General features: G+C 40.1%; 51 protein-coding genes (1 of these 51 running past the window's edge). 26 read left to right on the plus strand and 25 right to left on the minus strand.

What is annotated here, in order from left to right:
- The first annotated feature begins 283 nt into the window (after window positions 1–283).
- Window positions 284–1,207, plus strand: a complete 924-nt coding sequence (gene rluF / locus H5187_RS09460; protein ID WP_182767903.1) for a 23S rRNA pseudouridine(2604) synthase RluF — start codon at window positions 284–286, stop codon at window positions 1,205–1,207.
- Between the two features lie 60 nt (window positions 1,208–1,267).
- Here rluF and H5187_RS09465 read toward each other — a convergent pair whose 3' ends face one another.
- Both H5187_RS09465 and H5187_RS09470 read right to left on the minus strand, forming a co-directional pair.
- Window positions 1,268–4,330, minus strand: coding sequence for an efflux RND transporter permease subunit (locus H5187_RS09465; protein WP_145235895.1), 3,063 nt, complete (start codon window positions 4,328–4,330; stop codon window positions 1,268–1,270).
- Window position 4,331: 1 nt separating this feature from the next.
- On the minus strand, window positions 4,332–5,414 hold the full coding sequence (locus H5187_RS09470; protein ID WP_145235892.1) for an efflux RND transporter periplasmic adaptor subunit: 1,083 nt from the start codon (window positions 5,412–5,414) through the stop codon (window positions 4,332–4,334).
- A gap of 122 nt (window positions 5,415–5,536) precedes the next feature.
- Between H5187_RS09470 and H5187_RS09475 the strand changes: the two genes are divergently transcribed.
- Both H5187_RS09475 and H5187_RS09480 read left to right on the plus strand, forming a co-directional pair.
- Window positions 5,537–6,430, plus strand: coding sequence for a LysR family transcriptional regulator (locus H5187_RS09475; protein WP_145235888.1), 894 nt, complete (start codon window positions 5,537–5,539; stop codon window positions 6,428–6,430).
- Window positions 6,431–6,736, plus strand: a complete 306-nt coding sequence (locus H5187_RS09480; protein WP_145235885.1) for an MGMT family protein — start codon at window positions 6,431–6,433, stop codon at window positions 6,734–6,736.
- 9 nt (window positions 6,737–6,745) lie between these two features.
- Here the strand turns inward: H5187_RS09480 and trhA are convergent, their stop codons facing one another.
- Window positions 6,746–7,384 (minus strand): PAQR family membrane homeostasis protein TrhA, encoded by a 639-nt coding sequence (trhA, locus tag H5187_RS09485; protein ID WP_182740059.1) that lies wholly within the window; start codon window positions 7,382–7,384, stop codon window positions 6,746–6,748.
- A 255-nt stretch (window positions 7,385–7,639) separates the two neighbouring features.
- Between trhA and H5187_RS09490 the strand changes: the two genes are divergently transcribed.
- The 15 genes from H5187_RS09490 (at window position 7,640) to H5187_RS09560 (ending at window position 18,877) form a co-directional block, all read left to right on the plus strand.
- A complete protein-coding gene (locus H5187_RS09490; protein ID WP_149980170.1) occupies window positions 7,640–7,930 on the plus strand; it encodes a hypothetical protein in 291 nt (96 codons plus the stop codon).
- Between the two features lie 213 nt (window positions 7,931–8,143).
- The gene (locus H5187_RS09495) at window positions 8,144–8,722 is read left to right on the plus strand and encodes an LON peptidase substrate-binding domain-containing protein (RefSeq protein ID WP_182784498.1); all 579 of its coding nucleotides are present in this window, start codon (window positions 8,144–8,146) and stop codon (window positions 8,720–8,722) included.
- A gap of 66 nt (window positions 8,723–8,788) precedes the next feature.
- The gene (locus H5187_RS09500; protein ID WP_182740069.1) at window positions 8,789–9,412 is read left to right on the plus strand and encodes a sigma-70 family RNA polymerase sigma factor; all 624 of its coding nucleotides are present in this window, start codon (window positions 8,789–8,791) and stop codon (window positions 9,410–9,412) included.
- Window positions 9,405–10,067, plus strand: a complete 663-nt coding sequence (locus H5187_RS09505; RefSeq protein ID WP_182761711.1) for a ChrR family anti-sigma-E factor — start codon at window positions 9,405–9,407, stop codon at window positions 10,065–10,067. The genes H5187_RS09500 and H5187_RS09505 overlap by 8 nt, the downstream gene beginning before the upstream one ends.
- An 8-nt stretch (window positions 10,068–10,075) precedes the next feature.
- Window positions 10,076–11,029 (plus strand): DUF523 and DUF1722 domain-containing protein, encoded by a 954-nt coding sequence (locus H5187_RS09510; RefSeq protein ID WP_145235868.1) that lies wholly within the window; start codon window positions 10,076–10,078, stop codon window positions 11,027–11,029.
- The gene (gene phrB, locus H5187_RS09515; RefSeq protein ID WP_182740058.1) at window positions 11,029–12,423 is read left to right on the plus strand and encodes a deoxyribodipyrimidine photo-lyase; all 1,395 of its coding nucleotides are present in this window, start codon (window positions 11,029–11,031) and stop codon (window positions 12,421–12,423) included. Before H5187_RS09510 ends, phrB begins: the two co-directional genes overlap by 1 nt.
- A 1-nt stretch (window position 12,424) precedes the next feature.
- Window positions 12,425–12,853 carry a nuclear transport factor 2 family protein gene (locus H5187_RS09520; protein ID WP_145235859.1) on the plus strand — a complete coding sequence of 143 codons (429 nt, stop codon included), beginning with the start codon at window positions 12,425–12,427 and terminating at the stop codon, window positions 12,851–12,853.
- Entirely contained in the window at window positions 12,853–13,563 is a 711-nt protein-coding gene (locus H5187_RS09525) for an SDR family NAD(P)-dependent oxidoreductase (protein WP_182718654.1), read from the plus strand. Before H5187_RS09520 ends, H5187_RS09525 begins: the two co-directional genes overlap by 1 nt.
- On the plus strand, window positions 13,560–14,816 hold the full coding sequence (locus H5187_RS09530) for an NAD(P)/FAD-dependent oxidoreductase (protein WP_182718655.1): 1,257 nt from the start codon (window positions 13,560–13,562) through the stop codon (window positions 14,814–14,816). The genes H5187_RS09525 and H5187_RS09530 overlap by 4 nt, the downstream gene beginning before the upstream one ends.
- Window positions 14,809–15,543, plus strand: a complete 735-nt coding sequence (locus tag H5187_RS09535; protein ID WP_182797804.1) for a DUF1365 domain-containing protein — start codon at window positions 14,809–14,811, stop codon at window positions 15,541–15,543. The genes H5187_RS09530 and H5187_RS09535 overlap by 8 nt, the downstream gene beginning before the upstream one ends.
- 26 nt (window positions 15,544–15,569) lie before the next feature.
- Complete coding sequence (locus H5187_RS09540) at window positions 15,570–16,832, plus strand: cyclopropane-fatty-acyl-phospholipid synthase family protein (RefSeq protein ID WP_182718657.1); 1,263 nt, start codon at window positions 15,570–15,572, stop codon at window positions 16,830–16,832.
- Between the two features lie 19 nt (window positions 16,833–16,851).
- Complete coding sequence (locus H5187_RS09545) at window positions 16,852–17,322, plus strand: DUF2878 domain-containing protein (RefSeq protein ID WP_310737467.1); 471 nt, start codon at window positions 16,852–16,854, stop codon at window positions 17,320–17,322.
- A gap of 44 nt (window positions 17,323–17,366) precedes the next feature.
- Window positions 17,367–17,858 carry a chalcone isomerase family protein gene (locus H5187_RS09550; RefSeq protein ID WP_182718659.1) on the plus strand — a complete coding sequence of 164 codons (492 nt, stop codon included), beginning with the start codon at window positions 17,367–17,369 and terminating at the stop codon, window positions 17,856–17,858.
- 1 nt (window position 17,859) lies between these two features.
- Window positions 17,860–18,393 (plus strand): DUF3833 domain-containing protein, encoded by a 534-nt coding sequence (locus H5187_RS09555; RefSeq protein WP_149980180.1) that lies wholly within the window; start codon window positions 17,860–17,862, stop codon window positions 18,391–18,393.
- Window positions 18,394–18,601: 208 nt separating this feature from the next.
- On the plus strand, window positions 18,602–18,877 hold the full coding sequence (locus H5187_RS09560; protein WP_145235830.1) for an HU family DNA-binding protein: 276 nt from the start codon (window positions 18,602–18,604) through the stop codon (window positions 18,875–18,877).
- A 69-nt stretch (window positions 18,878–18,946) separates the two neighbouring features.
- On the opposite strand, the gene ilvN is transcribed toward H5187_RS09560, so the two are convergent.
- Window positions 18,947–19,444 carry an acetolactate synthase small subunit gene (ilvN, locus tag H5187_RS09565; RefSeq protein ID WP_182767905.1) on the minus strand — a complete coding sequence of 166 codons (498 nt, stop codon included), beginning with the start codon at window positions 19,442–19,444 and terminating at the stop codon, window positions 18,947–18,949.
- Entirely contained in the window at window positions 19,444–21,168 is a 1,725-nt protein-coding gene (locus H5187_RS09570; RefSeq protein WP_145235824.1) for an acetolactate synthase 3 large subunit, read from the minus strand. The genes ilvN and H5187_RS09570 overlap by 1 nt, the downstream gene beginning before the upstream one ends.
- 567 nt (window positions 21,169–21,735) lie before the next feature.
- Here H5187_RS09570 and H5187_RS09575 point away from each other — a divergent pair.
- Window positions 21,736–24,744 (plus strand): immune inhibitor A domain-containing protein, encoded by a 3,009-nt coding sequence (locus tag H5187_RS09575; RefSeq protein ID WP_310736615.1) that lies wholly within the window; start codon window positions 21,736–21,738, stop codon window positions 24,742–24,744.
- A gap of 64 nt (window positions 24,745–24,808) precedes the next feature.
- On the opposite strand, the gene H5187_RS09580 is transcribed toward H5187_RS09575, so the two are convergent.
- From H5187_RS09580 to H5187_RS09605, 6 genes are all read right to left on the minus strand, one after another.
- Window positions 24,809–25,816, minus strand: a complete 1,008-nt coding sequence (locus H5187_RS09580) for an isocitrate dehydrogenase (protein ID WP_182718661.1) — start codon at window positions 25,814–25,816, stop codon at window positions 24,809–24,811.
- A gap of 345 nt (window positions 25,817–26,161) precedes the next feature.
- The gene (locus tag H5187_RS09585) at window positions 26,162–27,850 is read right to left on the minus strand and encodes a hypothetical protein (protein ID WP_182718662.1); all 1,689 of its coding nucleotides are present in this window, start codon (window positions 27,848–27,850) and stop codon (window positions 26,162–26,164) included.
- A 10-nt stretch (window positions 27,851–27,860) separates the two neighbouring features.
- Window positions 27,861–28,244 (minus strand): DUF3192 domain-containing protein, encoded by a 384-nt coding sequence (locus H5187_RS09590; protein ID WP_149980185.1) that lies wholly within the window; start codon window positions 28,242–28,244, stop codon window positions 27,861–27,863.
- Between the two features lie 69 nt (window positions 28,245–28,313).
- A complete protein-coding gene (gene xni, locus H5187_RS09595) occupies window positions 28,314–29,087 on the minus strand; it encodes a flap endonuclease Xni (protein ID WP_182718663.1) in 774 nt (257 codons plus the stop codon).
- A gap of 14 nt (window positions 29,088–29,101) precedes the next feature.
- Window positions 29,102–30,445 (minus strand): nucleotide 5'-monophosphate nucleosidase PpnN, encoded by a 1,344-nt coding sequence (gene ppnN / locus H5187_RS09600; RefSeq protein WP_149980187.1) that lies wholly within the window; start codon window positions 30,443–30,445, stop codon window positions 29,102–29,104.
- 41 nt (window positions 30,446–30,486) lie between these two features.
- Window positions 30,487–32,022, minus strand: a complete 1,536-nt coding sequence (locus H5187_RS09605) for a diguanylate cyclase (RefSeq protein WP_404687826.1) — start codon at window positions 32,020–32,022, stop codon at window positions 30,487–30,489.
- A 217-nt stretch (window positions 32,023–32,239) separates the two neighbouring features.
- On the opposite strand from H5187_RS09605, the gene H5187_RS09610 reads away from it, so the two are divergent.
- The gene (locus H5187_RS09610) at window positions 32,240–34,024 is read left to right on the plus strand and encodes a M61 family metallopeptidase (protein ID WP_182718664.1); all 1,785 of its coding nucleotides are present in this window, start codon (window positions 32,240–32,242) and stop codon (window positions 34,022–34,024) included.
- Between the two features lie 21 nt (window positions 34,025–34,045).
- Here the strand turns inward: H5187_RS09610 and H5187_RS09615 are convergent, their stop codons facing one another.
- On the minus strand, window positions 34,046–34,846 hold the full coding sequence (locus tag H5187_RS09615; protein WP_182718665.1) for a glycosyltransferase family 25 protein: 801 nt from the start codon (window positions 34,844–34,846) through the stop codon (window positions 34,046–34,048).
- A 217-nt stretch (window positions 34,847–35,063) separates the two neighbouring features.
- Here H5187_RS09615 and H5187_RS09620 point away from each other — a divergent pair, with 217 nt between their 5' ends.
- On the plus strand, window positions 35,064–37,223 hold the full coding sequence (locus H5187_RS09620; RefSeq protein ID WP_182718666.1) for a S46 family peptidase: 2,160 nt from the start codon (window positions 35,064–35,066) through the stop codon (window positions 37,221–37,223).
- 150 nt (window positions 37,224–37,373) lie between these two features.
- On the opposite strand, the gene H5187_RS09625 is transcribed toward H5187_RS09620, so the two are convergent.
- Window positions 37,374–39,791: a PAS domain S-box protein gene (locus tag H5187_RS09625; RefSeq protein WP_182734172.1), complete on the minus strand. Its 2,418-nt coding sequence runs from the start codon at window positions 39,789–39,791 to the stop codon at window positions 37,374–37,376.
- A 497-nt stretch (window positions 39,792–40,288) separates the two neighbouring features.
- Here H5187_RS09625 and H5187_RS09630 point away from each other — a divergent pair, with 497 nt between their 5' ends.
- Window positions 40,289–41,560, plus strand: coding sequence for an O-acetylhomoserine aminocarboxypropyltransferase/cysteine synthase family protein (locus H5187_RS09630; RefSeq protein ID WP_182761070.1), 1,272 nt, complete (start codon window positions 40,289–40,291; stop codon window positions 41,558–41,560).
- A gap of 151 nt (window positions 41,561–41,711) precedes the next feature.
- A complete protein-coding gene (locus tag H5187_RS09635) occupies window positions 41,712–42,371 on the plus strand; it encodes an NADPH-dependent FMN reductase (RefSeq protein WP_182767963.1) in 660 nt (219 codons plus the stop codon).
- Window positions 42,372–42,378: 7 nt separating this feature from the next.
- Here the strand turns inward: H5187_RS09635 and H5187_RS09640 are convergent, their stop codons facing one another.
- The 11 genes from H5187_RS09640 to hisG form a co-directional block, all read right to left on the minus strand.
- The gene (locus tag H5187_RS09640) at window positions 42,379–42,567 is read right to left on the minus strand and encodes a DUF1289 domain-containing protein (protein ID WP_182785006.1); all 189 of its coding nucleotides are present in this window, start codon (window positions 42,565–42,567) and stop codon (window positions 42,379–42,381) included.
- A 53-nt stretch (window positions 42,568–42,620) separates the two neighbouring features.
- Complete coding sequence (locus H5187_RS09645; RefSeq protein ID WP_182740260.1) at window positions 42,621–43,133, minus strand: hypothetical protein; 513 nt, start codon at window positions 43,131–43,133, stop codon at window positions 42,621–42,623.
- A 184-nt stretch (window positions 43,134–43,317) separates the two neighbouring features.
- Window positions 43,318–44,055: a hypothetical protein gene (locus H5187_RS09650; RefSeq protein WP_182797805.1), complete on the minus strand. Its 738-nt coding sequence runs from the start codon at window positions 44,053–44,055 to the stop codon at window positions 43,318–43,320.
- A gap of 520 nt (window positions 44,056–44,575) precedes the next feature.
- Window positions 44,576–45,190 (minus strand): bifunctional phosphoribosyl-AMP cyclohydrolase/phosphoribosyl-ATP diphosphatase HisIE, encoded by a 615-nt coding sequence (hisIE, locus tag H5187_RS09655; RefSeq protein ID WP_145235744.1) that lies wholly within the window; start codon window positions 45,188–45,190, stop codon window positions 44,576–44,578.
- Complete coding sequence (gene hisF, locus H5187_RS09660; RefSeq protein WP_182740262.1) at window positions 45,181–45,960, minus strand: imidazole glycerol phosphate synthase subunit HisF; 780 nt, start codon at window positions 45,958–45,960, stop codon at window positions 45,181–45,183. Before hisF ends, hisIE begins: the two co-directional genes overlap by 10 nt.
- On the minus strand, window positions 45,942–46,676 hold the full coding sequence (locus tag H5187_RS09665; protein WP_149980202.1) for a 1-(5-phosphoribosyl)-5-[(5-phosphoribosylamino)methylideneamino] imidazole-4-carboxamide isomerase: 735 nt from the start codon (window positions 46,674–46,676) through the stop codon (window positions 45,942–45,944). The genes hisF and H5187_RS09665 overlap by 19 nt, the downstream gene beginning before the upstream one ends.
- Window positions 46,677–46,714: 38 nt before the next feature.
- Window positions 46,715–47,305: an imidazole glycerol phosphate synthase subunit HisH gene (gene hisH, locus H5187_RS09670; protein WP_182761065.1), complete on the minus strand. Its 591-nt coding sequence runs from the start codon at window positions 47,303–47,305 to the stop codon at window positions 46,715–46,717.
- Window positions 47,302–48,363 carry a bifunctional histidinol-phosphatase/imidazoleglycerol-phosphate dehydratase HisB gene (gene hisB, locus H5187_RS09675; protein WP_182761064.1) on the minus strand — a complete coding sequence of 354 codons (1,062 nt, stop codon included), beginning with the start codon at window positions 48,361–48,363 and terminating at the stop codon, window positions 47,302–47,304. The genes hisH and hisB overlap by 4 nt, the downstream gene beginning before the upstream one ends.
- Window positions 48,360–49,445 (minus strand): histidinol-phosphate transaminase, encoded by a 1,086-nt coding sequence (gene hisC, locus H5187_RS09680; protein ID WP_182797806.1) that lies wholly within the window; start codon window positions 49,443–49,445, stop codon window positions 48,360–48,362. Before hisC ends, hisB begins: the two co-directional genes overlap by 4 nt.
- The gene (gene hisD, locus H5187_RS09685) at window positions 49,435–50,736 is read right to left on the minus strand and encodes a histidinol dehydrogenase (RefSeq protein WP_149980206.1); all 1,302 of its coding nucleotides are present in this window, start codon (window positions 50,734–50,736) and stop codon (window positions 49,435–49,437) included. The genes hisC and hisD overlap by 11 nt, the downstream gene beginning before the upstream one ends.
- A 4-nt stretch (window positions 50,737–50,740) precedes the next feature.
- Complete coding sequence (hisG, locus tag H5187_RS09690) at window positions 50,741–51,640, minus strand: ATP phosphoribosyltransferase (RefSeq protein ID WP_145235723.1); 900 nt, start codon at window positions 51,638–51,640, stop codon at window positions 50,741–50,743.
- Window positions 51,641–52,001: 361 nt separating this feature from the next.
- Between hisG and H5187_RS09695 the strand changes: the two genes are divergently transcribed.
- Entirely contained in the window at window positions 52,002–52,235 is a 234-nt protein-coding gene (locus H5187_RS09695; RefSeq protein ID WP_182797807.1) for a hypothetical protein, read from the plus strand.
- Window positions 52,236–52,322: 87 nt separating this feature from the next.
- Here H5187_RS09695 and H5187_RS09700 read toward each other — a convergent pair whose 3' ends face one another.
- Window positions 52,323–53,603, minus strand: coding sequence for a sodium:proton antiporter (locus tag H5187_RS09700; protein ID WP_182718776.1), 1,281 nt, complete (start codon window positions 53,601–53,603; stop codon window positions 52,323–52,325).
- Between the two features lie 585 nt (window positions 53,604–54,188).
- On the opposite strand from H5187_RS09700, the gene H5187_RS09705 reads away from it, so the two are divergent.
- Together H5187_RS09705 and H5187_RS09710 are read left to right on the plus strand one after the other, a co-directional pair.
- The gene (locus H5187_RS09705; protein ID WP_182797808.1) at window positions 54,189–56,375 is read left to right on the plus strand and encodes a pre-peptidase C-terminal domain-containing protein; all 2,187 of its coding nucleotides are present in this window, start codon (window positions 54,189–54,191) and stop codon (window positions 56,373–56,375) included.
- A 90-nt stretch (window positions 56,376–56,465) separates the two neighbouring features.
- Window positions 56,466–57,671: the 5' portion of a M28 family metallopeptidase gene (locus tag H5187_RS09710; protein ID WP_182767958.1), read on the plus strand. Its footprint extends 660 nt past the window's final position; 1,206 of the gene's 1,866 nt are visible here — the first part of the coding sequence; its start codon is at window positions 56,466–56,468; the stop codon falls past the right edge of the window.

The following is a 57,671-nucleotide window of genomic DNA, read 5'->3' on the forward strand; positions in this document are numbered from 1 at the left end:
TTAGCTCTGTTGTTTTTAAGCGATTCATAAGATCACAAAACACCATGAATGTTCCCTCGCTTCCCACATTTTTTAATACTATTAGTTCATTGATATATAAAGGCTAATTCTGGGGATACTTTAGTTTAACGGCGCTTTATACTGCGTTATTAATTTTAACAAGTGGCTTCTATTGTTTGCAATCTATGCCTTGTCTAAATCGCTTTTAAATTCAACTGAGCTCGCATCTTAAGGTGGTTTGGGTATACAATATCGGCCTTTAAAATTAATATGAATTTGGCCCATGACAGACTTAAAACGATTAAATAAATTTATTAGTGACACTGGTTTTTGTTCACGACGCGAAGCGGATAAATATATTGAAGATGGTCGTGTTACTGTCAATGGTATTCGACCGGAAATGGGTGTCAAAGTAGCATTGTCTGACACGGTACTGATTGATGGTAAGCCGCTGAAAAAAGTGCCGAAACGCGCGTACATCGCTTACAACAAACCCGTTGGTATAACCTGTACAACTGAGCGTAAAATTCAAAGTAATATCGTCAAAGCGGTTAACTACCCAGATCGTATTTTTCCAATTGGTCGCTTAGATCGCCCATCAGAAGGGTTGATTTTCCTGACAAATGAAGGAGATATCGTCAATAAAATCCTTCGTGCAGGCAATAATCATGAAAAAGAGTATGTTGTTACAGTCGACAAGCCATTAAATCGTCAGTTTGTGAATAAGATGGCAGGTGGTTTACCAATTTTAGATACAGTCACGAAAAAATGCAAAGTTACACAAACAGGACCGCAACAATTTACTATTGTATTAACGCAAGGTTTGAATCGTCAAATTCGTCGTATGTGTGAGTACTTGGGCTATGAAGTGGTCACCTTAAAACGCGTACGTATCATGAATGTCACGTTAAAAGGCTTAAATGTTGGCCAGTGGCGCCATTTAACTGAGCAAGAAATGGCTGAGATTAATAACTCGATTGCCGACTCGGGCAAAACCGAGGAGTTATCAGTGGATGAGAACAAACAATCTGCGAATATCAGCAAGCCTAAACAAGCACGCACGCCTTACAAAGATAACGATAAAAAGCGTGATTTTGCTAAGCATGTCAAACAAGGCCGTTTTGATTCTAAAAATGACCAAATTAACGCCAAACCTGCAAGAAGAAATAGCACCACTCGCACAGGCACATTAAGCCTTAAAAAATAAGATCAAATTGTAAAACCAGGAACAACATAAATTGTGCTCCTGGTTTTATTTAAACCTCAGTTATTTTGCTTTTGGCACCTCAATTTTAAATAGCACGGTATAGAGCACCGGCACTACGATTAATGTCAGCACGGTTGCAAAGCCTAAACCAAACATAATCGTCACCGCCATTGATTGGAAGAACACATCAAATAATAATGGGATCATTCCTAAAATGGTGGTGATTGCTGCCATCGCAACGGGGCGCACACGGCTTACACCGGAATCAAATACTGCTTGATAAGGCTCTTTGCCTTCACTGAGCTCAAGGTTGATCTGATCAACCAACACAATGCCATTTTTAATCAACATACCGCTTAAGCTTAATAACCCAAGTAGCGCCATAAAACTAAATGCGGCGTTCATCACTAGCAAGCCGGCGCTGACACCGATGATTGCTAAAGGTACTGTGGCCCAAATAACCAGTGGTTTTTTTACTGAGTTAAATAGCAACACAGTGACTGCAAACATCGCTAAATAGCCCAAAGGTAACGAGCCAAAAATAGCTTTTTTTGCCTTTGTTGATGATTCAAACTCACCGCCCCATTGTAATTCATAGCCATTAGGGAGTTTAATTGCTTCAATACCTGGCCTGACTCTTGAAAATAGTTTAGCGGGTGTTTCATCGCCTATTACGTCATGATCGGCCATTACTGTAATAGTACGTTTGCGATCGCGACGCATTATTAGGCTGTCTTCCCACTGTACAACAAACTCATCCACCACTTGAGTAACTGGCACGAATACGCCTAATACTGGGCTGTATATTTGTAGGTCACGGAGGCTTTCAACATTAAGACGCTCTTGTGCCGGTGAGCGAGCAATAATGGGGATCTGTTGAGTACCATCTTTGTAAATGCCGACTTTTTTACCGGAAAAACTGGTTAATAATAGTTGGTCCAAGTCTGTTTTAGCGATACCCAGACGCCGCGCTTTTTGTTCGTTAAGTTGCGGGCGAATGAGTTTTGAGCGTTCACGCCAATCATCACGAATATTATAAGCACCGGCATCTTTTGCTAGCACTTCTTTTGCTTGTTTAGCTAATTGGCGAAGCACTACTGGATCAGCCCCCGAAAAACGCGCTTCTATTTTAGCATCAGTAGAAGGGCCTATTTCCATACGTTTTATTTTAAGCTTGGCATCAAATACATGGTTGTATTCATAGTCGCGAACTTTTGCAATCATCGTCGCCACTGCTTCGCGGTCTTTTACACGGATAATTAATTGACCATAAGCTGGGTATGATTTTTCAGGTGCGTAGGTCAACATAAACCGTGGTGCGCCTTGTCCTATCGTTGATGTTACTTCTTCGACCAGCTCATCTTTTTGTAAGAATGCTTCGAGTTTGGCGACGCCATCTAAAGTGGCATGAATATCAGCCCCTTGGGTATGCCAATAATCTACGTAAAACATTGGCGTGTTAGAAGCTGGAAAAAACGCTTGTTTAATAAACTTAAAGCCAAAAACAGAGCTAGCTAATAAAACGACCATCAACAATAAAGTGGTTTTACGAAAACGCATCGAGGTGCTTAATAAACTTTTATATAGATTAAAGATCACACCTTGATATGGATCTTCATCATGGCTTTGCTGCTTGAGCTCTGTTTCTTTGAACATTAAGTCAGCAAAGAAAGGAGTTAAGGTGATGGCAGTGATCCAGCTTAGTAATAATGAGATAAATAATACCCAAAATAAGCTGCCGGCAAATTCCCCACTAGCGTCAGAGCTTAAGCCAATTGGCGCAAATGCAGTAATCGCAATCACGGTTGCGCCAAGTAAAGGCCACTTTGTTTGCTCCACTATATTAGCCGCTGCTTTTATCTTTGTTTGCCCTCGCTTTAGGTTTATTAAAATCCCTTCGGTGACTACAATGGCATTATCAACCAACATTCCTAATGCAATGATCAGCGCACCTAAAGAGATTCGTTGTAAATCAATCGCAAACAGTTTCATGAAAATGAATGTACCTAATACGGTCAGCAATAAAATTGCCCCGATCAGTACGCCACTTTTAAAGCCCATAAAGACAAGCAGGACAACAATAACGATAGCGACAGCTTCGAGTAAGCTGATGATAAAGCCATTGACTGATTTTTCGACTTCAACAGGTTGGTTATAAACGGTATTTATTTCCATGCCATGGGGGCGTTGATATTCAAGCGATGCTAAATGCGCTTTAATGTTATCGCCTATATCCACAACGTTTACACCACTGCTAAACGATACGCCAACTAGTAAGGCTTGCTGCTGGTTAAAACGGATTACATTATTAGGTACTTCGGCGTATTCACGAAACACAGTTGCAACGTCACCGAGGTAAATCAGTTCATTTTCACCTGGTTTTGAGATCAGTAGATTTTCGAGCTCTTTTACGTCTTTGAATTCGCCTGTTGGGTGCAGTCTAATTGATTCATCGCCTACGCGTATTTTACCTGCATTCGATACGGTATTTTGTGATTGCAATAATTGATAAATTCTAGTTGGTGCAATACCAAGCTGCGCCAGCTTACGCGTCGATATTTCAACCATCACCTGTGCTTGTTGTTCACCACTGACGGTAACTTTACCTACGCCGTCAACGAGTACCAGTTCGCGCTTTAAGTAATCAACATAGTTTTTTAGTTCGTCATAAGAGTAACCATCGCCAGTGACGGCATACATTACGCCGTATACGTCGCCAAAATCATCTAAAATGGTACTTGGGTATACACCACTTGGCAGTGATGAAGCGTTATCGTTAATCTTGCGTCGTAGCTCATCCCAAATTTGTCGTAAGTCTTGTTTGCGATAGTTGCTTTTCATTTCAACGGTAATTTGTGATTTCCCTGGAGATGAAATGCTGGTTACGTAATCCACATACGGCAATTGTTGAATTGCATTTTCAATCGGAAAAGTAACTTCATCTTCTACCTGTTGTGGTGAAGCGCCAGGATATAAGGTGATCACCATGGCTTTTTTTATTGTAAATTCAGGGTCCTCAAGCTGACCAAGTCCTAAATAAGATACTACGCCACCGATTAATAGTAATAGCGCGCACATCCAACTGACGACCTTTTGTTTTATGGCAAGTTCAGCAATGCTCATTTTATAAGCCTCGCTCTTTTTGCCACGGACGTACTTGCATGCCTTCTTTAAGGTAGTGAACACCAGCCGCGACCACAGTTTGACCTTGCTCTAAACCAGCAAGCACTTCAATACCACGTCGATGTAATTGGCCAACTTCAACAGCTTGCTTTTTCACCTTGCCAGTCTGTGGATCGTATAGCCAGACATAGCTGTTATTAGTAGGCTGTGTTGGTTCAGAGAACACCGCTTCAACAGGGAGTAAAATATAGTGTGATTGCGAGTGAGTAACTTTACTTAGATCAATATCTACACTGCCGGTCATGCCTGCCAACAGGTTAAAATCCTTAGGCACAGGTAATGAAAATACCACCTTGTAAGTTAATGTGGCTGGATCTGCTTGGGTGTCGAATTCTTTAATCATTAAGGTATATGATTTATTTGGAAAACCGTCAAAAACCACGCTTGGCTGATAGTCAATGTCTTTATCAATACGGGCGATTAGTTTTTCGGGTACTTGAATGATCACATCCATTAAATCACGGGTTTCTAAGCGAAGAATGTTTTGTTTTGCTTGGATATTTTCAAAGTTTTTAACAAACACTTTGGAAACGGTGCCGCTAAAAGGGGCACGTAATTCGCTATTATCTAAGTTGGTTTTTGCAATTTTTAATGCCGACTCAGCTACCTGTTTATTGGCAAGTGCCTGATCAAGTTCGGATTGACTGGTAATTGATTTATTAAATAGTTTTTGTACGCGTTCAAGTTGCGAGTGCGCCAATTCAAAACGTGCTTTTCGCTCATCATATTGCAGTTGAAAATCTTCAGGGTCTAACTTGGCAAGGAGTTGATCTTTTTCAACATGTTGACCCGCCAATGCCGGGAACTCTAATAACTCACCGTTAACTCTAAACGCCAAATAAGAGCCTTGATTTGCCACTACTTCTGCCGGAAAACTGCGTATTGTCTGATCTGAGTTAGTATCAATTTCAAATAGTTTTACTGGACGAATAGCTTGTTCGACGTGAGTGTCGGTATTTGATTCTTTACAGGCGACTAAACTCAGTATTAATGTAGATATAATTAAAACTGGCGACAGTTTCATGGTCTTCTCCGTGGCTATGAAAACATAAATTAGGTGCAGCATACGCCGCGAACATATAAAATAAAAATTATTAAATTTTAAAAAGATCATAAATAAAATTTATGATTTTAAGTTGGACCATTATGAACTTAGTGCAGTTAAAAATGCTTGATGCCATTGTTCGCACTCAAAGCTTGTCGCAAGCTGCTTTAGCACTGTATAAATCGCAACCAGCTTTAACGTTAGCTATTAAGAAACTTGAAGCTGAGCTTGGTTTTGAATTATTAGATCGTAGCCATTATCGATTGCAATTAACTGAAAAGGGTCGTATTTATCATCGCGAAGCAGCATTATTATTAGATGCTCAGGCACATTTAGCACAACTGGCCAGTGAACTTGCACTTGGTAATGAAGCAAATTACAAAATTTGTTATGAGCAGTTATGTCACCAAGCACTGTATAACGATATTATTTGCAATGCTTTTGTTAAACATACCAGCACCGAGTTTAGTGTAACCAGCGGAAAACGCTTTGTTTCTCTTGAGCAAGTTAATAAAGGACAAGCAGACTTAGGGATTGGTCCGTGGTTTGATTTGTTTCATGCTACAGGCGATTTAGAAAGTTTACCGATTGGCAAGCTCGATATTGGTATTGTTAGTGTGACAGGATTAGTGCCAGATAAAGTAACTTATCAACAATTACAGAACTTTCCTTGTTTAGCGATGTTTGAAAGTGATATGAGTTTTGACTCTGATCGTTTATCGTATTCAAAAGGCTCTACCATGATGAAAATTGATGATATATCAACTTTAAAATCGTTTTTATTATCGGGAGCTGGCTGGGCAATGATGAGTTTAGCGCATTGTCAAAATGAACTTGAAAGTGGTGTATTACAACAAATTAAAATACTAGACAGAGAAAATACGTTTAGCGCACAGATCAGAGTATTCCGACAAAATGCCACTCATCATGGACCCGTGGCAAGAGCCGTGTGGCAAGATTTTAAGCAGTTAAGTAAAACGTTTTTAGGGTCGTAAATGCAAGCCAGTAAAGAAGACAAAATTTATACTGTGATGGCGAATATACCGCCAGGAAAAGTAGCCAGTTATGGACAAGTAGCGGCAATGGCAGGATTGCTAAATAATGCTCGGCTAGTAGGGCGGTTATTAAAGTTAATGCCAAAAGATTCAAGCATACCTTGGCATAGAGTAATCAACAGCCAAGGTAAAATTTCTTTTCCTGAAGGGACAGCGCAGTACCAAAAGCAATATCAATTACTGCAAAGTGAAGGCGTAATTTTTAAAAATGGTCGTGTTAATATGCGTCAATTTCAGTGGGACTAATTAAAAAATTTAACCGACCGTAATAATATAGCGGCTGATTGCAATATAGTGACAAACACAGCCTGCAATCACAAATACATGCCAAAGTGCGTGGCTATATTGACGACTTTTAGCACTATAAAAGAGTGTGCCGAGACTATACAAAATCCCTCCACTGAGTAACCACCATAGTGCATTTACTGGCACATTTAAATAAAGCGGGTAGACAATTGCAACTGCAAACCAACCCATTAATAAATATGTTGATAAAGACACCTTTTTGTTTTGTTTTTTCACCATTAATTTATAGCACACTCCGCCAAGTGCTAAAGACCATATAAATACCAGCGTTAAAATCGACCAAATTCCGGTTAATGAGAGTACTAAAAAAGGGGTGTAAGTGCCTGCAATCAAAATATAAATAGCACAGTGGTCACATTTTTTATAAAAAGCCCGCGCACCTATGCTGCTACTGCTGTGATAAAGCGTAGATGATAAAAACAGCAACAATAAACTACCGCCATAAATAATTGCACTGACCGTTGCTTCAATCGTGTGTATCTTGCCGGTAAGCTCCCACAATACAAACAGTGAAAATACAACGCCTGCGCCGTGAGACAAGCTATTAAGTTGCTCTTCTTTTTTAGAATAAGCGGGTTCAACCGACATCACATACTCATCGTAAAACATTAATATGGGTTTGAGTGTACAAGTGTACGCTGAAACTTTCAATGCTTATTTATTGACTATATTTTAGTATTTTTAACCACTTTGAATGGTTTTAAAATTCACATCATCAAAAGGTTATGCACTTATGTGATTTAAAGTGCATAAAAAACAATTGGTTAAAATTTATTTCGTGGTTGGCACAACCTTTGATTAAGTAATAGCGACTAACTTAATAACACAATAGGGAATACCATCATGAAAAGCATTATTAAACTATCTGTTGCAGCACTTTTGGTTGTTGGTTCTACACAAGCAAGTGCAAATGACGGTCAATTAGATATCACTCAAACGCTATCAAACAGCATTGCACATTATATTGAAAGTACGAGTGATGAATTACAAAGCAAATTAAAACAGTCATTGTTTAGTGATTCGCAAAAAATGTTAACTGAACTGCTTTCACAGCATAGTGAGCAATCAGCTAAAGTTGCGGAAAATACATCACAACTCGTTGCAACTAGCAATGCAGTAAAAGTTGAGGATTAAGGCAATGAGCAGCGAATTAGGATTATTAGCTTTAATGTTAGCACCTGTAGTGAGCTTATTAAGTGTGTATGCCTCAGTTGAATTATTACGCAACGTAGGGCAGTGGTTAAACATAGGCTAAGGGGATAGCGATAAGTAATAATCAGTAACGTTGATCTTATTTGCTGCGGTGCACGTAACGTAATGCATAGTTAAACTGATGTAGTAAGCCTTATGAAACGTGCAATCTTTCCATTACCGGTATTTATTCTACCAAGCGGGTATACGCGGTTACGTATCTTCGAACCTCGCTATCTTGATATGGTCAAAGAATCACTTAAAAATGATCATGGTTTCGTACTTTGCCAGTACGATGTTGATAGTTATCTCAACGTTCCTAAGTATGGATGCTTAGTTGATATTATTGACTTTTCACAAGATCAACAAGGACAACTATTAATTGATGTGGTGGCCAAATCTGTAGTTGAGTTAACTGATATAACTCAAGATAAACAGCAACTGCGTTTCGGTCAGCTATCTGCACCTAAAACATCTCTTTGGTTTGAACAACCTCACAACTTAGAGCGCGATGATTCATATTTAGTAACGGCACTAGAGCAGTTGTTTGCTGCTAATCTAGAGTTAACCGATTTATACCGCCAGACACACTTTGATGATCTAAACTGGGTGCTTGCAAGATGGCTTGAATTATTACCTATTTCAATTGATAAAAAACAACAGCTTGCCTTTAAATCGGACTTTGCGAATATCCACTCTTTCCTTCATACTGTGATTAATAACGAATTTTCCTAATTAATATGATCTTATTTTAGTTGCTCTGCGTATTGCACAAGCAAGAACACTAATAGGAATATTATGATGGTAAGTCAACAACTTTCAACACGTTGTGAACCTAACACAGGTAATTACACTGCCATGCCACAAACGCCAAGCAAAGAACTTGCAGATGCATTATCTGCGGTTGCAGCTAATCGTGATAAACAGGCTTTTGCTTATTTATTTGCGTACTTTTCACCGAAAATAAAACGCTTTGGTATTAAGCAATTTAATTCAGAAGCGCAAGCGATGGAATTAGTGCAAGACACCCTTACCTCAGTGTGGCGAAAAGCACATCTTTATAATAATGATAAAGGTGCAGCTACAACGTGGGTATATACCGTAATGCGTAACGCATCATTTGATATGCTCAGAAAAATGAAAAGTAACAAAGAAGACAATATTAGCGAAGATATTTGGCCGCTAGTTGAGCAACATGATAATGCCGACCATGAATTTAGTGATCATCTTGAAAACCAGCAAATCAAAAATTACCTCGATAAATTACCTCAAGCTCAACGCGATGTTGTTAAAGGCGTTTATTTTCAAGATATGTCACAAGAGCAACTTGCAGATCAATTGAATATTCCAATTGGTACTGTGAAGTCACGTTTACGTTTAGCGTTACAAAAATTACGCAATGAAATGGGAGACCGCAATGATTAAACATCACCCAAGTGATGCGCTATTAGCGCAGTATTGTAATGCGTCATTACCGGCGAGTATCAGTGTTGCTGTCGCTATTCATCTTGACATGTGTAGTTGCTGTAAAGATAAAGTGCAACGCATTGAAGCGCAAAATGCTGTAGATGTGTTTGCGCATCATAATGAACAACTGCAAACTACAGATTTAGCTATTGATGAACTATCATTACTTGATGCAATTACCGCTGACGATAGTGTTGATGATGTATATAAAGTGACGCCACAAACTATCCTTGTCAATCAGCAAAATTATCAATTGCCTCGTGCTCTTGCCCGTATTTCACATAGTAAGTTTATGCAAATGGGTAAGTTATCACGTTCTCGTATCGCTCTCGATGATGGTGCGCTACGTTCGAGTTTGCTACACATAGATGCTGGTGGGGAAATCCCTGAACATACCCACACTGGTTTTGAACTGACTTTATTACTCGATGGTGAGTTTAGTGATGAAGACGATCATTATGTGCCTGGCGACTTTATGTGGCTCGATGGTCGTCATCAACACACTCCGATCACAGAAAAAGGCTGTTTATGTTACACAGTAGTCAGTAGTGCTCTACACTTTAATAAAGGACTGAGTAAGTTACTCAATCCAATTGGCAATTTGATTTACTAGGAGTGTATATGCAGCAATCGACTATTCAAATAGGCATCAGTGCATGCCTTGCAGGTGAGAAAGTTCGGTTTGATAGTGGCCATAAAAAATCAAATTTTTGCATGGATGAATTCGCTAAACATGTTGAATATAAGCGTTTTTGTCCTGAAGTGGCGGTAGGTCTACCGATCCCAAGACCGACAATTAGACAGGTTAAAGTAGGCACAACTATTAAAGTGTGCCGTCCTGACGGCAGTGGTGATGTTGGCCCACAATTGACAGAGTACGGTAAAAAAGTTGCCACAGAGCAGGCTGCACAATTAAGCGGCTTTGTTTTTTGTGCTAAAAGTCCAAGCTGCGGCATGGAACGGATCAAAATATACAATGAAGCAGGCACCGGTAATACATCAGAAGGCGTGGGTTTTTTTGCTGCGCAAATTATGGCTCACAACCCATTGTTACCGTGTGAAGAAAATGGTCGTTTAAATGATATGCACTTGCGTGAAAACTTTGTAATGCGAGTGTTTACTTATAAAAACTGGCAATTATTGCGTCAACAACCAGCAACCCTGCATAGGTTAACGCAGTTTCATGCGCAATATAAGTATTTGTTAATGGCTCACAATTATCAGGCATATAAAGATCTTGGTAATTTACTGGGCACCTATGTTGGCGATGATTTTGAGCAGCTTGCTGACGATTATATTGCAGGTTTAATGGCAGCGCTGAAAAGACCTGCCTCACGCAAAAATAACAGCAATACTTTAATGCACTTACAAGGCTACTTTAAAAAACATTTATCCAAAATTGAAAAAGAAGAGTTACGAGATGCAATTGATGAGTATCGCTCAGGTTTAGTGCCGCTGTATGTACCGCTGACACTCTTAAAACATCATTTGAAAGTACATCCAAACGAATACTTAGCAAAGCAAGTTTACTTCAACCCTTATCCTCACGAACTTAAATTACGCTACGGAATTTAATGAACACTGTATTTTGGTTTAGGCGCGATTTGCGCCTTTTTAATAATCATGCCCTTTATCAAGCAATCGACAATGGTTGTAAAGACGCTATATTTTTTATCACTGAGCAACAATGGCAACGCCATGGTGTTGCTTCAATACAAATTGATTTGCTAAAACGAAGGTTAAACTTCTTAGGTCAGTTACTAGCTGATAATGGCATCACCTTGCATATCATTGAAGCGGGTAATTACGCAGGATGTGTGCAGCAGTTAAGCGAATTCTGCCAGCGACATTCAGTAACGCAGTTATTTGCCAATAAAGAATATGAAATTAATGAAGTTGAGCGCGATAACGCATTTTTACATCATACTGATGAACTTAAAGTATCAGTCACCTTGTTTGATGGTGACGTGGTTGCACCGCCTGGAACGGTACTGAATCAAAGTGGTGAGATGTTTAAGGTGTTCACCCCTTTTAAAAATGCCTGGCTAAAGCAATATCAAGATACTCATTTTTATTTTCAAGCCCCCCCGACAATGTTTAGCCCAATACCTTGGCAAGGTTCAGCGTTACTTACCGGTGATGATTCCTCACATAAGTGGCCAGTTGATGATGCGTCATTAAGTCAAATCTGTGCCCGCTTTATCAGCGATAAATTACTCAGTTATAAAGATCAGCGAGATATTCCAAGTATTAAAGGCACATCAGGCTTAAGTCCGTATTTAGCTTTAGGCATTGTCAGCGTTCAGCAATTAATTGCTCTTGTACAGCAACAATATGTCGATGTTTTAAGTAGCTCTAAAAGCAATTTATTTACTTGGGTCAACGAGTTAGTGTGGCGTGAGTTTTATCGTCATTTAATTGTGGCTTATCCAAAACTTAATAAATATAACAATTTTAATGAGAAATATGACCCAGTAAAGTGGCGAACTGATGAGGCTGATTTCACTGCTTGGTGTGAAGGTAAAACAGGCTACCCGCTTGTTGATGCCGCTATGAGACAGCTTATTCAAACTGGCTGGATGCATAATCGCTTACGAATGGTAGTTGCCAGTTTTCTTACCAAACACTTGTTAATTGATTGGCGTAAAGGTGAACGTTTCTTTATGCAGCATTTGATCGATGGCGATTTAGCGTCTAACAACGGCGGTTGGCAATGGGCTGCAAGTACCGGGTGCGATGCCCAGCCATACTTTAGAATATTCAACCCGATTACTCAAAGTGAGCGATTTGATCCTGATGGTGATTTTATTCGTAAATATATACCGGAGTTGGAAAATGTGCCGAATAAGCAAATTCATTTTCCACATGAATATTTAGCGAAAAGCGGCAAAGCAAAAGCAGTTTATTGGCCAGCAATCGTTGATCATAAAACGGCTCGCTTACGAGCGCTTGATGCATTTAAGGTATGATATGAGCAACCACAGAACAGATAAATTTATCGCGATATACCAAAAGCTAAGTAAAGAAAATCTACATTTACTGAGTGATATTTATGCTGCAGACATTCACTTTTCTGATCCATTGCATGAAGTCGATGGTTTAGCTGACTTACATCAATATTTTGCTAAACTTTATAGTAATGTTATTGAATGCACGTTTGATATCAGTGATGCTGTTAGTGTAGGCGATAATGCTTTTGTTTACTGGACTATGTATTATCGCCATCCAAAGCTTAGTAATGGCCAGCAAATAGCCGTAGCAGGCCATAGCAAGTTAACATTTACTGGTGACAAAATCAGCCTTCATAAAGACTACTTTGATGCTGGTGCATTACTTTATCGACATATCCCTATTCTCGGTTCAATTATTAAATACATAGATAATAAGGCAGCGGAATAATGATCACGCTTATAACAGGTGCAACATCAGGTATTGGTGAACAACTTGCGAAACTGTATGCGCAAGCCGGGGATACAGTGATCGCTTGTGGGCGTAACCAAGAAAAACTAAACGAACTTGCGCAACTAACGAATATTGAAAGTTGTCAGTTTGACGCTACTGATTTACAAGAAATACGAAGTAGCACTGTTGCTTATACGCAATTTGATCGCGTTATTCTTAATGCTGGCAATTGTGAGTATATCGATGATGCGCATAATTTTGACAGTGCATTGTTTACCCGCGTTGTTACTACTAATTTGCTTTCGATGGGTTACTGTCTTGAGGCTTTACTACCGAGGATAAAGTCCGGTGGTCAGTTGGTGATTGTCAGTTCAAGCGTAACTTATTTACCGTTACCGCGCTCACAAGCATATGGCGCATCAAAAGCTGGGGTCAGTTACTTAGCAAAAAGTTTAGCCATTGATTTAGCTGATATTGACGTAACCTTAGTGCATCCAGGCTTTGTTAAAACACCGTTGACTCAAAAAAACGATTTTCCAATGCCAATGGCAGTTACTGCAGAAAAAGCGGCAAATTATATTATCAAAGGGGTCGCTAAGCGCCGCAAAGAGGTGCATTTTCCTTATCGTTTTACCCTTATTTTAAAATGTTTACGCATGTTGCCGCTGCCAATTTGGCTCATGCTTGCAAAAGGATTAAGTCGTTGAAAAAAATAGCAATTATAGGTTCTGGAATTGCAGGATTAAGCTGCGCGCATTTGTTGCACAAAAAGTATGATATTACGGTATTTGAAAAAAACAACTACATTGGTGGGCACACCGCAACGATAGATATACAGGTTGATGGTGTTAAGCGTGCTATTGATACTGGCTTTATTGTTTTTAATGATCGCACTTACCCTTATTTTGAAAAGCTGTTAAAGCGCATCGGCGTTGAACGACAACCGACAGAAATGAGTTTTAGTGTGCATAATCAGCAAACTGGTTTTGAATACAATGGCCACACTTTTGCCAGTTTGTTTGCTCAAAAGCGCAATATATTTCGTCCGCGTTTTTGGAAGTTACTTAGTGATATTGTGCGTTTTAACACCTTGTGTAAAAAACTATATCATGACAACGACTACCAAAGTGAGCAGATGCTAGGTCAGTTGCTCGACCAACACGGTTTTAATGATTTTTTTCGTTACCATTATATTTTGCCAATGGGCGCAGCTATCTGGTCAACAAGTATTAAAGAAATGAGTAATGTTGGCGTTGAGTTTTTTGTAAAATTCTTTTTCAATCATGGCTTATTAGATATTACTAATCGTCCGCAGTGGTATGTTATTCCCGGTGGTTCAAGGGAATATATCAATCCATTGATCAGTGGTTTTAAAGATAAAATAAAATTGAACACGGATATACAGTCTATTTTTCGCACCCCGGAGCAGGTGTTGATCCGATTGAAAAATGGTACTGTTGAGCAATTTGATAAAGTGATTTTTGCTTGTCATTCTGATCAAGCTCTCGCTTTACTTGAAAACCCAAGCACAGATGAAAAAGCAATTTTATCAGCCATTCCCTACACTGAAAATTCAGTGATTTTGCATACTGACACTGCTTTGCTGCCAAAACGTAAAGCCGCATGGGCAAGTTGGAATTATCTACTTACCGATAATCTTGATAAAGCTGCTGTTGTAACTTATCAAATGAATATTTTGCAAGGCATAACAAGCAAAACGCAATTTTGTGTCACGCTTAATCACCGCGAGGGAATTGATAAAACTAAAATACTCCGAGAATTTACGTATCATCATCCAGTATTCAATAAAACGTCTATTGCTGCTCAGCAACAGAAACAGCTTATTGATGGAGCCAACAACAGTTATTTTTGTGGCGCTTATTGGTATAACGGATTTCACGAAGACGGCGTGAAAAGCGCTGTAGATGTTGCTCGCAAACTTGGGGTTGAATTTGAATAGTGCACTTTTAATCGGTGATGTTCGTCATCACCGATTAGCAATTAAAGCGCATAGCTTTAATTATCAGTTGTACATGATGTGGGTTGATCTTAATGCTCCTCAGCAACTTGATGGTGTTCACCCTTGGCTTGGAACAACAGGCTTTAAAGCACTTAAATTTAAACAATCCGATTATCTTAATCGTGATTTAGATACTCAACAACCAATCAAACAACGAGCAATTAATAAAATTGTCGAGCTGGGGATTACTGCTCCGTTTAGTAATGTCTATATGCTCGGACAGCTGCGCTGTTTTGGGGTGTATTTTAGCCCAGTTAACTTTTTCTTCTATGAAACGGCTGATGGCGATTTTCCCTATATGGTTGCTGAAGTGAGTAATACCCCCTGGAACGAGCGACACTATTACTTGGTTGATTTACACAGGAAAGTGAACTTTAAAAAGGCTTTCTCCGTATCACCATTTATGAGTTTAGATATGGATTACCACTGGAAAGTGCGTTTAACAAAGCACAATACTATGATCCATATAGAAAATAAAAAAGATAATACGCTATTATTTACTGCCAGTTTGCGTTTACAACGCCAGTCACTCAGTCGTGCTGCGGTTACTGCGTTACTGAAACGTTTTCCTGCCATGACCATCAATGTGATGAAAGGAATTTACGTACAGGCGTTTAAACTATTTTGTAAGCGAGTGCCTTTTTTAGGTCACTCAGGCAAGAATTGATAAGCTAAAATAATGAAGGTCATGAGATGGAAAAAATATCCAGTTTAGCTGATAACGCATCAAGTAGCTTGTTAAGTAAGCTGTATAAAAAGTTAGTCATTGGTGCGTTTGATAGCATTGAAGTTGGCGCAATTACCCTAGTTGATGGTAACGACGTTCAACACTTTGGTGATCCTCAAAGTCACTTGCAGGCTAAAGTAGTTGTTAATAATCCGGCAATGTATAAAGCATTTGCGCTCTCTGGCAGTGTCGGAGCTGGCGAAGCTTATATTTTGGGCCAGTGGGAATGTACTAACTTAACTCAGTTGATTGAAATTTTTGCCATTAATCAGGCTCAACTGGACCAATTTGAACGTAAGTTTGCGTTTATTAGTAATCTTTACAATCGAATAAATCACCGTAAAAACAAAAATTCTGAGCAAGGTTCAAAGAAAAACATTGTTGCTCATTACGATTTAGGCAATGAGTTGTATTCATCATTTTTAAGCACTGAAATGCTTTACTCAAGCGCTGTCTACCCATCAAAAGATGCTTCTCTTGAGCAAGCACAAAGTCATAAGCTTGATTTAATCTGCCAACAAGTAGATTTACAACCCGGTGAAACGGTTATTGAAATTGGCACAGGGTGGGGAGCGTTTGCCATTCATGCTGCAACACATTATGACTGCCACGTTACTACTACAACTATTTCTGATGAGCAACATGCGTTTGTGGCAGAAAAAATTATCCAGTTGGGGCTTGAAGATAAGATAACCTTATTGAAACAAGATTATCGTTTACTCGAAGGCAGTTACGATAAGCTAGTGTCAATAGAAATGATAGAAGCGGTTGGTCATGAATACCTACCCAGCTTTTTCAAAAAATGTAATGACTTACTCAAAGACAGTGGTGCAATGCTGATCCAAGCAATTACAATTGCTGATCAACGCTATCAACATTACCTGAAAAATTCTGATTTTATTCAGCAGTATATCTTCCCTGGTGGTTGTTTACCGTGTATTGATGAAATGAATAAGCAAATAAAAAGTCAATCAGACATGGTGGTACACAGCATTAACGATATCGGCGTTCATTATGCAAGAACCTTAGCTGATTGGCGCACACGGTTTATCGCAAGCTGGCCAGAAATCGACAAAGTTAAGTTTGACCAGCGCTTTTATCGATTATGGTTATTTTACTTAGCTTACTGTGAAGGCGCATTTAGGGCGCGAGTAACCAGTACAGTGCATTTAGTTGCCCGTAAACCGCGTTTTAACCATTCAAGTGATGACATTGCGCTCAGTTATTAATTTTTTGCTGTTTCAAGGAGTGTGGTTTTTAGCATTATTCCTTGAGCAGCGCGCTATCATACCGATTTTATTAATCATCATAGTGATGTTATGTCTGTCGCAACAAAAGCAACAAGATATGCTGTTACTGTGCTATGGCTTAATGATCTCGTTAAGCTTTGAATATTTGATGGTTGAGGTTGGCTTTTTATCTTTTAGTATATCGCCCTTTCCATTGTGGTTTGTATTACTTTGGTGTGCTTTACTGTTAACCATCAATACATCAATGCAATTTTTGCATCGCACGCCTTGGTATTTAGCGCTGTTGCTCTGTGCAGTTTTTGCCCCCGCAAGTTATATTGCTGGTGCACGCTTTGGGGCGTTAGAGGTTCATCCTGTAGTTTGGCAATTTTGGCTTATATATGGTTTAGCTTGGTCGTTTATGTTCAATTTTATCAGGATTATAAATACATACAGCAAAAAGTACCTGTTAGTTTCTGAACATAAATGAACATACAGGTGTAACTATTTAACTTAGAAATTTGGAGTCCGGTAATGATAGCAAGATTAACTAAAGGGCTAATTATTTTAAGTGTATTGGTATGCAGCCGAAGCTTTGCTGCTGATTTTAAAGTGGTCGGTGAGGCTCGTTTTGAGTATCTATTTTGGGATGTTTATCAGGCGCAGTTAGCAACCCCATCGGGGAGCTATCAGTTTGGCAATCACCCCACTAAACTGACATTGACCTATTTACGCGATTTTGCTGCCAAGGACATAATCAAAGCGACGAACGAACAATGGCAGCATTTGGGCAAAAAAGAGATCATTAAAAAATACGATGCACAGTTAGCTGCGCTTTGGCCGGATATCAAAAAAGGTGAATCGCTATCGTTCATTACGGATGAAAATGGTATTGGCACATTTTATTTTAATGATAAAAAGCTAGGGGCTATAGAGCAAAGTGGTTTTGCGGATGACTTTTTAGCTATTTGGCTTGATGCTAATACCTCTGAGCCACAGATGCGAAAACAACTAATAGGGCAATAACATGAAGCGAATTACTATATTATTTTTACTTAGTTGCACATTTTTATTAAGTAGCTGTGCTGCGCCAGATGTTGAGTATTACCAAGGAAGTCAGCCAGAATTTAATTTTAAACAATTTTTTAATGGCAAATTGAAAGCCTATGGCGTTGTCCAAGACTTTAAAGGTGAAGTAACCCGTAAGATGGTCGTTGACATGAATGCGAGTTGGGATGGCAATAACGGCGTTATAGAGGAAGATTTCGTTTACGACGATGGTGAAACCCAACGCCGAGTGTGGAAAATAACACTCAATGCTGACAATACTTTAACTGGCACTGCAGGTGATGTGATAGGTATCGCGAAAGGAAAAAGTAATGGCAGTGTATTTCATTGGCAATATACCCTTAAATTACCCTATGGAGATGACACCATTGAAGTTAATTTAGATGATTGGATGTATCTGGTAACACAATCGCGCTTGATTAACCGTACAGCTATTGATAAGTTTGGCATTGAGGTTGGGGAAGTGACCTTAGTTATCGAAAAAGTTGAATGATAAACAAATTGTCATATTGATTTATTAAATACTGCTTAAATTCATTGTTGGTTAATCTTTAAATCAATATTTATTTCGGCAATTATTTAAAATTTACTCATTTTTTAAGAATTTACGCGAAAAAAGCATTTTGCTGTTGCCAATACTTAAAAAATGCATAAAGATAGGTTTTGCGAAGGCAAAATAATAACGAATAGGAATTTAACAAATGAATAAAGCTCAATTAGTTGAAAAAATCGCTACTGATGCAGAAATCTCTAAAGCAGCAGCTACACGCGCACTTGACGCATTCACTGGTGCTGTTACTTCTTCTTTAAAAGAAGGTAATTCAGTTGCACTAGTTGGTTTTGGTACTTTCTCTGTAAAAGAGCGTGCTGCACGTACTGGCCGTAACCCACAAACTGGTGCCGAAATCCAAATTTCAGCGGCAACTATCCCAAGCTTTAAAGCAGGTAAAGGTCTTAAAGATCAAGTTAATCCTTAATCAATTAGATTGGTTAAATAAAAAAGGGCTAATTAGCCCTTTTTTTGTATCTGCTCATTAATCTAAGGTTTAAGCTTTTAGTGCTTTATCACCGCGGCCAATACCTACCGCACCAGAGCGTACAACTTCAATTATGTCTGTCTCATGACGTAAGGTATCTAAAAACGATTCAATTTTATCTGTGCTACTAACAAGCTGCAATGTGTAGCTGTTGCGACCCATGTCTAAAATAGTCCCTTGGAATACATCGACCACTCGCGTTACTGCCGCTCTTTTAGCTTCATCTTGAGCGAATACTTTTACTAATAGCAGCTCACGTTCAATATGCGCCATTTCAGTTAGATCAATAATTTTTAATACATCAACTAATTTATTAACCTGTTTAGTGATTTGCTCAACCACACGGTCATCACCCATGGTAGTGATAGTAATACGTGATAAAGAATGATCGTCTGTTGTGCCAACGGTTAAACTATCGATGTTATAAGCTCGTTGTGAGAATAGGCCAACAATACGCGACAATGAGCCTGGTTCATTCTCAAGTAAAATAGATAATATACGACGCATTATGCTTTCACTCCTTTACGTAACCACATTTCATCAACTGCTCCAAGCTTAATTTGCATTGGGTATACATGTTCATTTTCATCAACAAGAATATCTAAAAACACTAAACGGTCAGTGATCGACATGGCTTTATCGATTGCCGGCTGTAGTTCATCAAGAGTATTAACGCGAATACCGACATGGCCATAACTTTCAGCAAGTTTGACGAAATCAGGTAACGATTCCATATACGACGATGAGTGACGACCGCCATAGACCATATCTTGCCATTGACGCACCATACCCAGAGAGCGGTTATTCAGTGACACCACTTTTACAGCCAAGTTATATTGTAAACATGTCGAAAGTTCTTGAATGTTCATTTGAATCGAACCATCACCGGTGACACACACTGACTCTTTATCCGGGAACGCAAGTTTTACTCCCATTGCCGCTGGCAGACCAAAGCCCATAGTGCCAAGACCCCCTGAGTTGATCCATTGGCGCGGGTTTTTAAACGGGTAGTACTGCGCCGCAAACATCTGATGCTGACCTACATCAGAGCTTATATAGGCATCACCATTGGTAGCTTTATAAATTGCTTCAATGACGGCCTGAGGCTTTATTTTATCGCCCGCGGTGCTGTAGCTTAAACATTTTTGTTCACGCCAGCTAATGATCTGACGCCACCAATCTTCTTGAGCACTACGATCAATTTTGATTGGACTTTTATCTATGGCTGTCTGTAATTGCTCAAGTACGGTTGATAAACAACCGACGACTGGAATGTGGGCTTTGATCGTTTTTGAAATAGAGGTCGGATCAACATCAACATGAACAATCGTCGCATTGGGACAAAATTTCTTCACGTTATTGGTTACCCTGTCATCAAATCGGGCGCCTAGAGCTAAGATCACATCGGCATTTGCCATCGCCTTATTTGCTTCAAGGCTCCCGTGCATACCTAGCATACCAACGAAATTAGGGTGAACCCCGGAAATACCGCCCAATCCCATTAAGGTATTAGTGATTGGTGCATTGAGTGATTCAACCAAATGAGTCAGTTGCTCTGAAGTGTTAGAAATAATAATCCCGCCACCAGAGTAAATGACCAGTTTTTTAGCTTCTAAAATAGCGGCAACGGCTTTGCGAATTTGCTTTGGGTGGCCTTTGGTATTTGGGCTATAGGTTCTCAGCTCTGTGGTTGCTGGAAACTCAAAATCAAATTTAAGTGCAGGGTTTAACATATCTTTTGGCAGTTCTACGACCACAGGACCTGGGCGTCCAGTACTTGCAATATAAAATGCTTTAGCCAAAATTTTAGGAATATCTTTTGCGCTACGACAGTTAAAACTGTGTTTTACGATTGGCCGAGAGCAACCAACAATATCGGTTTCTTGAAATGCATCATCACCAATTAAGTTAGTCGGCACTTGACCGGATAGCACTACCATAGGAATAGAATCCATATAGGCTGTAGCGATCCCCGTGATACAGTTTGTCGCACCTGGACCTGATGTTGCTAATACTACGCCCACTTCACCTGTGGCACGTGCATAACCATCAGCCATATGGGTTGCTGCTTGTTCATGACGAACTAAAATATGCTCAACATCATCTTGCTGAAATAATGCATCATAAAGATCTAATACTGAGCCACCGGGGTAGCCAAATATATATTTTACCTTCAATGCCTTTAATGCCTGAACAACTAGTTCGGAGCCATTATATTGTTGTGTACTCATCCTCATTCCTCTGTGTGCCTGTTACCGATTGATTATTATCATGAGTAATAATGTGCTATTGCACGCACTCCCCATTTATTCTGTGCAATTACCGTATAATTTAAATGCATAAAAAAACCCCCGCTTAGGGCGGGGGTTTTTAAAAAGCTATTTCACCTTCTAATACATCCCCGCTGGGCTTAAAACTAAGACCAGTACGAGTACAGTGACTAGGTGAAATTGATATTTCATAACGTTATTTTTCTTCTCGGTATTTGTTATATAAGTTCAAATGAGTTATTGCGCTGAGATAGCCGAATAACTCATTTAGTCTACAAATTTAATAGTCTTATTTTTAAAGGTTTTGCCAGCTAATGTCAACAGCCAAAACGGCAATGTTGCATTAAAATTCCAAATTAATTGTTTTTATATTTAAAAGTTGCTTTAAATTGCATTTTTAACCGTTAAAAGCAAAGAAATTATGCTTTTTTGAAGCGTGGCGATATTCACTGTATATCTATAAATGTAATGTAAGTATATAAATTATTCGCTATTATTATCGTTATGGAGTTGTTGATAGGTGATCCTGTGAAATACTCACAATTGTTATGTGGCCTGACTTTGGCATTGTTAAGTCAACAGAGTGTGGCAAAACCACAAAATAGTAGCCCAACTGATATTGGGGTCGTTAACAAAGAGCGAATTTTATATTGGTTAGATAAACGCGGGCAGCTTGACGATAAAATAGCGCATGACAAATTATTGTCTGATTATATTGGCCGTGGTGAATCGATGCATTCACGTCGGCAGCTTAACCCTCAAGTTTTAACCCAACAACGAAAAATGGCTCAGCGCTTAGCGAGTGTGTCTTCGCAGTTACCTAACTCGACGCACAATACCGTAAAAGTGTTGGCTATATTGGTTGATTTTCCTGACTTACCTCATGATGATAATGGCTTAGCCGCAGTTGATAGCGATATGTACTACTCAAGCTATAGTCAGCAGCATTACCAACAAATGTTGTTCGCTACTGATGGTTACTCAGGTCCACAGCAGCAACCGTTGCAAACAGCGTATCAATACTATCAGCAAGCCTCAGGGGAAAGCTTAGCATTTACGGGTCAAGTTTATGGCTGGGTAACAGCCGATAATGATGCGAAAAGTTATGGGGCTCGCCAAGGGGGTAATAATGATATTGATGCCCCTAGTTTAGTGCATGAAGCGGTAGAAAAAGCCGTAGCCAAATTTAATATTAATTTAGCCGATTATGATTTAACAGATTTGGATGATCGTGATGGTGATGGGATCACCAATGAACCTGATGGGATTATTGACCATGTTATGATTTTCCACTCGAGTATAGGTGAGGAAGCCGGTGGTGGCGTACTGGGTACTGATGCAATTTGGTCACATCGTTTTTATGTGTACGACCAAAACAATCAGCCAAGTGCGGTTGATGGCAGTAGTATTCGTTTATTTGGTTATACTATAAATCCTATCGATGCTGGTATTGGCGTGGTGGTACATGAGTTTGGTCACGACTTAGGTTTGCCTGATGAATATGATTTAACCGGCAGTGCGCTGGGGGAGCCAGTTGCGCTTTGGTCTGTGATGTCTGGTGGTAGTTGGGCAGGCTCACCTCGTGGCTCACAGCCGGTGATGTTCAGTCCTTATGCACTCGAGTACTTACAAAACCGTTATCAAGGAAACTGGCTTAATCAAACGACGATATCGTTAGACGAAATCGATACCAATCAACAGCAAATACTTCGCCATAGTAGTGGGGTATCAACTGAATTAAACCAGTTAAAAATCACCCTACCAACCAACTTACAACCGTTTTATCAAGCAGTAGAAGGGCACTTGCAATACTACTCTGGCAGTGGTGATAATGTTTCAAAAAGTATGACATTTACAGTTAATATACCTGCAAGTACGCAGCCTACTTATCTTGATTTAAGTGCCTATTACAGCATTGAAACGGATTATGATTATGCTCAAGTATTAGTAAACGCACAGCCTATTGCTTCGCAATATACTCAAGCAGTCAATCCATTTTATGGAGACATTGGTCCATATATAACAGGGTCTTCAAGTTCAGTAAATGACGCTCAGCAGCCGAATAATTATTTACGGCATCGTTTTGACTTATCAGCTTATGCTGGTCAAACAATCACACTTAGTTTTAACTATAAAACGGACACTTATACTCATTATTTTGGTCTAGTGGTTGATGATATGACCATTAGCCAAGGTGATACTTTCGTTTGGCAAGATAATGCAGAGCAGTCAACACAAGCACAACTTGATGGCTTTAGCCGAGTGGGGGATCACATCTATGCAAAACCACACAATTACTATTTACAGTTACGTAGTTATTTAGGAATAGATAGTGGTTTACAAGTTGAGCAGTATTCACCGGGTTTATTACTTTGGTCTGCTAATGAACAGTATACAGATAATAATACTCCTGAGCATATTGGTGAAGGGTTTATATTGGTTGTTGATGCCGATCAAAATGCCATTGCAAAAGGTAATAGCAGCGCACCTGCCAGTACTACGATTCAGTTAAGAGATGCTGCTTTTAGTCTTTATGATCAGCGCCAAGGTTTAGGCGATACGCAGTTAACAGCAATCACTGAGTTTAATGATAATAATGATTACAGTTTTGCCACGCAACCGGCCTCTGGTGTAAAAGTTTCAACGTTTGGTTTTAATTTTTCTATTGTTGAGCAAGCGATTAATAATAGCTCAATTGAATTGAATTTAGGCTATACACCACAGTCTGGGATCAATGTAATTACTAATGATCTCGAAGCGAGTTTTGAAATTAAAGGAATGGCGTTGACCCCAACCGATAGTTTTAACTGGCAGTTTGGTGATGGACAAAGTAGTGATGAATTGAATCCAAATCATAAATTTGCCGATTACGGTAGTTACACTGTGGGTTTTACTCGTACTAATGAACAAGGGCAGCAGTTTCAAGAATCGATGACTTTTGTGCTTACTGCGCCGTTATCAATTTCTAGTGTGGATACCAGTATAGAGAAAGGCAATGTTACTGCAAAAGTCACTGTATCAGGTGGTCAAGCACCTTATGACTATGCATGGCAATTAGGTGATGGCTCAACTGCGAAAGGGCAGAGCATTAACTACCGCTATGAATACAGTGGCGATTATACCTTGAGCGTTATTGTAACTGATGCAAATGGCGCTATGCAGTCTTTTGCAACCCAAGTGTCGGCAAATGTATTACTTACAACACAGGCCAGTTACAGTGCAAAAGATTTACTGGTTAATTTTAACAGTGATACCAAAGGCGGGTTTAATAATTACACTTACAGTTGGGATTTTGGAGATGGCAGTGCTGTAAGCCAACGGGCTAATCCTACACATACTTATAACCAAGCGGGAAGTTATACAGTGACACTGATCGTGACTGATACCTCTGCAAAAGGCATAAAAAACACCTTACCGTCTAGCAAGCTTATGGTAACAGTGCAAAAACAAGTTGCCAGTTCAGGCTCCAGTGGCGGAAGTATATTTTGGTTATTGTTACTGCTACCGCTCAGTTTTCGAACAAAGAGACAAGCATAAACTAAGTGACAAAAAAGCCAGTAAATACTGGCTTTTATTATAATGCTAATAATCTAGGTTTGGTTTATAAACGGTCGATAACAGCTTGAGTGAAGTCAGTAGTACCGTGACTGCCACCTAAATCGCGAGTGGTACGATCACCCGATTTAATTACGTCAGCTACAGCACTGCGAATACGCTCTGCAGTTTCGCCCATTTCTAAATGCTCTAACATTTGAATAGATGCCAAAATAACAGAGGTTGGATTTGCTAAATTTTTACCAGCAATATCAGGTGCGCTGCCATGAACTGCTTCAAAGATTGCTGCATCTTCACCGATGTTAGCGCCAGGTGCCATACCTAAACCGCCTACTAGACCAGCACATAGATCAGATAAAATATCACCAAACAGGTTTGTAGTAACGATAACGTCAAACTCTTCAGGGCTCATTACCAGTTTCATACAGGTTGCATCAACAATCATTTCAGTTGATTCAATTTCAGGATAACGCTCAGCAACTTCACGAGCTACTTTTAAGAATAAACCTGAAGTTGATTTTAAAATGTTAGCTTTGTGAACCGCTGTCACTTTTTTACGACCTTCACGCACGGCTAGTTCGTAGGCAAAAGTAACGATTTTTTCAGCACCTTCACGGGTGATCATAGACATTGCTTGTGCTTCGTTGCCATCTTCTGATGTCACTTGGCCTAAACCTGAATACATACCTTGCGTATTTTCACGTACCGTGATGATATCAATGTCTTCATAACGTGCTTTGGTGCCAACAAATGACTTTACTGGGCGTACATTGGCGTATAAACCAAACTGCTTTCGTAATGTTACATTGATTGAAGTAAAACCTTCACCAACTGGCGTAGTTAGTGGGCCTTTAAGAGTAATTTTATTACGCGCAATAGTATCAATGGTATCTTGTGGTAATAATTCACCGGTCTTTTCTAGGGCTGCAAGACCTGCATCAACGAATTCATAATCAAAATCGCACCCTGCGGCTGTTAAGATCTCAAGGGCTGAATCAATAATACTCGGACCGATGCCGTCGCCTTTGATCACTGTGATGGTTTGTTTGGCCATGAACTTTTCCTATTACGAGTTAGAAATGCACGTAAATGTGACGCATTATTATACCAATCGACTTAAATATTTAACCATTCTAGCGTGCTAAATAAAGCGCTAACTGCGTTATGAATTTCTCAAGTAGAACAACTACATGTCGAAATTTATGCCTTGTTATCACTCTATTTATCTGTCGCTATAAATGGCTAGTAACTTAACACGATTGGTATTAAGCGATTACTTGTTAGATTATTTACGTGAATGAGTTTGAAAATACAAGCGGCTTTTATAGCAATTTATTCAACTTTTTGCCAGTAAAACCCACGAAAACGCACTAAATTAGTCACTATGTCTAATAAATATTCATACGCTATTGCTTAAACCTAGGCTTGGTAGCTGTGCATAAAAATCCTCGCTGGACTGCCAATCTAAGCGTTTTAACACTTGCTCAAAAGTGTGTGTTTGCCAACTACTTTGTATTACGTTGGGTTGATACACCTTTATAACGACGAGTTTTATTGCAACCCATAATTGTGCCTCTGCAGATAAGTGTTGTTTTTTTTGCTGCTCTGCATCTAAGAGCGCTTGTGTCCATGGATTGTCACCAAGCAATTCAAGTAAATAAGCCGATAAATGCCCACTATCATGAACCGTGACACCAAATAGCCACGCAAAGGGCATACTTACATCACTTTTAGGTGAGTGTTCATACACTGTCTTACGGCTAATTGTGGTGCTACAGTATTCAATCAAATAATTAACGTAACCATAAATAGGCAAAGCGAGGTGCTCGAACTGGTTGTGTTGATCACGACTTACCAGCTGGTTTAATAAACTTATTATTGCCTGTAAGCGTAATTGTATATGTTGCATTAATGGATGTGCTTGGTAGTTTACTAATTGCTCAAAGAGCACCCGTTGAATGATCGCTGGTGCATTGTATAAGCCGACCATTGATAAACAATGGCGTAAATCTTTGCCTGCTAGGTGCTCTTTATTATAAGGCTTCACTGCTTCACGAAGTAACTCAATTGTCGCTGGATGATTGTTGAGTAATTTAGCAAGGGCACTGTATGAGTATTCTTTTTGTATTTTAACTTGGCTTATCAGCATCAGTAATTGTTGTTTTTCAAAGTTTACAATTTCAACAGGGGGGGCTATGTGCTCATTGAACCATACGCTAAACAATAATCGCTTGTCTTTACTTGGGCGTTGTTTTGAATGTGATTCTAGCTTTGCCTTAACGCTATACCATTTGGTTTTTTGCTGCTCATGCAATGCAATTAATAAATCCCGTTGCTGGTGGTTTTTACCAATATAAGTGAGCTGCTGATCGCTATAATTAACTAAAGAGCCTGGCAGGTAAGGGCCAAAATGACCGATTAATGCTTTTAATGCTTGTTGGGCAAACAGGTTAGGAGTACGGATATAAATATCAGCCACTGCCTTATAGATATCAATATGATCATTTTGGGTACGATAGGTAATGTTCATCGCAATAATATTTGCTAACGCAACTAACGTCGTTGGTCCATCATAGATCATGATTTTTGGCGTGCTTAGCAAGGCCTGCTTATACTTATTTAAGCGCGCTAAAATACACGCAATATGGTCAGTGGGAACGTTAGCTGATTGCAGTAATTTTACTGCTAGCTGATGACGCGACTGCCATTGCTTTTTTTCTTGTTGGGTAAGAGGTTGGCGCAGGGCCAGCTTATTAGTTTGTGTTTGCACACATAAATAGTTAGTTAAACACACACAAATAAGCAATTGGCTGATTTTACTGTCGTAACTTAAACTGCGACAAAATGCGGCGACAATGACACATTGATTGACCACTAAGTTGGTTGTATAACCTTGTGTTTCTGCATATAGAGTAAGCTGGGCTTGTAGTGCATTTGGATGTGAATCATAGAGTTTATAATATTGCTCAGCCAGTTGTGTCAACAGCGGATAAATTTGTGGCCACTGACTTTTATTATTATAACGCCTTAATATTTGGTGAGTTTTTTCAAATAGGCTGGCAAGATCTTGTGCGCAGAGTGCATCCATAAGTAATTAATTACCCGCGTTGCTCAAATGCATCAAATGCACTTGGGCCCCACAAAATCAATTCGCCATTTTTAAACAGTAAACCAGTACACTCATCCATAGTCGTGATCCCATCTGATTTGATATGTTGAGTACGGTAAAAAATAATTTGCCATACTTCCTCTTTATCACGTTTCGCGAATGTTAGATCAGGACTGCCTAAATACTCTAAAACTGTGTTTAAGTTAGTCGGTGTTTCGACACTTAATTTAGCGATATAACGTTTATTGAACGCTTCTCGGTCTTGCCAGATCATCGCCTGTGGATCATCTTTATAAAAAGTAATGACCAAAGTAGCGATCAAGGCGTATACACCCAAACCTAATATGAGATAGCGAAAAACCTTCTTAAACATTGTGCACTCTTACGCTGAGACTTAAATTTAGTATACGCATAGTTCAAATCCAGTGCTACGTGAATGCGATTAATTGAGCCTTAACTGCTTTAAACTAAAGCCTAAGTTAATATCTGTACGTAAACCAACCAAATGTTTAGAGGTAATATAGTCAGCCATTCCTGTCGCTAACTTTTTACGAACTGCTGTAGAGAGCGTTTCATCCTCTACCGCCAATGTTATATCTGCGTGCTTACTAATAATCTCTTGTGCTGTTTTAGTACCAATTCCCTTAATACCCGGAATATCATTCGTTTTATCACCAGCCATTGCCCAAAAATCAATTAATCGAGCTTGCTCAACACCAAAACGTTGTACGATAGAGTGATGATCTAAATATTCTTTTTTAAAATAATCATACACATTAATATAATTATTTAAGCTAGGTAAAAACCCTTTATCAGTGGAGATAATTGTACTATACAACTGATTTTGCGCCATTTTATCGGCTAATGTCGCGATAATATCATCAGCTTCATCATTTACTGGGGCAAACACCACAATACCCGTTTGCTCAATCGCCTGTTTAAATTTATCTAATGAATTTTTCAGAGTTTCAGGCATGGGGGCACGGCTGCTTTTATATTGAGCGTAATAATGATACCGCCAGCTTTTATCACCATCAAATACAGCAATAGCATGCGTTGCTTGGGTGATCTTTATAAGTTTTTCACAAGCGTGAGCTACCCGCGCGCAGCAGGTATTTATCATTTGCTCATCACTGCCTTTGTTTTGATTACTATCAACTGCATAAATGCGCCTAATTAAATTAAGCGCATCGATTAAAAGTAACTGACCTGACACGAATACATTAACCCTTATGCTTTGACTTCATAACATGGAACATATTGACTGCCTGGGAGCTTCATTCTTCCTTGCTCAACAAATGCTTGCAGCAGTTTGTCCATGGCTTTCATTAAAGTCGGTTCACCGCTAATGATAAACCGGCCATGTTGTTTAATTGCCTGTATGCCTTCGTCTTTAACATTCCCTGCAACAATACCTGAAAATGCACGGCGCAAATTAGCGGCTAGTAATTGTTTTTCTTGGTCTAAATGTAAATCAAGCCCAGCCATATTGGCATGAGTTGGCGCGAAAGGTTGCTGAAATTCATTTTCAATTTTTAACGTCCAGTTAAAGTAATATGCATCGCCCTGACTCTTGCGGTAATCACGCACATTTGCCATTGCAGATTTGAGTTTGATCCCAACTAATTCGGGGTTATCAATAATAACTTCAAATTTATCAAGCGCCTCCTTACCTAACGTCATTTCAATGAACTGGCATAATTCGCTAAAGTAATTTTCACTTTCTTTCGGCCCAGTTAAAATAACCGGTAACGACTGTTTGGCATTATCAGGGTGAAGTAAAATGCCTAGTAAATACAATAACTCTTCAGCAGTGCCAGCGCCGCCAGGGAAAATAATTATAGCGTGGGCGGTGCGTACAAAGGCTTCAAGGCGCTTTTCAATATCTGGTAAAATAACCAGTTCATTGACGATCGGATTTGGTGGCTCTGCGGCAATAATACTTGGCTCTGTTAAGCCCAAATAACGGTTATTGGTGTTGCGTTGTTTTGCATGTCCAATGGTTGCACCTTTCATTGGACCTTTCATGGCACCGGGGCCACAGCCAGTACAAATATTTAAGCCACGTAAACCAAGCTCATAACCTACTTGTTTAGTGTATTTATATTCGTTTTCATTAATAGAATGACCACCCCAGCAGACAATCATACTTGGATCGCTATTAACGCGAAGCGCTGCGGCATTACGCAACATATCAAAGACCATATGAGTAATGGCTTTTTGTTCGGTTAAATCTTTTTCGTATTTTTGACAAATAAATAAAATATCACGAATAACAGAGAAAATATGTTCGTGGATCCCAGTGATTATTTCACCATCAACAAAAGCCGTAGTCGGAGGATTGAGTAGTTCAATTTTTATGCCTCGCTCACGGCTTAATAAGCGAATATCAAAATCTTGATATTTATTGTAAATCTCTGAGCTGGAGTCAGTATGACTGCCAACATTGAGAACAGCTAGCGCACAGTTTCTAAATAACTTATAACGCTCACTGGTAGACGATTGCTCTAATAAATCAACTTCGAGCTGCGACAGTAAATCTAACACACCTGTCGGGTTTAACTGTATTAACATAGGCGTTCTCCTTGCTATAAAAAGCACTAGGTCGGTCGCTGTTATTTATTGATACACAAGCGATCACGACCGGTATTTTTTGCTTTGTAGAGAGCATCATCGGCGCGGTCAAAAGCGCCCAATGGGGTATCACCTTTTTTAAACTGCGTGGCACCGACGGAAACTGTTATCTCTACTTGTTTATCTCTGAACTTAAACGGAATCCCTTTCACCGCTTTTCTTAGTTTTTCAAGAGGTTTTTTGGCATGCTCTAAGGGCATACCTGGCATTAATAAAACAAATTCTTCACCGCCATAGCGGGCTATAAAATCAGATTTACGAATTGACATTTGCAGCGCTTTGGCAATCACTTGTAACGTTTTATCACCCGCGCTGTGACCATATTTATCGTTGATAGACTTAAAGTGATCAACATCAATCACCACTAAGGTGACATCGGATTCTTGTACTGCAAACAAATGAAATTCGTGATGAAAGCGTTCGTCAAATGCGGCTCGGTTTGGCAGTTTGGTAAGGCCATCAAGCAAACTTTTAAAACGTTGCTCATGCAGGCGTTTTTTATATTTAGATAATTTAGTTTCAAGGCTGCCAATGCGTTGATTGATCTCTTGAAAACTGTTTAGCAACATATCGCGATCTTGCTGCTCGAGGCGCTCTTTTTCAATTAAGTCTTCACTTAACGATTTTAATTCGTTATCAACTAAGGCTTTTAATGATGAAATTGAAGTAGCATTTTGGGTTTGTGCTGTCAGATTGTTAATTTTATCTTCAATGCGCTTATTTAATGCAGTAAATTCAGCCCCCATTGCTTCTGAATGTTTACTTGTAGAAACAATTGAGTGGTGTAATTCTTCAAGCGTTTGGTTCAATGACACTAAAAAGCTTTGTGCAGATTGACGCTCTTTACTGATATTGTTGGCAATGATGCGAATAATATCGATTGCAGAGGTCAATAAATCATCCACTGAATCGGTTTCAGAGATATTATTTTTGATGGTTTTTACTTGATCTGCAGCTTCATCTTCAAATACTAAATCATTAGCTAAATTGAGTAACTCTTTTGCTAAATTAGGTTGCACAGCAGTTTGCTGGCATTCAGGAATAGTCAGTTTTACTTGTAAGGCTTGATGATAAATCGTCACTAAACGATTAAGGAGTGGAATGAAATCCCGCGTCGATTGCACATTATTCAGTTCATGATCCAGTAAATGACGCAATGTTCTGCGTGCATCATCTGGTAACCCTTTGGTTTTCTGCAGTAACTTGCCAGCATCGAGCACACTGTTATGAAGTTCACGCTGATGTGTGGCCTGTTGTGCTTCTTGATTTTTTAGCAGTGTAAGAATTTCATCGATCTGTGGCGCGAATAATTCAAAATCGACCCCTTTAGCCAGCGCACTACGAAACTTAGCTAAGCGATTATCAAGTTCAATGTCCATACCTTTACAGCTTAACGATAACTTAGCTGCAAAGTGTGTCAATGTGTCTACTTGATGCTTACGTGCATGTTCAACTACCATACGAGTATCAATGGCTTGTTTAAGTTTTTTATTTAAAACTTCGAGCTGTTGTGACACTAATAGTTACCGCCATTGATTAAATCTTACATGGTTGTAAGTTTACAACAAAAATTGCACAAATGTAGTCAGTAAGTCAAAAACTTAGCATTTGTTGATGATTTTTATTCATCGAACCTATCTGCACGTGTATTTATCGCTTTTAATTCACATTTTCTATCATCATTGTTAGGCTCACGCATAATAAAATCACTTGATATATGAATTAAGAGCCTCTATGAAAAAGTTTTTAGCATTATCGGTATTAGCCGCTTTATCTCACTCGGCATGGGCCGATGTTAATTATTCACTTGCTGTTACTCAACCTGAACATCATTTAGGCAACGTTAGCGTAGAATTTCCACAAACGGCACAAGCACATTTAGATGTAAAGTTGCCAGCTTGGCGAACAGGTCGTTACGAAATTTTGAACCTTGCAAACGGTGTGCGTTTTTTTGAAGCAACAGGCGATAATGGTAAAGCATTAAAATGGGAAAAAATTGATGCCAGTACATGGCGGGTACATTTAGATAAACCAACAGAAGTTAAAATTGATTATCAAGTGTATGCTAATGAGTTAGGTAAACGTGCGCGCCATATTGATGATAGCCACGCATTTATAGATGCATCAGGCTTTTTTATGTTTAGTGAATCATTTCGTCAAGAGCCAGTGACGGTTAAGCTAGATGTACCGAAAGCATGGCGCTCAGTATCGGGTATGGATAATGCAGGCTCAAAACATAGCTTTAAAGCCGCAGATTACGATGTATTAGTTGATTCGCCGATTGAAACGGGTATTAATGAACTCCATAAATTTGCCGTAGATGGCCGAGATTATGAATTAGTGATCTGGGGCAAGGGCAACTATGATGTTGAGCAAATGCTTGAAGATCTTAAGAAGCTGGTAGCAACAGGCAATATTATTTGGGATGCTTACCCGTACCAACGTTATGTATTTATGGTACATGCAACCTCAGGGGCAGGTGGTGCCACCGAGCATTTAAACTCAACGATTATTCAGCGTCCGCGTGACCGTTTTGGCTCGCGTGAAGACTATCTTGCATTTATTAGCACCGCAGCACATGAATTTATCCATACTTGGAACGTAAAAGCATATAGACCTGAAGGTTTAGTTCCTTACGATTACACGCATATTAATTACGATAAACTATTATGGATAGCGGAAGGTTCAACCAGTTATTTTGAAGATCATTTAATGGTGCGCTCAGGGATTGCCACGACGGATGAATTTTTAAACGTGTTAACGAAAACCGTCAACCGTCATTTATCATCGCCTGGGCGTGAGGTACAAAGCGCCACCGAAACCAGTTTTGATAAATGGATAAATCAAGGTGGTGACCATGCTCGTAACTACAGTACTAATATTTACTCAGAAGGTTCATTGATTTCGATGGCCCTTGATATTGATTTACTTGAGAACAGCCAAGGTAAGCAAAGCTACCGTGATATTCATCGTGCACTTTACAATCAATATAAAATGCCGCATGGCTTTACTGCAACTGACGTGAAAACTATTTTAAAACAGTTAACGGGCCGCGATTACAGCCAGTGGTGGGCAAATAATGTTGATGCACCAGCAGATATTGATTTTGACGCACTGTTTAAAAAAGTAGGCTTAATGTTAGAGCGTCCAAAAGATGCAAAAGCCGTTGCCAGTGTTGATGCGATGGCAAAAAATACCGGTGAGTTATTAACTTTAACTCATGTGCGTCGCGATGGCGCTGCATGGCAAGCGGGTTTGACCAGCGATGACAAAATTGTGGCAATTAACAAAAAGCATGTTGGTAAAGATTTAAAATCAAGCTTAGAAACATTTAAAGCAGGGGATAAAGTAACCATTGATTTTATCCGCCGTGATGCACTGCAAAGCACCACAATAACGCTAGCACAAAGCTTTGATAAAGATAAAAAGCTAGTTGCTGACAAACAGGCAACTGCACAGCAAATGGCATTATTTAAAGCATGGATGGGTGTAGAGCACCCAAACCTCGTTAAAAAATAAATACTATTTAATGATGCTAGGTTATGAGTAAAAAGGAGCTGCGGCTCCTTTTTTGCATTTAGGAGTAGTGGGTAAAGCACGCTTAGTTTGGGCAATAAATGCCGCCGTTGCAAAGTGATTGTTTACCGCACTACGGAGTTGCTGACCTTTACGCGCTAAAAACGATTTCTTTTCGCGCGCATTACTACGCGATTTGATATCACTTACCTGCTCACAATCTTGGGAGAATGGATACGGTAGTAATGAATAGCCAGCGACTTGAGTTTCCCAAATATGTTGTAGATCACAATCAACAGGGCGAGCAAACGTTTTAGTGGCAGCTAATAATTGTTTTGCACCTTGATAACTGATTGCAGTAGCACAACATCCTGTCATCAACTTTTTATGGATCACTAATCGTTGCTCAAACTGCAACGGTATCTGATAGGCGATTTTGCGAGTACGGTTTTGATAAGCTGAGAGTTTTATAAGTTGCCAAGCAAGCGGTAATTGCTCAATATTTTTAATTGCACTACCGATACTTGAATCTAAGATAAAGTCATCTTCGAGCACAATTGCGTAATCAAGTTTTCTATCGACAATGGTTTGCCACGCTTTGCGATGGCTCAAATAACAGCCAATCTGCCCAGCACTGAGCGGGTAGTGATATTCTTGTGTATTGAGGCTAGGACTGTAATTAATTTCTTTTTGTGCTTGCGTGAGCATGGCGCCATCAATTGCATCTATACGCTCAAAACTTAGCCCATGTGCGGTTAATTGTCGCTGGCTGTTTGCCAATCGCTCGGTTGAGCGAGCGAGGTTGATCAAAAAAATAGCAGTCATAGTTAGGCCGTGCATTACTAATAGTATTTAAATCCTAACGATTGAAAATGACTAAATGATTGCATTGTTGTGTTGTTTTTATTGCTAACAGAGCTCGATGAAATATTTGTTTTCAGTATTTTGTTACACAATAGTGTGGCTATTTTGTCGCAGAAATATTGACCTTGCTAAGGCTGCACGCGTAACCTGTTATAGAAACAATAAAAAGGATTAAAAAATGCGTTTAAAACCACTCATAGCATCACTTGCTATTGTAGTATCGGGCTCAACATTTGCTGATGAAGGCATGTGGCAACCACACCAACTTCCTGATCTAGAATCAATTCTGAAAGCCAAAGGATTAGAAATTGATGCAAAATCGATTTCTAAATTAACCGAGTTCCCAATGAATGCAGTGATAAGCCTTGGTGGCTGTACCGCATCATTTGTATCGCCAAAAGGGCTGGTGGTTACCAATCATCACTGTGCTTATGGTTCGATTCAATATAACTCAACACCAGAGAACAATATTTTAGAAAATGGTTTTTTAGCAACAACACCGGCTGAAGACTTACCAGCGGCACCCGGCTCTAGAGTGTATGTAACTGAAACAGTTACCGACGTGACCAAAAAAGTAATAAAAGGCACTGAAAAACTCAGCGCCAAAGCGCGCTACGACGCGCTAGAGAAAAACGAAAAAGCATTAGTGTCAGCATGTGAAGCTGACGATAATTATCGCTGTAATGTGTATTCATTCCACGGTGGTCTAGAGTTTTACTTAATCAAATCACTAGAAATTAAAGATGTACGCTTAGCATACGCGCCTGCCATGGGCGTAGGTAAGTACGGTGGCGATATCGATAACTGGATGTGGCCGCGCCATACCGGCGACTTTTCATTTTATCGTGCATATGTAGGTAAAGACGGCAAACCAGCTGAATTTAGCGAAGACAATGTACCTTATGTGCCTGACTCATATTTAAGCGTCAGTGCTAAAGGCGTCCAAGATGGCGACTTTGTTATGGTAGCAGGCTATCCTGGGCGCACTAACCGTTACCGCATTGCTGCTGAAGTTGATTATGTATTTAATACCAGCTATCCCAAATCACGCGAGCATAATTCAAAATATGTGTCTTTAATTGAAGAGAATTCAGAAGATGGCAGCAAAGCGCGTATTGCTTATGAAAGCACTATTGCGGGTTACAATAACTATATTAAAAACTACGGGTCAATGATAGAAAGCTTTAATAAAGGCACTATGTATGAACGTAAAAAGCAATTTGAACAAGATCTCACTGCGTGGATAAACAGCGACCGTAAGCGTAAAAAACAATACGGTAAAGTGTTAAATGAACTGTCGGCGCTAGTCGCTCAATCGCAACAGCACAATGATCGTGATCGTATGCTTGGCTATGTACACCGCTCACAAATGATCAGTACCGCACGTAGCTTATATCGCTTAGCGTATGAGCAACAAAAACCTGATAGCGAACGTGAATCTGGCTATCAAGAACGCGATTTACCACGCTTTGAAGCCGGTTTAAAGCGCATGAGTCGCCGTTTTGATGCAAACGTTGATAAAGCCATTTTATTACATTTTTTAGAGCTTTATGCTGCGTTACCTAAAGAAGAGCGTTTTGCAGAAGTAGATAAAGTTTTTGAATTAGAAAATGGCTTTGATAAAACCAAGCACAGTGCACTATTAGCAAAAATGTATGCTAATTCAACGCTAGATAATGAAGACGTTCGTATCGCGTTATCTACGCAATCATTTGCTGAACTTGAACAAAGCCAAGATGCATTTATGCAATACGCGAAGGCCATCTTTGCCGTAATGAAAGCTGAAGAAGACAAAGACAAAGCACTTGCCGGTAAACTACAAGCGGCGCGTCCACAGTTAATGAGTGCTATCATAGCGTTTAATGAAGCACAAAATAAACCTGTGTATGCAGATGCGAATAGCACATTACGTGTAACGTATGGCACTGTTGGAGGCTATTCACCGCAAGACGGTTTGATAGCAACACCGTTTACATCACTTGAAGGGCTACTTGCAAAAAACACCGATGTTGATCCATTTAACGCGCCTGAAAAACTGCAACAGCAAATCAAGGCTAAAATATTTGGTGATTACACCGGTGGCATGAATACCGTACCAGTTAACTTTTTATCAAACGTAGACACGACTGGAGGTAACTCAGGTTCACCAACACTTAACGGTAAAGCCGAACTGGTAGGCTTACTGTTTGATGGTGTGTACGAAAGTATTATTGGCGATTGGGATTATAACCCAGCACTTAATCGTTCAATCCACGTTGATTCACGTTACATGCTGTGGGTGATGGATAAAGTAGATAACGCACAAAACCTATTAGACGAAATGAAAATCGTAAAATAAGTAATCAGTAAAATAGTAGGGCGCTTACCATAACGGTAAGCGCCTTTTTTAATAAGTATAATTTGTAATGACTTATGTCTACTTTTTGCTATGAGCGGAAGTTGATTTGCCGAAGCCGAACTGGCAATAAAGCACAAACAAAGCAAGTACTTACTTTATAAATGAGCTCAGAACACCGTATAGGGTAGCAATATCAATTGGTTTTGCTATATGTGCATCAAATCCTTGGCTTAAATAATCAGCAACGTCATCAATCATTACATTTGCGGTTAGTGCAATTATCGGTATATGCTTATTGAAATTAATGATATTTTTCATTGCTTCAACACCATCCATTTCAGGCATTTGTATATCCATAAGTATCAAATCAAAGTCCTTTTCTTTAGCTGCTTCTACTGCCTGTTTACCGTTATCTACAATAGTTAATGATGCATTAGTGCCTTCGAGCATTGACTGAATGACAATTTGATTGATTTCGTTATCCTCAGCAATCAGTATTTTCTTTCCCCTCAACGGCGGCGGAGTCATAGATTTTTGTACGAAAGAGCTGACACTCTTATTGGTTATAGTTAATGGTAATATGACTCTTATAGTGGTGCCTCTACCCACATTGCTTTTTACATCGATAGTGCCTCTCATCATAAGAATAAGACTGAGGGTAATCGACATACCCAGCCCAGTTCCACCAAATTTACGTGTTGTTGAGTTGTCTGCCTGTGAAAAACGATCAAATATACGAGCTTGAGCTTCCTCACTCATTCCAACTCCTGTATCAGCCACTTCAAGACTAATAGCCTGCTTTTCTTGGTAAAGAGTTTCGCTCAAGTGAATGTTTACGCTACCCTTTTCAGTAAACTTAACAGCATTCGACACAAGATTGAGTAATATTTGCTTAACACGGACAATGTCTCCTAACCAGTGATCATTAAAATTTTCATCAATATTACTGACAAGTTTAATACCCTTATTACTGACTATGCTGTCCACTTCAAATTTCACAGATTTAATTATATCGCTAATCGAGAAAGGCTCTTGCTCTAGGCTTAGTTTATTGCTCTCTATCTTTGAGTAATCCAAAATATCGTTGATAATGGTTAACAGCGATTTAGAAGACGATACTGCATTTTTAAGCATTACTTTGGACTTGGCATCGAGATACTCAGTATTGACCATCTGCAGTCCGCCTAAAATTGCATTCATGGGCGTACGTATCTCATGGCTCATATTTGACAAAAATTCACTTTTCGTTTGGGTTGCCTGCTCAGCTTTTTGCTTAGCTACTTCTAGCTCATTTATCGCATTTATTTTATCTGTAATGTCGTAATTTACACCGATGACTTTTAGAGCGTTGCCATCATTATCTCTAATAACTTCTGCGCTAGCTTTGATTGTTCTTACCTGCCCGTTTGGATGTACTACTCTAAACTCTGGATTAAAAGCACCTAAACCTGATACGGCATCCTCTAATTGTTTGTTAGACTCTTCCATATCATCAGGGTGAAGACTATGAGTCCAAGCTTCATAAGCACCAGAAAAACAATTCTCTGTAATGCCATACAGCTTGTACATCCATTCATCCCAGATTAATTCTCCCGAAATGACATCCCACTCCCACACACCAATTTGAGCTGATTCATTTGCCAATTTCATTCTCAGAGAACTGGTTTCAGCTTGGTTTTTTGCTATTTGTAATTCGGTTTCTATCTGTTTCTGATGGGAAGTATCTTGGATGACAGAGCAAATCAGCTCATCGCCATTTGCACTCTTAATTATAACGCCCGACAATTGTACGGGGTATTCATAACCCTTTTTATGAATATATTCTTTATAGTAAGGTCCGTAACGGCCTGTTTCTGAGAGGGATTTTAGTTGTTCTTTTTCTTGTTCTTCGTACTTTTTTGGTGTCAACTTCCAATAGTCCATTTGATTTAGTTCGTCTTTGTCATAACCACTAAAACGACTCAGTTCCTTGTTAACATACTCAAATAAACCATTATCTAACCTATTAATTGCAATGCCTACCGGCGCTAAGCTAAAAAACTGTTCAAATTTTTCTTTTTCCTCATTGAAAGCGTAGCTAATTCGTTCTATGTCTGTTGAAGCACTATGCAATTTGTTTTGCGTCTCAACTAATTCACTAATATCTCTACCTATGGCTAAAATAAAAGCATCACCATCCACATTTAATACAGTCAGAGATACAAGGCATGGAAAAGATGAGCCGTCTAATCGAGAGTGAACCCACTGAAACAGCTGTGGCCCTTTAGTCAGAGTATTTTCAATGTGTTCTGCGGCTATTTCCTCTGAACGTCTGCCACATGGTTGATACTCAGGTGAGATATCAGAAGGCTTTAAATTAATAAAGTTGTCTTTACTTTCCACGCCGTGCATATTGATTGCAGCTTGGTTACATTCTGTGAATTTACCAGATTTCAGATCGATTATTGATAGTGCGTCCCCAGATACTTCAAACAACTTCTTATACTTTATATTTTCAGCTCTAGCGTTTGCAAGCTGAACTTTAAGCTGGTCAATCTCCGCTTCGAGATCGTTTGTGGGATTACTCATAAGAACTCACTGTTAATTGTGTTTTTTCTTTTCCTATATATAACAATAGCTATAGTCCATTTTTTGTAAAAACAGAAGTTTTAAATAGAGAGTATTGAGTGGCTATTTCCTTATAGTACCGTTTGACGAGAATCAATATTTTTTCAAATAGCTACAAACTACGAGAAGATAATTATAGTTGGCTGTAATGATAAGTGAAAAATACAACAGATTATTGTTCTTTTTATTTTTTATAGTTAATGAGTCCAGAGGACGATCTGGAGTTAAGATACGTTCAATCAGTCAATGCACGCTTCACAGCCTAAACCATAATAAACAGCTATGTCCACTTTCTTAAGAACAGCAGGTGTTCGTTTAAGGTGGAACAAACTAACATAATTCTCTCTTAGCAGAATTTAACTTAAATCTAATTACTTCAACATCCTTTAATATATTTCATGTGCACTTTATAACCAATAAATGCTAGCTTAGTGGCAAATTAATTGAAGGAAATAATTATGAAACTTGAGTCTTTAGCGCTGCATCACGGTTATGAATCTGAACCTACAACTAAATCGGCGGCGGTGCCGATTTATAATACCTCATCGTATACGTTTGATAATACTCAGCATGGTGCTGATTTATTTGATTTAAAAGTACCCGGGAATATTTATACCCGTATTATGAACCCGACTAATGCGGTGCTTGAACAGCGTATTGCGGCCATGGAAGGGGGCATTGGTGCGCTTGCTGTGGCCTCTGGTATGGCGGCCATCACTTACGCAATTCAATGTTTATGTGAAGTGGGCACTAATATTGTCAGTACCAGCCAAGTGTATGGTGGTACTTATAACTTATTTGCCCATAGTCTACCGCGCCAAGGTATTGAAGCGCGGATGATTAAAGCGGATGACTTTGCCGGTTTTGAAAACGCGATTGATGAGAATACCCGTGCGGTTTTTTGTGAGTCGATTGGTAACCCTGCAGGGAATATTGTTGATATCGCTCGATTAGCTAAAATAGCCCATAGCAAAGGCGTGCCGCTGATTGTTGATAACACGGTGGCAACGCCGTATTTATGCCGGCCATTTGAGTTGGGTGCCGATATTGTGGTGCATTCGCTTACTAAATATATTAACGGCCATGGTACGGCGATTGGCGGCATAATTGTTGATTCGGGTAAGTTTGACTGGAAAGCCAATGCCACTCGTTTTGCGATGATGAATGAGCCTGATCCGTCGTATCATAATGTGGTTTATACCGATGCTTTTGCTGAAGCGGCGTTTATTGGTCGCTGCCGGGTTGTTCCACTTAGAAATACCGGTGCGGCACTTGCGCCTAAAAACGCCTCTGACATTTTAATTGGTCTTGAAACTTTAGGGCTAAGAATGCAGCGCCACTGTGAAAACGCGCAACAGCTTGCTGAATACCTAGAGAATCACCCTAAGGTGCTTTGGGTTAATTACGCGGGGTTAGCGTCAAGTCCCTATAACGCAATGAGTAAAACAACCACTAGTGGCAAAGCGTCTGGTATTTTAAGCTTTGGGATAGCGGGTGGCCTTGAAGCTGGCACTCGCTTTATTGATGCACTGAATATGATTTTACGTTTGGTAAATATCGGTGATGCAAAGTCACTGGCTTGCCACCCAGCATCAACCACGCATCGACAATTAAATGATGAAGAATTGGCGAACGCAGGGGTTAGCCGCGATTTAATTCGTTTATCAGTGGGTATTGAAAACATCGACGATATCATTGCTGATGTAAGCCAAGCGCTCGATAAAGCTTAGTAATGTTAGCTACAGGGGTAAAGCGTGATCCACATTAATGTTTAAACATGCATTTTATGTTTTGCTTGTAAGGTAGGTTTTATTTATGACCTACCGCACAAATTTACGTTTATATTCGTATAATGATTTAAATAAAATGGAGTGCCAGTACATGAAACTATTAATTTTTTTAGGTTCAGTTCGAAAAAGCTCGCCACCTAAGCCGGCACGTCTCGGTGAAAGAGTTGCCAAGGCATGCCAACGCTGTTTGCTTGAGCAATACAGTGATCACGATATTGAACTGATAGATCCGCTAGACTATGAGCTGGACCCTATATTCAAACCGCACTTTGCTTATTCACAAGCCGAGGTGCCTAAAAAACTCGATGACCTAGCGGAAAAAATTAAAGCCAGTGATGGTTTTATTATGGTCAGCCCTGAGTACAATCATTCAATGAGTCCAGCATTGGCTAATCTATTAAACCATTTTGGTAGCTCTTTATTTGCTTACAAACCCAGCGTTATTGTTACGTATTCTGCGGGGCAGTGGGGTGGCGTTCGTGCCGCTGTTGGGATGCGCAGTTTTTTAAGTGAACTTGGGTGTTTGCCGGTGTCGGCTATGATCCATGTGCCAAAAGCACAGGATGTATTTATTGAAAGTGGTGAAACAAACAATGAGGCAGAGCAAGCATCATGGCGCGAATATTTTTCGCGGTCGTTTAATCAGTTACTGTGGTGGGCTGAGGCAGCAAGTAAGCAACGTGAGGAGCTTGACCCTAAGCAATTAATTAAAGACTTTAAACGCGACCCGTCGCAACGCAATGCACCTTAATAATAAGCTATGGGGTATTAGTATCCTCTCTTGGAGTATCTAAAATAGCTTGTTTCTCTTGGTCTGATAAAATGATCCAGTCAAATATTTCGTCGCTAGTTCGGCCGCAGCCGCTGCAATAGCCTTTGAGACGGTGGCATTTCCCAATGCAGTCGGTTTTTAATTGCGATGAACTTTTTTGGGGTGTTGAATTCATAAATCCTTAGCCAAGTAGGTCAACATTTGCTGACCTGTTTTATGGTTTTAATGCTATTTATTTGCTACCGATTTACCTACTTCAAATGAGGTAGACCAAGGCGTTGAGCGAGATAAAGTTTTTCCGGTATGAATTGAAATAGCTGGGTTTTTTTCATCAAGTACAAAGGTAGTGCGTAATGAATCAGCAGATTCTTTTTGTTGTTCGTGCCAGTTATTTTGCGCTAAACAAGCTCGGGTGAAATCAACAGCCTTTTGATGAATGGCCACCGCTTGCGTTTTTTCTTGGTAATTATCTTGGCAACGATAAGTCACTGTATCGGCATCCAAAGCACTGATTTGGCATGCTTCACCAACGAGATTGTATTTAGCTGTCCAGGTTTCTGCGTACTTTGTATTTACACGGGTGCGCTTTAACACTTCAAAACGTGAGTCGTAGGCGGCTAATAAACCATTGATTTTTTCACAAGGCGTGAGGTTATCAATACTTGCTTTTTGCTCTGTTGTTAAGCTGCTACAACCCGATAAAATAAGGCCTGTTAATAATACCGATAAATACTTTTTCATAGTGGACTATCCTTTTGTGATAGCTAATCCTTCGTAGTTGCTTAAAGGATACCTAAGGGCTTGAAAAAATGCCATTAAAGACGTGAAAATAAAATTATTGCATGACTTATATCAAACGTTTTAGCGCAATTTTTTAAATTTTTTTGCCCCAAAACTAAGTATTTCTTTAAGCAAACGCAGCCACTTATAGATTTTGAATAGGCACATTTTTTATTGTAACGCTACCTGAACCATCAGCAAGTAAAGTAAAATCGCCTGCTTTGTTAACATAAATACCACCAGATCCATCGGTTACTGTTACTTTGCCGACAATGTTTTGCACATCGATATTACCCGATCCATCATGAATGATTACATCACCTTGAGTGTTTGCCAGTTCAATACTGCCAGAGCCGTCATGGATGTTTACACTGTCAGTAATATTGCTCGCAGTGATTGCGCCTGAGCCATCTTCAATGGTTAATTGACCCGAAATATTATTGATTATAATTGCGCCAGAACCATCATGCATGCTAGTTTCAGCTGCATTTTCAATCGAGATCTCGCCTGATCCATCGGTAATATCAAGCAAGAATGTTGCTGGTAGCGACACCGTTAGATCTATGCGCGTATGATCTTCACTGTGGTTATCACAATTATTCGCAGTTAATTTTGCTGAGTTGCCACTTTTATCTAAAGTAAGGCAGTAGTTGTCATGCGCTTCATATTGATAAATTTCAGCCTTTACCGTCACAGTGTCGGTATTACTGCCTACGATATGTAAAAAGCCCGAACCGGCTTCAACGTTTAATGCTGATAGTGATTGAGCATCAAGGGTAAGCTTTTTTGTGTCTTGTAGTGTCATCTCGTTATTCCAAGCCAAAGCTTGAGCAGATAGCAGTACAGTGCCAATCAGAGTCAATCGTGTGAATGCGTTAATCATTATTATTCCCTTTCATTTTTGTGGTGTTTTTAGTTTAGTCGTATAGAGCGACTAAAAAGGTTTAAAGGGGATTTGATAATTTTTATTTTAATGCGAAAGTTTGATGCGCTTTGCTTAACTACGGTACATGAATTTACGCCCGAGAAAGTACGAAGTCTTAGGCAACAAAATAATCTTTCCCAACCTGTATTCGCTTGCTATTTTAATGTTAGTGATAACGAGTGAGGAAATGGAACAAGGTGAAAGTAAACCAAGAGACGCAGCGTTAAAAATGCTCTCACTGCCAGAAAATAAAGCTCTTGCAGCAATAGCGTGATTTAGACTTTAAAAGCTGACTTGGATGCAGTCTAGCCTTTCATATTCCGCAGTTGCATTTTCTGTTTTAACTATTTTATTTTAAAAGACTTTTTGCTTGGTATTCAGCGCGGCGCCTCTTAGCCTTTTTGTAAACAACTTACTTAAAGGTCTTTAAACAAAGCGCTGAGCAAACTCAGCGCTTAATAAACAAGAGCAGATAAACTTACTTATGTCTTCCTTGCAAACACGCTACTACGTCTTGTAGCTCTAGGCCTTGGCGCTGTAGCAATACGATTAAGTGATATAACAAATCAGCTGATTCGTTGGTTAGCTCTTCGTTATCATGTTTCATTGCAGCTAAAGCGACCTCAACGCCTTCTTCACCCACTTTTTGACAACTGCGGCTTAAATCTTTAGCAAACAAAGAGGCGGTGTAGCTTTTTTCAGGGTCGTCGTTTTTACGCGATACAATTACTTGCTCAAGCTGCGCTAAGAAGCTTAGGCTTGGTTTTGCAGCATCACCAAAACAACTTTGTGTGCCTAAGTGACAAGTTGGCCCAAGCGGGTTAGCCAGCACTAAAATAGAGTCATAGTCGCAATCAGTATGGACAGACACTACTTCTAAGTAATTCTCAGAGGTTTCGCCTTTGGTCCATAAACGGTTTTTTGAACGCGAGTAAAACGTCACTTTTTGCTTTTCAAAGGTGACTTCCAGCGATTCTTGATTCATAAAGCCTTGCATTAAAATAACCCCAGTACGGGCATCTTGCACGATGGCAGGGATCAATTCGCTTTTAGCAAAATCAACTTGGGTAAGGTTTTGTTTGGTTAGTTGCATAGTCGCGCCGCCACTTGGTTATCTATTAAATATTGTTTTAATTCGCCGATGTTGATCACATTTTTGTGAAATACGCTGGCTGCCAGTGCGCCATCAACGTGGCTTTGTTTAAATACATCGACAAAATCTTGCATGGTGCCAGCACCACCTGAGGCGATAAGAGGAATATCACACAAAGCACGCATTTTAGACAGCTGCTGGTTATCGTAGCCATTGCGTACGCCATCTTGGTTCATGCAGTTGAGTACGATTTCGCCTGCGCCTAAGTCTTGCACGCGTTTTACCCATTCTTGCGTTTTATAACGGGTGCGGCTTGACGCATTAGGATCGCCAGTAAGCTGATACACTAAATATTCGCCAGTTACTTCATCGTAAAAGCTATCAATGCCGACAACGACACATTGTTTACCAAACTCATCATGTAGTTCTTTGATAAGCTCAGGGCGGGCAATAGCAGGGCTGTTTATACTGATTTTATCAGCGCCGCGTTCTAATACGCGTGCTGCATCAGCCACTGATTTAATACCACCTGCAACACAAAATGGAATATCAATATGACGTGCTATGCTCTCTACCCAGTTTACATCGAGAAGGCGTTTTTCAACACTGGCGCTAATTTCATAAAATACCAGTTCGTCAGCACCAGCTTCGCTATACGCTTTAGCCATTGTTAATATGTCGCCAACCACTTCGTGGCCTTTAAATTTAACGCCTTTGACTACTTGGCCGTCTTTAACGTCTAAACACGGGATTATGCGTTTTGATAACATGCCAACGCCTCCTCTACATTAAATGCGCCATCAAGCAGTGACTTACCTAATATAACACCGCCTACGCCAAGCTCTTTGAGCTTTTTAATGTCATCAAGCGAGCTTACACCCCCAGAGGCTTGTACTTTAATATTGCTGTTGTGTTTTATTAAGTCTTCATATAATGCAAATGAAGGACCAGTCATGGTGCCGTCTTTACTGATGTCCGTGCATAGAAAATCAATTACACCCAGTGCTACATAAAAATCGACTAATTCAAATAAGCCGAATTCTGATTCACTTAACCAACCGTGGGTGGCAGGTGCCCAGCCATTGTCGGTTTTATTAACGTCGAGGGCGATAACAAAGTGCTTGGCACCGAATTTTTCAATCCAGCTTTTTACTTCATCACGTTTTTCAACCGCCATAGAGCCAATTACTACTTGGTTAGCACCGGCTTTAAGCCAGTCGCTTACGTCTTGTTCAGTACGAATACCGCCACCAACTTGATACGGTACGTTAAGTACTTTGGTGGCTGCTTGAATGTGTTGCCATTGTTTTTTATTAGGATCGCGTGCGCCTTCTAAATCAACAAGGTGTAATTTACCTGCGCCGCTTTGTGCGTACTCTTGTAAGCGCGCACCAAGCTCAAACGGGTAAAACTGTGCGGTATCGTATTTACCTTGATATAAGCGCACAATTTGATTTTGTAATACATCTAATGCTGGAATAATCACTTGAATTCTCTTTATTAATTTGTGTTGATACGCTTTATTTATAGCTGCCAGTCTAAAAAGTTCTGCAATAACTGAGTGCCGATTTTAGCGCTACGTTCAGGGTGAAATTGCATACCCGCGTAGTTATCGTTGGCAACAATCGCTGAGAAGGTTTGCCCGTATTCGCCACTAACCAATGTTGCATCATTCACGGTATGAGCAAAACTATGCACAAAATATACTTGCTTGTTTGCATCAAGGCCTTTGGTTAAAGCATGTTCACGATTAACGGTGAGGTTATTCCAACCCATGTGCGGAGACGTTAAACTACCCACATCAAGTGCTTTAACGTGCCCAGGTATTTTGCCAAGGCATTGCACATTACCTTCTTCAGTGCTTTCGCACAGTAACTGCATGCCTAAACAAATCCCCATCAGAGGGCGTTGGTATTCATTGATTGCCTGTTGCCAACCGCCTTCTACCAAGCGCTTCATAGCAACAGATGCATGGCCAACACCTGGTAAAATAGCGCGTTCAAAGTTTTTAAGTTGCTCTGGCGAGGTGATCACTTCTGGCGTTTGCCCTAAGCGCTCAAAAGCAAAGCGTACAGAGTTTATGTTGGCACAACCGGTGTTAATTATGGCAATCATAAACACCCCTTAGAGCTTGCTGTTTGTTGGCTGGCGTCAGCGGCAATGGCCATACGTAAAGCGCGAGAAAACGCTTTAAATAAACCTTCAACTTGGTGATGACAGTTACCGTCGCTAACCGACAATATTAAGCTGATCGCTGCATTGTCGCTTAAGCTTTTGAAAAAGTGCTCAACCATTTGTACGTCTAAATCACCGGCTTTTTCACGGCTAAAGTTAGCGTTTAATACAAACGAAGCACGACCTGACAAGTCAATTTGTGCCTCTGCTTTGCATTCATCCATCGGTAGCGCAAAACCATAGCGAGCAATTTGTGATTTAGTACCAATGGCTTGTTTAAGCGCTAAACCAAGGGCAATGCCGATATCTTCAACAAGGTGGTGCTCGTCAATGTGCAAGTCGCCGCTGGCTTGAATATCAAGGCCAATATTGGCATGGGTGCGAATTTGATCAAGCATGTGATCAAAAAAGCCAAGGCCGGTGCTGATCTCGCCATTTTTACTTTGATCTAAATTGAGTTTTACATCAATTTGCGTTTCTTTAGTGTTGCGAGTCACGCGGCCTTGTCGATCAGCGGTGGTAAGTTTAGTGACAATTGCATTCCAATCACCGTCATACAAAATACCTTCACAACACAAGTTTTGTGCAAGGCCAATATCTGTTTGGCGATCGCCAATCACAAATGAGCGTGCTAAATCGACTTTACCTGAGCGCATTAACTCGGTAAGCAACCCTGTTTTTGGCTTACGACAATCACAATTTTGCTCATTAAAGTGTGGGCAAATTAATACGTCGTCAAATTTAATGCCTTGGCTTGATAAAATAGCCATCATCTTATCTTGGGCAATATCAAAATCAGCCGTTGGAAAGCTGTCAGTGCCTAAGCCATCTTGGTTTGACACCATCACTAAACGATAGCCTGCGCTTTGTAATTGCAAAAGAGCAGGGATCACATTTGGTAAAAACGCTAACTTTTCAAGACTGTCTACTTGCTTGTCGGTGATTGGCTCTTCAATAATAGTGCCATCACGGTCGATAAATAAATACGGGTTGCTCATGATACTTCCTGCTCTTTAAAAGTGGCTGATTGGCTTAGGCCATCTAACCATATTTTTACTTGTTCTAGTTCTTGCTCACTGCCGATTGAAATACGTAGCCAATCGTTTTCGCCGTATAAAGTAAAAGCACGCATAACTAAGCCTTGCTCAAGTGCGATATTAAAGCTGTTTTTATCGGCGAGCTTTAGAGTGACAAAGTTTCCTTCGCCACTGAGCACTTGTAATACGGCAGGGGAGGCTTCGAGCCACAGCTTTAGCTTTGCCCTTAGTGCATTTAAAATACTTACTTGGCGACGCATTGAAGTAATGGCATCTGGGCTGAGTGCATTTGCAGCAATGCTTGCCACTACCGTTGATACCGGATACGGTGCAATCACTTTACGGATTGGCGCTAGTACTGACGATTGGGCAAGAGTAAAGCCTGTACGCAGGCCTGCTAACGCAAATGCTTTAGAGAGCGTTCTAAGTACTACTATGTTGGCAAATTCGTTGATGAGTTTGCTTGCACTTTGCTCTGGGCAAAATTCAATATAAGCTTCATCCACAACGACCAGTGTTTTATCGGCAAGTGCTGTTGCAATAGCCTTTATTTTTTCAAGCGGTGTTAAGCTGCCTGTTGGGTTATTTGGATTACAAATAAACACTAATTTGCTATTACCAACAGCGTTGATTATTTCATCAACAGTACCATCGAGTAATAATGCTTGGCTTAAGCCATTTATTGCTACGTTGTGGGTGTCGGCGGTGACTTTGTACATGCCGTACGTAGGTAAAAATAAAGCAACCGAATCTTGCTCTGGTTGGCAATAGGTGCGTACCAGTAGCTCAATACCTTCATCCGCACCACGGGTCATAAGTACTTGTTCAGCAGTGAGTCCTGCGTAATCAGCATAGCGGTTAATAACATTGATAGGCTGCGGATCAGGGTAGCGATTTAAATCATTAATGCTGATATCGATACTTTTAACATACGGGCTTTCATTTGCATTAAGCCACGTTGTGCCGGTTAGTTTCTCACTTTTTGCCGAGCTATATGCTGCTAATGCATCAATATTGGCCGGTAATAAAGGATTATTGCTCATTGTTCATCGCCTCTAAACGCACCTTAACGGCATTTGCGTGGGCATCAAGTCCTTCTGCATCAGCCAATGGTAAAATTGCTTTTGATAAGTTTTTTAAACCATTTTGAGTAATGGTTTGTACGGTATAAGTGCGAAAAAAATCAAGTAAGTTTAAGCTTGAATAAGTGGCACTGTAGCCATAGGTTGGTAATACGTGATTAGTACCAGAGGCATAATCACCAGCAGATTCTGGCGTGTAGTCACCCACAAATACAGATCCTGCATTTTTAACTTTGTTTAAATACGGGTTGGCATCAGCCAGTTGCAGTATTAAGTGTTCAGGGCCGTATTGTGCTGATACAGCAAATGCTTGCTCGATTGAATCAACCAAAATAAGCGATGAATTAGCCAATGCTTTTGCGGCAATATCTTGACGCGATAGTTTAGCTAATTGGCGTTCAATGGCTTGCTCGGTGCGGGCAATCATACGTTCACTGTTACACAGTAAAATTACTTGCGAATCAGCGCCGTGCTCAGCTTGAGATAATAAATCAGCGGCAATAAATTCAGGGTTTGCGCGCTCATCGGCAATCACTAACACCTCAGATGGGCCCGCAGGCATATCGATCGCCATGCCTGGTATGGTCTGAGCTACTAGTTGTTTAGCCATAGTCACAAAGCTGTTACCCGGGCCAAAAATTTTATTCACCTTGGGCACTGAGTCTGTACCATAAGCCATTGCGGCGATTGCACCTGCGCCGCCACTTTCTACGATTGTTTTGATACCGCATAGTTTAGCCGCATATAAAATTGCTGGGTTTATCGGTAAATCACCTTGCACCGGTGTTGCTAACACTACGGTTGTCGCACCACTTAGCTGCGCCAGTACACCTTGCATGATCACTGATGAAGGCAATGGCGCACTGCCACCTGGCACATATATTCCAACGGCTTCAATGGCTTGGTATTTTAGTTCACATAACACACCGGGCTGAGTCGACAATTTAATATCTTTGGGTAGCTGTGCTTGGTGAAAACGTTTTACATTAGCGTAGGCTGTGTCTATCGCGTATTTAAGCTCAGCGCTTAACTGCTGCTCAGCGGCATTGATCTCACTTTGCGGCACTAATAAGCGCGGATTTTCGCGGTTATCATATTGCTTAGCCATGTCGAGTAAGGCTGTGTCGCCTTGCTCTTTTACGTTTGCCATAATTGCTTGGCAAATAGCTTCTACTTCCACACTTGCACTAACAGCAGGGCGCATTAGCGCCGCTGCTTGTGCATCTTTGGAAACCTCATTCCAGCGCAACATTGACTTACTCCATCATTTTTTCAATTGGCATAACGAGGATAGAGTTGGCGCCTAGCGCTTTTAATTGCTCCATTGTTTCCCAAAATAATGTTTCACTGCTCACCATGTGCAGGGCTACGTACTCATCAGAGCCAGCAAGCGCTAATACCGTTGGTTGGCCAGAGCCTGGTAAAATATCGCAAATTTCATCCAGTTTATCTTTTGGCGCGTGCAGCATGATGTATTTGCTTTCTTTGGCTTGTCTCACGCCGCGTAAGCGTGGCATAAGTTTGTTGATAAGCGCTAGTTTGTCAGCATCTTGTAAGTCTTTATTTTGGATAAGGCAGGCGTTTGATTCTAAAATAGTATCGCCTTGCATAAGGCCGTTGGCTTCAAGTGTGGCACCGGTAGATACTAAATCACAAATTGCATCGGCAAGTCCTGCACGTGGTGCGACTTCTACAGAGCCAGTCAGCATTACTGTGCTGGCGTTTATGCCTTCACGCTTTAAGTATTGAGTTAAGATTTCAGGGTAGGTGGTAGCAATGCGTTTGCCTTCAAACCAGCTTTTATCTTGCTTGCCAAGTTCTGACGGCCATGCAAGTGCAAGGCGACAGTAGCCAAAATCAAGTTTAGACAGTTTAGTAACTTCACTTGGTACGCCTTGGCGCTGGCGCTCAGCTTGTACTTCAACGAGTACGTTTTCGCCTACTATGCCTAAATCACACACGCCGTCCATTACCAGACCGGGTATATCGTCATCGCGCACCCGTAGTACGTCAATCGGCATATTGGTCGAGTGGGCAATCAAACGTTGCTCACGCAAGTTAAGTTTAACACCTAGCTGTTTTAGTAAGTCTTGGCAATCTTTAGAAAGGCGGCCACCTTTTTGGATGGCGATACGTAGACGGTTGCTATTACTCATTATTCATTTTTCCTTTAATTTAAAAACTAAAAACCCCGAGGGAACCTCAGGGCGAAAAATGAATCATTGTATGTTGACTCGCCAGAGGTTCCTTTTAGGAATAACCTCTCAGCGAAAGACCTGACAGGTTATTCCGGTGAATGGTGGTGATGATGTACTGTTGTCAGGTTTAAGCGCATTATAATATATCCTAAATAACTTTCGTTTTATCATTGCTTCATGTAAACAAAAGTGTTTAATCTGTTTAAGTAAATTTCACATATAGAAAAACACATTTGTGGGGAAGCTGGCAAGTTTTTTTTGCATAAATTAAAGAATAAGCTATAACGGCCGATGATAAGAGTAACCAAAGGAGGAACGTATGGATATTATGATCCCTTATTTAGGGCAGATCACTCGTTTGCAACTTGAGTCGAAAGGCGCTTTTCATATTGCGGGGCTAAAAGATTCGAACGCGCAGCGAATTGAACGTGAAAAGCGGAAAAAACGTCAGTTGGAGCGCAAAGAACTACTGTCTAAAGAAAAGCTTGAAACAGCTAAGAAAGAGCGCAATACAGACGAGGAAGACGAAACCCATTTAGACACATGGGCGTAATATTTCTAGGATCTTATGCATAGAAAATGCATAACTAATTCTAGCACCGTAAGCATTAGCTTGCGGCGCCAGAAGTAAGTTTAAATGTTAGTTTTGTTGTTTGGCACTAATGCTACTGTGAATTAACGGCGAAATAGTGAGCCCTTGCACAATAATCGAAAATATCACCACAACGTAGGTAACAATAACAAGCAGGTTGTGTAAATCAGAGCCGCCCACAAATACCTGATCACGAGGAATTGCCGCAGCCATTGCTAAAGCAAGGCCACCGCGCAGGCCGCCCCAGGTTAAAATTTTAACTGAGTGTTTGTCGTATTTTCTAAATTTCTTAAATACCACAAATGGTGCGCCAACACTGATAAAGCGAGCAAGTAATACTGCAGGCACCATTAGTAGTCCTAAACCAATTTCAGCTAGGCTGATGGGCATAGTGACAATTAGCATCCCGATAATCAAAAATAACAATGCATTCAAAAAGCTGTCGGTGGCGTGCCAAAAGTCTTTTACGTAGCGAGTGTCTTCAGGCCCGGTGCGCTCTGTCGCTTTAGTACGGGTTATATTACCTAACAATATACCGCTAGTTACCATCGCCAGTGCGCCAGATATTTCCCATATATTGGCAGCGGCGAATCCTGCTGTCGGTATAGTTAAGGTTAGTAACAAGCGAATATTTACATCACGACTGTTGATGATCAGATAATGACCCACTAACGCAATCACTAAACCAAATGCAATCCCTCCCAGTGCGTCGACAAAGAATAGCTCTGCAATGCCTGCTGCACTGGCTTCAGTGTCGAGAAAAGCCACGGCAAAAATAGTGGTAAAAATAACTAAACCAATACCGTCATTAAATAATGATTCACCTTCAACTTGCACAGAAATGCCTTCAGGGGCACGCATTTGTTTAATAATTGCAAGCACTGCAATTGGATCGGTTGGACTTATTAATGCACCAAACAATAAACAATAGATAAAAGGCACCGCAAAGCCTAACGCGGCAAATAAGTAAAAGCTTAAAAAGCCAATGATAAAGGTGGAGGCTAAGGTCGAAAATAACACCAGTACGGTAATTTCAAAACGTTGTTTTTTGAGTGCCGCAAGGTTAATTTCCAGTGCGCCTGCAAACAGTAAAAAGCCGAGCATGCCTTTGAGTAATAATTGATTAAAATCGATACTTGAGACTATTTGTGTAATCTCCAGTGCGGTTGAATCGCCCAATAATTTTACCGCGAGTATTAATAACAATGAAATCACTACTGAGCCAGTTGTTATGGCAATAGTGGTTTGCATTTTGAGGATATACTGGTTAGCAAATGCGATAAAAATCGCTAATGCAGATAAAAAACAAATGAGGTACCAAGCATTCATTGTTTGACCTTAAATAATATATTGGAATGAGCAAAAAGGAATGTACTTTCGCGCAGGTATGTTACTCCTGAGACTTTCAAATGTCACCGCGATAATACTGTTAATTACACTTTTAATAGGCGTTTATGCTACTGACGCAATGACAGCGAAATTAATTGATGGTTTTGTTTGAAGTTTTATGGGTATGAACAGCTTCTAAACGTCAACAGCTTCTTTTTCTAGTCGTCAACATTTGCAGTTTGCTATCTATATCGGTAGTCCTATTGCCAATTAATTATAGAGCCGAGTAGCAATGACATTTAATGTATTACCAATAATAAAAACAAATGATATGTAACCACATGTTAATTTAATGTAATTATTTATTTACAGTTTTCCGGGGTTTTGTTAGTGATTAATTAACAATGTTGGTTTAAGTTGTTGTTTTAAAATGTTTCTGTTTTGGTTTTTTGTTATTTAATGTTAATTTTTTGTTTCATTTTCAATTTCACTGAAAGCAGTATAGGCTGAACTTGAATCGGGAACGGGTAGTGCCGGTTTAATACAAAAATATTAAATAAATAACAACTTAAATGGAGCGTAAACGTGAATTTATCTAAAATCACATTAGCAACACTTGCTGCTCTTGCGGTAACGCAAGCATCAAGTGCAGTAGCTGCAAATAAACAATATCTAAATGAACAAGCAGCCCTAACTACAGCTTTGCAAAATAGTGCGTCATCGGTACTTATGGCAAGCCCAATGCAGTTAGTTGGTTTAGATGCTGGCAATGAGTTAGTCGTATTAAAAGAAGTAAAAAGTAACAATGGTGATACGACACGCCGTTATCAACAACAGTATCAAGGATTACCAGTCATTGGTGATACTGTGAGTTTAACGTTTGATAATAATGGCCAATTAAAACGCGCTCATGGTGCTGCTGTATATGATATTAGTAGCGATATAAGCTCAGTGATGCCAAAACTCAGTAAAAAAATGGCTATTACACAGGGGTTAAAAAACTCCCCCGCAGCGGCTAAATCAGTAAGCCTTAAAAAACACAATGAACAATCGCGTTTAGCGATTTGGCTTGATGCGCAACATGTCGCACATTTAGTGTATGAAGTATCGTATGTTACTTATGGTGCTAATCCTTCTCGACCTTATCAGATCATTGATGCGAATTCTGGTGAGGTTTTGCATAGCTTTGATAACCTTCAACATGCCAATGCGACAGGCCCTGGTGGAAATTTAAAAACAGGAAAGTACATTTACGGGACTGATTTTAGTAGTTTAGATGTGTCGCAGTCAGGCAACACTTGCACCATGAATAACGCAAATGTTAAAACCATTAATTTAAATGGTGGCACCAGTGGCTCTTCAGCGTATTCCTTTACTTGCCCCGAAAACACCTTTAAGGAAATAAATGGCGGTTATTCGCCATTAAATGACGCGCACTACTTTGGTAATGTCATTTTTAATATGTATAACGACTGGATTGGTTCTCCTCCGCTGTCTTTTCAATTGCAAATGCGTGTTCATTACGGCAGTAATTATGAAAATGCTTTTTGGGACGGATCAGCAATGACTTTTGGTGATGGTCAAAATACCTTTTATCCATTAGTTAGTTTAGATGTTTCTGCTCATGAAGTTAGCCATGGTTTTACTGAACAAAATTCAGGGCTGGTATACAGTGGGAAATCGGGCGGCTTGAATGAAGCGTTTTCTGATATGGCTGGTGAAGCTGCCGAGTTTTATATGCTAGGCACTAATGATTGGTTAGTTGGTCAAGAAATTTTCAAAGGCAATGGTGCATTGCGTTACATGAATAACCCGACCCAAGATGGTAGTTCAATTGATAACCAATCGAGTTATTATTCTGGGATGGATGTACATTACAGCTCAGGTGTATTTAATAAAGCATTCTATAACTTAGCAACTAAAGCTGGTTGGGATACTAGAAAAGCTTTTGAGGTTATGGCGCGTGCAAACCAATTATATTGGACCGCTAGTACTAATTGGGACTTGGCTGGTAATGGTGTAATGGATGCGGCATGTGATTTAGATTACAGCCCAGATGATGTACAAAGCGCACTTGCGGCAGTGGGTGTAACGTCAAATTTAAGCCCTGGTAGTAGTTGTGGAGGAGTAGAGCCACCAATTGACGAGCCACTTAGCAATGGCGTGCCACGCACTGGGATCAGTGGTACAGAAAAACAGCAACTGTTCTTTACCTTAGAAGTACCAGCTAATGCCACTAATTTGCAGTTTAATACGGTAGGTGGCAGTGGTGATGCGGACTTGTATGTAAAATTTGCGCAAAGACCAACACTAAATAGTTTTGACTGTAACAGCACGACTTCAACCAGCACTGAACGCTGTGCTATCAGCAATGTTCAAGCAGGTACTTACTATGTAATGGTTGAAGCCTGGAACCAAATATCGGGCGTTTCACTCACGGGGAGTTTTGATGGCGGTGATACGGGTACTACACCAATAAACCGTACTGAAACTAATGTAAGTGTTAGCTCAGGTGGTTGGACTCGTTTTAGTCAAGAACTAAGCGCAGGTTATTCAACATTGAATGTTGCTATAGCGGGTGGTTCTGGTGATGCAGACTTGTATGTTAATTTTGGCTCGCCATCATCAACATCGTCTTATCAATGTCGACCATATAAAAATGGTAACAACGAAAGTTGCGAAATTACTGCTCCACAAGCGGGCACTTGGTATATTGATTTACAAGGCTACAGTGCGGCAAGTGGCGTAACGTTAACAATAACGGCTAACTAATCCCTCACCTAAGGGAGCATTCGCTCCCTTTTTTACCCTTATATTTTCAGAGTCTGAATTTGGGTAAACACAGAAAAAAAGGAAACTGTTATGAATATCTTTGCACCAAGCGTCCTGCTTGGCACTGTGTCATTATTGGTAAGTCAGCTGGTAATAGCACAAGAGCCTGACAGTATTTGGGTAAGTATTGACCCTGTAGCAGCTAAACATTACAAATTAAACCAAACAGCTCATAAACACAGTACCGAGCTCCTCGCTCCACAAGCATCCAGCTTATCTTCTATTAATTTTATGCGTATTAAACAGACTGAAGTGGCTAATTTAAGTGAATTTATGCACGACAATTACCATCGCTGCGGTGGCTTTGTAGCACATGAATCATTGCTTGAGGCGCAGCTTTATACTGAGCAATTAGCTAAAGTACAGAATCAGTCAATCAACAGCTTGGCTATTAACTACACAATAGATAATGCGCAAACGGTACAGACACTGATCAATAACATTAGTCCTAATGATCTAACCAATACCGTTAATTCGTTGAGTGCTTTTAATAATCGCTATTACTCAGTACAAAGTGGAGTTGATGCATCTCAATGGTTAAAAGATTATTGGCAACAGTTAGCGAGCAACCGCGCTGATATTAGTGTTGATTACTTTAGCCATAGTTGGTCGCAATCATCTGTAATTGTGACTATTCAAGGCAGCGAAAAAGCGGATGAAATAGTAATTGTTGGCGGTCATTTAGATTCAATTAATCAATCAAATCCTAGTAATGGCAGAGCGCCCGGGGCGGATGATAATGCCTCCGGTATTGCGGTCTTGTCGGAAGTGCTTCGGGCAATCGTAGATAATAACTATCAACCACAAAGAACAATCCAAATTATGGGTTTTGCAGCTGAAGAAGTAGGGCTGCGAGGTTCAAAAGCGATTGCAACGGCGTATAAATCACAGGGCAAAAATGTGGTAGGTATGGTGCAATTTGATATGACCGGTAATCATGGCAGTAGCGATGATATTGTGATGATGACAGATTATACTAACAGCGGCCAAAATCAGTTTTTGGGACAATTGATCGATACTTATTTACCCACCCTAAGTTATGGTTTTGATCAGTGTGGTTATGGCTGTTCAGATCATGCTTCGTGGTATCAGCAGGGCTTTGCCGCCTCAATGCCATTTGAGTCGCGCATGGCTGATATTAACCCGCTAATCCATACAGCAAACGACAGTAATTTTGATGCTGATCATGCGAGTAAATTTGCCAAGCTTGCGGTGAGCTACTTAGCTGAAATGGCT

Source organism: Pseudoalteromonas sp. SG44-1, from assembly GCF_014164315.1.
In the GTDB taxonomy this organism is placed as follows: Bacteria; Pseudomonadota; Gammaproteobacteria; order Enterobacterales; family Alteromonadaceae; genus Pseudoalteromonas; species Pseudoalteromonas rhizosphaerae.

Excerpts from the sequence above, each read along its gene's own strand:
- H5187_RS09550 (WP_182718659.1), top strand. The coding sequence starts at position 17,367 with ATGATAGCAAGATTAACTAAAGGGCTAATTATTTTAAGTGTATTGGTA.
- hisH (WP_182761065.1), bottom strand. The coding sequence starts at position 47,305 with ATGATTGCCATAATTAACACCGGTTGTGCCAACATAAACTCTGTACGC.
- H5187_RS09520 (WP_145235859.1), top strand. The coding sequence starts at position 12,425 with ATGAGCAACCACAGAACAGATAAATTTATCGCGATATACCAAAAGCTA.
- H5187_RS09650 (WP_182797805.1), bottom strand. The coding sequence starts at position 44,055 with ATGATTAACGCATTCACACGATTGACTCTGATTGGCACTGTACTGCTA.
- hisG (WP_145235723.1), bottom strand. The coding sequence starts at position 51,640 with ATGAGTAATAGCAACCGTCTACGTATCGCCATCCAAAAAGGTGGCCGC.
- H5187_RS09500 (WP_182740069.1), top strand. The coding sequence starts at position 8,789 with ATGGTAAGTCAACAACTTTCAACACGTTGTGAACCTAACACAGGTAAT.
- trhA (WP_182740059.1), bottom strand. The coding sequence starts at position 7,384 with ATGTCGGTTGAACCCGCTTATTCTAAAAAAGAAGAGCAACTTAATAGC.
- H5187_RS09610 (WP_182718664.1), top strand. The coding sequence starts at position 32,240 with ATGAAAAAGTTTTTAGCATTATCGGTATTAGCCGCTTTATCTCACTCG.
- H5187_RS09490 (WP_149980170.1), top strand. The coding sequence starts at position 7,640 with ATGAAAAGCATTATTAAACTATCTGTTGCAGCACTTTTGGTTGTTGGT.
- H5187_RS09590 (WP_149980185.1), bottom strand. The coding sequence starts at position 28,244 with ATGTTTAAGAAGGTTTTTCGCTATCTCATATTAGGTTTGGGTGTATAC.
- ilvN (WP_182767905.1), bottom strand. The coding sequence starts at position 19,444 with ATGCGTCGTATATTATCTATTTTACTTGAGAATGAACCAGGCTCATTG.
- H5187_RS09635 (WP_182767963.1), top strand. The coding sequence starts at position 41,712 with ATGAAACTATTAATTTTTTTAGGTTCAGTTCGAAAAAGCTCGCCACCT.
- H5187_RS09615 (WP_182718665.1), bottom strand. The coding sequence starts at position 34,846 with ATGACTGCTATTTTTTTGATCAACCTCGCTCGCTCAACCGAGCGATTG.
- H5187_RS09625 (WP_182734172.1), bottom strand. The coding sequence starts at position 39,791 with ATGAGTAATCCCACAAACGATCTCGAAGCGGAGATTGACCAGCTTAAA.
- H5187_RS09700 (WP_182718776.1), bottom strand. The coding sequence starts at position 53,603 with ATGAATGCTTGGTACCTCATTTGTTTTTTATCTGCATTAGCGATTTTT.
- H5187_RS09570 (WP_145235824.1), bottom strand. The coding sequence starts at position 21,168 with ATGAGTACACAACAATATAATGGCTCCGAACTAGTTGTTCAGGCATTA.
- H5187_RS09540 (WP_182718657.1), top strand. The coding sequence starts at position 15,570 with ATGGAAAAAATATCCAGTTTAGCTGATAACGCATCAAGTAGCTTGTTA.
- H5187_RS09640 (WP_182785006.1), bottom strand. The coding sequence starts at position 42,567 with ATGAATTCAACACCCCAAAAAAGTTCATCGCAATTAAAAACCGACTGC.
- ppnN (WP_149980187.1), bottom strand. The coding sequence starts at position 30,445 with ATGTTAATACAGTTAAACCCGACAGGTGTGTTAGATTTACTGTCGCAG.
- H5187_RS09630 (WP_182761070.1), top strand. The coding sequence starts at position 40,289 with ATGAAACTTGAGTCTTTAGCGCTGCATCACGGTTATGAATCTGAACCT.
- H5187_RS09695 (WP_182797807.1), top strand. The coding sequence starts at position 52,002 with ATGGATATTATGATCCCTTATTTAGGGCAGATCACTCGTTTGCAACTT.
- H5187_RS09470 (WP_145235892.1), bottom strand. The coding sequence starts at position 5,414 with ATGAAACTGTCGCCAGTTTTAATTATATCTACATTAATACTGAGTTTA.
- hisF (WP_182740262.1), bottom strand. The coding sequence starts at position 45,960 with ATGTTATCAAAACGCATAATCCCGTGTTTAGACGTTAAAGACGGCCAA.
- hisD (WP_149980206.1), bottom strand. The coding sequence starts at position 50,736 with ATGTTGCGCTGGAATGAGGTTTCCAAAGATGCACAAGCAGCGGCGCTA.
- H5187_RS09480 (WP_145235885.1), top strand. The coding sequence starts at position 6,431 with ATGCAAGCCAGTAAAGAAGACAAAATTTATACTGTGATGGCGAATATA.
- H5187_RS09525 (WP_182718654.1), top strand. The coding sequence starts at position 12,853 with ATGATCACGCTTATAACAGGTGCAACATCAGGTATTGGTGAACAACTT.
- hisB (WP_182761064.1), bottom strand. The coding sequence starts at position 48,363 with ATGAGCAACCCGTATTTATTTATCGACCGTGATGGCACTATTATTGAA.
- H5187_RS09465 (WP_145235895.1), bottom strand. The coding sequence starts at position 4,330 with ATGAGCATTGCTGAACTTGCCATAAAACAAAAGGTCGTCAGTTGGATG.
- hisC (WP_182797806.1), bottom strand. The coding sequence starts at position 49,445 with ATGAGCAATAATCCTTTATTACCGGCCAATATTGATGCATTAGCAGCA.
- H5187_RS09495 (WP_182784498.1), top strand. The coding sequence starts at position 8,144 with ATGAAACGTGCAATCTTTCCATTACCGGTATTTATTCTACCAAGCGGG.
- phrB (WP_182740058.1), top strand. The coding sequence starts at position 11,029 with ATGAACACTGTATTTTGGTTTAGGCGCGATTTGCGCCTTTTTAATAAT.
- H5187_RS09505 (WP_182761711.1), top strand. The coding sequence starts at position 9,405 with ATGATTAAACATCACCCAAGTGATGCGCTATTAGCGCAGTATTGTAAT.
- H5187_RS09580 (WP_182718661.1), bottom strand. The coding sequence starts at position 25,816 with ATGGCCAAACAAACCATCACAGTGATCAAAGGCGACGGCATCGGTCCG.
- H5187_RS09555 (WP_149980180.1), top strand. The coding sequence starts at position 17,860 with ATGAAGCGAATTACTATATTATTTTTACTTAGTTGCACATTTTTATTA.
- rluF (WP_182767903.1), top strand. The coding sequence starts at position 284 with ATGACAGACTTAAAACGATTAAATAAATTTATTAGTGACACTGGTTTT.
- H5187_RS09620 (WP_182718666.1), top strand. The coding sequence starts at position 35,064 with ATGCGTTTAAAACCACTCATAGCATCACTTGCTATTGTAGTATCGGGC.
- H5187_RS09560 (WP_145235830.1), top strand. The coding sequence starts at position 18,602 with ATGAATAAAGCTCAATTAGTTGAAAAAATCGCTACTGATGCAGAAATC.
- hisIE (WP_145235744.1), bottom strand. The coding sequence starts at position 45,190 with ATGCAACTAACCAAACAAAACCTTACCCAAGTTGATTTTGCTAAAAGC.
- H5187_RS09475 (WP_145235888.1), top strand. The coding sequence starts at position 5,537 with ATGAACTTAGTGCAGTTAAAAATGCTTGATGCCATTGTTCGCACTCAA.
- H5187_RS09585 (WP_182718662.1), bottom strand. The coding sequence starts at position 27,850 with ATGGATGCACTCTGCGCACAAGATCTTGCCAGCCTATTTGAAAAAACT.
- H5187_RS09645 (WP_182740260.1), bottom strand. The coding sequence starts at position 43,133 with ATGAAAAAGTATTTATCGGTATTATTAACAGGCCTTATTTTATCGGGT.
- H5187_RS09510 (WP_145235868.1), top strand. The coding sequence starts at position 10,076 with ATGCAGCAATCGACTATTCAAATAGGCATCAGTGCATGCCTTGCAGGT.